46 protein-coding genes (1 of these 46 only partly in view) are annotated in these 57,671 nt (G+C 44.1%); 18 read left to right on the forward strand and 28 right to left on the reverse strand.

Annotated elements, in window-relative coordinates:
- The 5 genes from ACED25_RS02725 to ACED25_RS02745 form a co-directional block, all read right to left on the reverse strand.
- Positions 1 to 1,483, reverse strand: a 1,483-nt coding sequence (locus tag ACED25_RS02725; protein WP_371694569.1) for a VWA domain-containing protein, incomplete at its 3' end; no start/stop codon positions are given.
- Positions 1,476 to 2,468: a VWA domain-containing protein gene (locus ACED25_RS02730; protein WP_122046167.1), complete on the reverse strand. Its 993-nt coding sequence runs from the start codon at positions 2,466 to 2,468 to the stop codon at positions 1,476 to 1,478. The genes ACED25_RS02725 and ACED25_RS02730, both read right to left, overlap by 8 nt.
- The gene (locus ACED25_RS02735; RefSeq protein WP_017096233.1) at positions 2,461 to 2,946 is read right to left on the reverse strand and encodes a DUF4381 domain-containing protein; all 486 of its coding nucleotides are present in this window, start codon (positions 2,944 to 2,946) and stop codon (positions 2,461 to 2,463) included. The genes ACED25_RS02730 and ACED25_RS02735 overlap by 8 nt, the downstream gene beginning before the upstream one ends.
- Positions 2,943 to 3,869, reverse strand: a complete 927-nt coding sequence (locus tag ACED25_RS02740; protein ID WP_029223170.1) for a DUF58 domain-containing protein — start codon at positions 3,867 to 3,869, stop codon at positions 2,943 to 2,945. The genes ACED25_RS02735 and ACED25_RS02740 overlap by 4 nt, the downstream gene beginning before the upstream one ends.
- A 10-nt stretch (positions 3,870 to 3,879) precedes the next feature.
- A complete protein-coding gene (locus ACED25_RS02745; protein ID WP_012600202.1) occupies positions 3,880 to 4,836 on the reverse strand; it encodes a MoxR family ATPase in 957 nt (318 codons plus the stop codon).
- Positions 4,837 to 5,298: 462 nt separating this feature from the next.
- On the opposite strand from ACED25_RS02745, the gene ACED25_RS02750 reads away from it, so the two are divergent.
- Positions 5,299 to 7,215, forward strand: coding sequence for a methyl-accepting chemotaxis protein (locus ACED25_RS02750; protein ID WP_122046169.1), 1,917 nt, complete (start codon positions 5,299 to 5,301; stop codon positions 7,213 to 7,215).
- A 318-nt stretch (positions 7,216 to 7,533) separates the two neighbouring features.
- Entirely contained in the window at positions 7,534 to 7,734 is a 201-nt protein-coding gene (locus tag ACED25_RS02755; protein WP_009845810.1) for a chromosome segregation ATPase, read from the forward strand.
- 264 nt (positions 7,735 to 7,998) lie between these two features.
- Here ACED25_RS02755 and malK read toward each other — a convergent pair whose 3' ends face one another.
- Positions 7,999 to 9,111, reverse strand: a complete 1,113-nt coding sequence (malK, locus tag ACED25_RS02760; protein ID WP_009845809.1) for a maltose/maltodextrin ABC transporter ATP-binding protein MalK — start codon at positions 9,109 to 9,111, stop codon at positions 7,999 to 8,001.
- 665 nt (positions 9,112 to 9,776) lie between these two features.
- Here malK and malE point away from each other — a divergent pair.
- From malE to malG, 3 genes are all read left to right on the forward strand, one after another.
- Positions 9,777 to 10,961 (forward strand): maltose/maltodextrin ABC transporter substrate-binding protein MalE, encoded by a 1,185-nt coding sequence (gene malE, locus ACED25_RS02765; protein WP_017096230.1) that lies wholly within the window; start codon positions 9,777 to 9,779, stop codon positions 10,959 to 10,961.
- A 78-nt stretch (positions 10,962 to 11,039) separates the two neighbouring features.
- Positions 11,040 to 12,611 (forward strand): maltose ABC transporter permease MalF, encoded by a 1,572-nt coding sequence (gene malF / locus ACED25_RS02770; protein ID WP_017096229.1) that lies wholly within the window; start codon positions 11,040 to 11,042, stop codon positions 12,609 to 12,611.
- 11 nt (positions 12,612 to 12,622) lie between these two features.
- Positions 12,623 to 13,513 carry a maltose ABC transporter permease MalG gene (malG, locus tag ACED25_RS02775; protein WP_009845806.1) on the forward strand — a complete coding sequence of 297 codons (891 nt, stop codon included), beginning with the start codon at positions 12,623 to 12,625 and terminating at the stop codon, positions 13,511 to 13,513.
- A gap of 561 nt (positions 13,514 to 14,074) precedes the next feature.
- Here the strand turns inward: malG and ACED25_RS02780 are convergent.
- The 3 genes from ACED25_RS02780 to ACED25_RS02790 all read right to left on the reverse strand — a co-directional run bounded on the left by ACED25_RS02780 (position 14,075) and on the right by ACED25_RS02790 (position 16,867).
- Positions 14,075 to 14,347, reverse strand: a complete 273-nt coding sequence (locus ACED25_RS02780; RefSeq protein WP_012600205.1) for a hypothetical protein — start codon at positions 14,345 to 14,347, stop codon at positions 14,075 to 14,077.
- A gap of 230 nt (positions 14,348 to 14,577) precedes the next feature.
- Positions 14,578 to 15,081 carry an acyl-CoA thioesterase gene (locus ACED25_RS02785; protein WP_012600206.1) on the reverse strand — a complete coding sequence of 168 codons (504 nt, stop codon included), beginning with the start codon at positions 15,079 to 15,081 and terminating at the stop codon, positions 14,578 to 14,580.
- Positions 15,082 to 15,973: 892 nt separating this feature from the next.
- Positions 15,974 to 16,867 carry a DMT family transporter gene (locus ACED25_RS02790; RefSeq protein WP_371694570.1) on the reverse strand — a complete coding sequence of 298 codons (894 nt, stop codon included), beginning with the start codon at positions 16,865 to 16,867 and terminating at the stop codon, positions 15,974 to 15,976.
- Positions 16,868 to 16,965: 98 nt separating this feature from the next.
- Between ACED25_RS02790 and ACED25_RS02795 the strand changes: the two genes are divergently transcribed.
- Entirely contained in the window at positions 16,966 to 17,754 is a 789-nt protein-coding gene (locus ACED25_RS02795; RefSeq protein ID WP_371694571.1) for a helix-turn-helix transcriptional regulator, read from the forward strand.
- A gap of 209 nt (positions 17,755 to 17,963) precedes the next feature.
- Positions 17,964 to 19,211, forward strand: coding sequence for a hypothetical protein (locus ACED25_RS02800; RefSeq protein WP_371694572.1), 1,248 nt, complete (start codon positions 17,964 to 17,966; stop codon positions 19,209 to 19,211).
- Between the two features lie 142 nt (positions 19,212 to 19,353).
- Here the strand turns inward: ACED25_RS02800 and ACED25_RS02805 are convergent, their stop codons facing one another.
- From ACED25_RS02805 to ACED25_RS02825, 5 genes are all read right to left on the reverse strand, one after another.
- Positions 19,354 to 19,713: a hypothetical protein gene (locus tag ACED25_RS02805; protein ID WP_371694573.1), complete on the reverse strand. Its 360-nt coding sequence runs from the start codon at positions 19,711 to 19,713 to the stop codon at positions 19,354 to 19,356.
- A gap of 177 nt (positions 19,714 to 19,890) precedes the next feature.
- Positions 19,891 to 20,439: a hypothetical protein gene (locus tag ACED25_RS02810; RefSeq protein WP_017096225.1), complete on the reverse strand. Its 549-nt coding sequence runs from the start codon at positions 20,437 to 20,439 to the stop codon at positions 19,891 to 19,893.
- Positions 20,440 to 20,725: 286 nt separating this feature from the next.
- Complete coding sequence (locus ACED25_RS02815; protein ID WP_371694574.1) at positions 20,726 to 21,859, reverse strand: lipocalin-like domain-containing protein; 1,134 nt, start codon at positions 21,857 to 21,859, stop codon at positions 20,726 to 20,728.
- On the reverse strand, positions 21,859 to 24,393 hold the full coding sequence (locus tag ACED25_RS02820; RefSeq protein WP_371694575.1) for an ABC transporter permease: 2,535 nt from the start codon (positions 24,391 to 24,393) through the stop codon (positions 21,859 to 21,861). The genes ACED25_RS02815 and ACED25_RS02820 overlap by 1 nt, the downstream gene beginning before the upstream one ends.
- A 4-nt stretch (positions 24,394 to 24,397) precedes the next feature.
- The gene (locus ACED25_RS02825) at positions 24,398 to 25,114 is read right to left on the reverse strand and encodes an ABC transporter ATP-binding protein (protein ID WP_371694576.1); all 717 of its coding nucleotides are present in this window, start codon (positions 25,112 to 25,114) and stop codon (positions 24,398 to 24,400) included.
- 552 nt (positions 25,115 to 25,666) lie between these two features.
- On the opposite strand from ACED25_RS02825, the gene ACED25_RS02830 reads away from it, so the two are divergent.
- Both ACED25_RS02830 and ACED25_RS02835 read left to right on the forward strand, forming a co-directional pair.
- Positions 25,667 to 26,527, forward strand: a complete 861-nt coding sequence (locus tag ACED25_RS02830) for a phosphate/phosphite/phosphonate ABC transporter substrate-binding protein (RefSeq protein ID WP_371694577.1) — start codon at positions 25,667 to 25,669, stop codon at positions 26,525 to 26,527.
- 18 nt (positions 26,528 to 26,545) lie between these two features.
- Complete coding sequence (locus ACED25_RS02835; protein ID WP_371694578.1) at positions 26,546 to 28,726, forward strand: EAL domain-containing protein; 2,181 nt, start codon at positions 26,546 to 26,548, stop codon at positions 28,724 to 28,726.
- A gap of 143 nt (positions 28,727 to 28,869) precedes the next feature.
- Here ACED25_RS02835 and ACED25_RS02840 read toward each other — a convergent pair whose 3' ends face one another.
- The gene (locus ACED25_RS02840) at positions 28,870 to 29,856 is read right to left on the reverse strand and encodes a zinc-dependent alcohol dehydrogenase family protein (RefSeq protein WP_371694579.1); all 987 of its coding nucleotides are present in this window, start codon (positions 29,854 to 29,856) and stop codon (positions 28,870 to 28,872) included.
- 196 nt (positions 29,857 to 30,052) lie between these two features.
- Here ACED25_RS02840 and ACED25_RS02845 point away from each other — a divergent pair, with 196 nt between their 5' ends.
- The gene (locus tag ACED25_RS02845; protein ID WP_102568572.1) at positions 30,053 to 30,328 is read left to right on the forward strand and encodes a hypothetical protein; all 276 of its coding nucleotides are present in this window, start codon (positions 30,053 to 30,055) and stop codon (positions 30,326 to 30,328) included.
- 30 nt (positions 30,329 to 30,358) lie between these two features.
- Positions 30,359 to 31,570: a radical SAM protein gene (locus ACED25_RS02850; protein ID WP_371694580.1), complete on the forward strand. Its 1,212-nt coding sequence runs from the start codon at positions 30,359 to 30,361 to the stop codon at positions 31,568 to 31,570.
- Positions 31,571 to 31,716: 146 nt separating this feature from the next.
- Here the strand turns inward: ACED25_RS02850 and ACED25_RS02855 are convergent, their stop codons facing one another.
- Both ACED25_RS02855 and ACED25_RS02860 read right to left on the reverse strand, forming a co-directional pair.
- Positions 31,717 to 32,058, reverse strand: coding sequence for a hypothetical protein (locus ACED25_RS02855; protein WP_017081414.1), 342 nt, complete (start codon positions 32,056 to 32,058; stop codon positions 31,717 to 31,719).
- A gap of 119 nt (positions 32,059 to 32,177) precedes the next feature.
- On the reverse strand, positions 32,178 to 32,966 hold the full coding sequence (locus ACED25_RS02860; RefSeq protein WP_371694581.1) for a phytanoyl-CoA dioxygenase family protein: 789 nt from the start codon (positions 32,964 to 32,966) through the stop codon (positions 32,178 to 32,180).
- Between the two features lie 303 nt (positions 32,967 to 33,269).
- Between ACED25_RS02860 and ACED25_RS02865 the strand changes: the two genes are divergently transcribed.
- Entirely contained in the window at positions 33,270 to 34,460 is a 1,191-nt protein-coding gene (locus ACED25_RS02865) for a GGDEF domain-containing protein (RefSeq protein WP_371694582.1), read from the forward strand.
- Here ACED25_RS02865 and ACED25_RS02870 read toward each other — a convergent pair.
- The 4 genes from ACED25_RS02870 to ACED25_RS02885 form a co-directional block, all read right to left on the reverse strand.
- Positions 34,447 to 35,328, reverse strand: coding sequence for a DMT family transporter (locus ACED25_RS02870; protein WP_065607841.1), 882 nt, complete (start codon positions 35,326 to 35,328; stop codon positions 34,447 to 34,449). The two genes, ACED25_RS02865 and ACED25_RS02870, sit on opposite strands and share 14 nt — an antisense overlap.
- 185 nt (positions 35,329 to 35,513) lie before the next feature.
- On the reverse strand, positions 35,514 to 36,845 hold the full coding sequence (locus tag ACED25_RS02875) for an MFS transporter (RefSeq protein WP_371694583.1): 1,332 nt from the start codon (positions 36,843 to 36,845) through the stop codon (positions 35,514 to 35,516).
- Positions 36,846 to 37,054: 209 nt separating this feature from the next.
- Complete coding sequence (locus ACED25_RS02880) at positions 37,055 to 38,566, reverse strand: DUF1214 domain-containing protein (protein ID WP_371694584.1); 1,512 nt, start codon at positions 38,564 to 38,566, stop codon at positions 37,055 to 37,057.
- Positions 38,567 to 38,672: 106 nt separating this feature from the next.
- Positions 38,673 to 39,461: a hypothetical protein gene (locus ACED25_RS02885; RefSeq protein ID WP_017091728.1), complete on the reverse strand. Its 789-nt coding sequence runs from the start codon at positions 39,459 to 39,461 to the stop codon at positions 38,673 to 38,675.
- Between the two features lie 130 nt (positions 39,462 to 39,591).
- Between ACED25_RS02885 and ACED25_RS02890 the strand changes: the two genes are divergently transcribed.
- The gene (locus ACED25_RS02890) at positions 39,592 to 40,518 is read left to right on the forward strand and encodes a LysR family transcriptional regulator (RefSeq protein WP_009845787.1); all 927 of its coding nucleotides are present in this window, start codon (positions 39,592 to 39,594) and stop codon (positions 40,516 to 40,518) included.
- Between the two features lie 44 nt (positions 40,519 to 40,562).
- Here the strand turns inward: ACED25_RS02890 and ACED25_RS02895 are convergent, their stop codons facing one another.
- Together ACED25_RS02895 and ACED25_RS02900 are read right to left on the reverse strand one after the other, a co-directional pair.
- Entirely contained in the window at positions 40,563 to 43,220 is a 2,658-nt protein-coding gene (locus tag ACED25_RS02895; RefSeq protein WP_371694585.1) for a response regulator, read from the reverse strand.
- Positions 43,217 to 44,404, reverse strand: coding sequence for an acyl-homoserine-lactone synthase (locus ACED25_RS02900; protein WP_371694586.1), 1,188 nt, complete (start codon positions 44,402 to 44,404; stop codon positions 43,217 to 43,219). The genes ACED25_RS02895 and ACED25_RS02900 overlap by 4 nt, the downstream gene beginning before the upstream one ends.
- A gap of 428 nt (positions 44,405 to 44,832) precedes the next feature.
- Between ACED25_RS02900 and ACED25_RS02905 the strand changes: the two genes are divergently transcribed.
- Positions 44,833 to 45,234: a cystatin domain-containing protein gene (locus tag ACED25_RS02905; protein WP_371694587.1), complete on the forward strand. Its 402-nt coding sequence runs from the start codon at positions 44,833 to 44,835 to the stop codon at positions 45,232 to 45,234.
- A gap of 132 nt (positions 45,235 to 45,366) precedes the next feature.
- Here ACED25_RS02905 and ACED25_RS02910 read toward each other — a convergent pair whose 3' ends face one another.
- Both ACED25_RS02910 and ACED25_RS02915 read right to left on the reverse strand, forming a co-directional pair.
- Complete coding sequence (locus tag ACED25_RS02910) at positions 45,367 to 45,960, reverse strand: hypothetical protein (protein ID WP_371694588.1); 594 nt, start codon at positions 45,958 to 45,960, stop codon at positions 45,367 to 45,369.
- A gap of 221 nt (positions 45,961 to 46,181) precedes the next feature.
- Positions 46,182 to 47,780 (reverse strand): isocitrate lyase, encoded by a 1,599-nt coding sequence (locus ACED25_RS02915; RefSeq protein ID WP_017102743.1) that lies wholly within the window; start codon positions 47,778 to 47,780, stop codon positions 46,182 to 46,184.
- Between the two features lie 141 nt (positions 47,781 to 47,921).
- On the opposite strand from ACED25_RS02915, the gene ACED25_RS02920 reads away from it, so the two are divergent.
- Positions 47,922 to 48,875 (forward strand): LysR family transcriptional regulator, encoded by a 954-nt coding sequence (locus tag ACED25_RS02920; protein ID WP_009845781.1) that lies wholly within the window; start codon positions 47,922 to 47,924, stop codon positions 48,873 to 48,875.
- A gap of 174 nt (positions 48,876 to 49,049) precedes the next feature.
- On the forward strand, positions 49,050 to 51,236 hold the full coding sequence (locus ACED25_RS02925; RefSeq protein WP_371694589.1) for a malate synthase G: 2,187 nt from the start codon (positions 49,050 to 49,052) through the stop codon (positions 51,234 to 51,236).
- Positions 51,237 to 51,364: 128 nt separating this feature from the next.
- Here the strand turns inward: ACED25_RS02925 and ACED25_RS02930 are convergent, their stop codons facing one another.
- Positions 51,365 to 52,792 carry an NAD-dependent succinate-semialdehyde dehydrogenase gene (locus tag ACED25_RS02930; RefSeq protein ID WP_371694590.1) on the reverse strand — a complete coding sequence of 476 codons (1,428 nt, stop codon included), beginning with the start codon at positions 52,790 to 52,792 and terminating at the stop codon, positions 51,365 to 51,367.
- A gap of 468 nt (positions 52,793 to 53,260) precedes the next feature.
- On the opposite strand from ACED25_RS02930, the gene ACED25_RS02935 reads away from it, so the two are divergent.
- Positions 53,261 to 53,833, forward strand: coding sequence for a malate synthase (locus ACED25_RS02935; protein WP_009845766.1), 573 nt, complete (start codon positions 53,261 to 53,263; stop codon positions 53,831 to 53,833).
- Positions 53,834 to 54,328: 495 nt separating this feature from the next.
- The gene (locus ACED25_RS02940) at positions 54,329 to 55,936 is read left to right on the forward strand and encodes a BCCT family transporter (RefSeq protein WP_009845765.1); all 1,608 of its coding nucleotides are present in this window, start codon (positions 54,329 to 54,331) and stop codon (positions 55,934 to 55,936) included.
- 200 nt (positions 55,937 to 56,136) lie between these two features.
- On the opposite strand, the gene ACED25_RS02945 is transcribed toward ACED25_RS02940, so the two are convergent.
- A complete protein-coding gene (locus ACED25_RS02945) occupies positions 56,137 to 57,063 on the reverse strand; it encodes a M14 family metallocarboxypeptidase (protein ID WP_371694591.1) in 927 nt (308 codons plus the stop codon).
- 224 nt (positions 57,064 to 57,287) lie between these two features.
- Positions 57,288 to 57,671: the end of a GGDEF domain-containing protein gene (locus tag ACED25_RS02950; RefSeq protein WP_029222878.1), read on the reverse strand. The gene runs 834 nt beyond the window's last position; the window shows 384 of its 1,218 coding nt (coding positions 835-1,218); its start codon lies beyond the right edge, outside the window; it ends in the stop codon at positions 57,288 to 57,290.

Genomic DNA, 57,671 nt, shown 5'->3' on the forward strand with positions numbered 1-57,671 from the left:
GACCTTGCTGACCTTGCTGACCTTGCTGACCTTGCTGACCTTGCTGACCTTGCTGACCTTGCTGGTCTTGTTCGTTTTGGTCTTTGGACTCAGAATCGTGTTGCTGTTGCTGTTGCTGTTGCTGTTGCTGTTGCTGTTGCTGTTGCTGTTGCTTCTGAGCCTGTTCGACAATCTCTAGGTTCTTCTTCGCGTAAGTATGTTCAGGGTTACTTTCGAGAATGCGTTGATACTCTTTTATCGCTTGGTCGTATTTACCTTGCTTTGCTTGTGCATTGGCGAGGTTGTAACGAGCATCTTCGCCAGAAAGACCTTGTAGCGTCTGTTCGGCCGCTTCGAAATCACCGGCTTTGTATTGCGCAATGCCTTTCCATTCTTGCTGTTCGAATTGTTCTGCGGCTTGTTGAAAGTCCTCATCTTGATACAACTGATAACCCACTTGGTCATCGGTTTTCCAAGGATTTGCAAACGCAGTATTCGGTTGGCTGAACGAGACAAGTACAGCTAGGCCACACCAAATGACCCCTTTTCGAAATAGCCCAAGTGCAGGAAGTAACAGAAACGGCAATAACCAGAAACCGTTGTTCACTCTGGTGTTGAGTGAGTTATTGGTTTTAGTCACTTCTGATGTTGTCGCAACTCGGTCGAGGTAACTTGCGATGTGTTCAACGTCTGAGTTATCCAATTGCAATTCAGTGAATGTGCCGCCAGAGCGACGAGTCAGGTCGCGCATATTGTCTACGTTGGTTTTCGCAACCACGGTTTGTCCTGAGTCGGTCTGTAACATCGAACCTGTAGGTAACGAGATCGGCGCGCCGCTTTCCGTACCTACAGCCAAGACTGATAACGTCCAATGACTACCAGAGAGTAGCGAGTCGATATCTTTCTTCTCTTGACCATCAATATCATCAGCAATCAGTACCAGATCGCCTTTATAGATATGAGCACGAGTCATCATCTCAATCGCAAGCTTAACTGCCGATGCTGCATTGCCGCCTTGGAAGGGCATGATATCTGGTGATAGGTTGGGTACGAGGTTCTTGATGGTGTTGATGTCAGACGTTAGCGGACTGATGGTGTAAGCATCTCCGGCGTATGCCACCATTCCCGTTAGGCCTTCTTTCCAGAGTGATAGTAGATCCAAAGCCTTGTATCGCGCCTGTGTTAAACGGTTTGGTTTAATGTCAGTGGCATACATCGACATCGACATATCAATGAGCACAACTCGAGCTTGTGTTTTTTCAAAGCTTGGTTGTTCATTTTTTTCAAAGCTTGGACCGGCCAATGCGATGACACCGACCAACCACCAAACGCCGAAATAAGTGCTGCGGTTTTTCGAGGGTTTGTTCGATTCAGGAGCCAAATAACGGGCGATGTGTGACGCCAATAACCCTTGCTTGGATTGTCTCTTGCTAAGCCACCAAATAGCGGGCAGCACGGCAAGAGCCAAGAACCAATATGGGTAGATAAAAGTAAAGTTAGACATTGTTTCTCCTAATGGCTAACAGCATAAATGCGAAGAACATGGCCGCCGACAGAGGCCAGACAAACCACTCTTGTTGTGGTCGCCAGATCTTAGTAGCGTTCGTCACGGGTTCTAATTGGTTGATGGTGTCGTAAATCGTTGCAAGCTCTTTGCTGTCTCGCGCACGGAAGTATTGACCGCCAGTGCGTTTAGCGATTTCCATTAGAGTACGCTCATCCAAGTCTTGAGCAGTATTGACCTTACGAGTCATGAAGAACTCTTTGACCATCATTTCACCCGCACCGACACCCACGGTGTAAATTGTGGCGTTGTATTTCTTTGCAATATCCGCCGCTTCAAGTGGATCTAATACGCCCGCGGTATTGCTGCCGTCACTGAGTAGAATCATTACACGCTGAGGGGCATCGCTGTCGACGAAGGTTTTGGTGGCAAGGCCGATACCATCACCGATCGCAGTTTGAGTACCGATAAGCTTTAGCACTGCCTGATTGAGTTGTTGTGAAAGCGTGTCTCTATCTAACGTCAGTGGCGTCTGCAAGTAGGCGTGATCAGCAAATAGCACCAATCCGACTCGGTCGCCTTTTCGTCGCTCAATAAAGTCACTCAATACATGTTTCACCGCAGATAAGCGATCGATGTATTCGCCATTGAACTGCATGTCTTCTTGGCTCATCGAGCCGGAGAGGTCGACAACCAACATCAAGTCTCGGTGTTTTGGCTGAAACTCAACCGGTTCACCGTACCAAACTGGACGTGCCATGGCCGTTACCAATAAAAGCCAGATGATGACCGACAACGCCTTGGGTAAGCGACTGCTCGGCGTTTTGGTATTGCTGTCCTCGGGCAAAAACGGAAGCCTTAGGGCGTTGTTCGATTCCGCCTTAGGCGAGAGCAAGTAAACAAGGATTGGCAATGGCGCTAGGAAAAACATCCACCACCAAACAAACTCGATATTTAGTAAGCTCGTGTTTAAAAGATCAGTCATAACGACCTCGCTTTGGAGGAAGGGCTTTACGAAGCCAGATTTCGCAGTCGTTAACCAATTGCTGTTGAGCCTTTTTCTGTTCGTCGGTCATTAAGGTTGCATCTTGGTAGAGCGCTTGTTGCCATTGCGATTGTTTTGCGGCGAACAAAGGTTTTGCCAATTGCGCATCTAAGAACGTCAACCAATCATCACCAGATAAGCCTGCCACTTTTTCGCGTGGGAAATAGCTTAGTGCTGCCTGACGAACGATGTCTTGAGCTGCACTCGGAGACAAGGTATTTGAAGGCTGACTATCACGAAAGCAAGCAAGTGCTTCGTTCTTCGCGTATTGGTTCTTTTGTCTTTTGTTTACAATGAAAAATACTAAGGCGATCAGAACAATGGCCGTGATAATGATTAACCACCAACCCCATGCCAAAGGCCACCATGACGGTGCGCTTGGCGTAATAATAGGGCTCAAGTCGAGAGGTTGATTCATGACTGAACTCCTGATACTTGGCTCATTAACGATTGCGCACAAGACAATGAACTGTATGGGATCGCCAAAGAAAGGCTCATTTGCATAAGCTGTTGTTGCTTCTGATCAAATGCGTGACTGAGCTTTTCCTTTTCCTTGCTTGATGAAAAGTTAAACCATTGCGTTTTATTGCCGTCGGTGATCTGTTTTGAACCTTTGAAAGCAGTGACACCTTGCTCTAATGGATCGTAAAAATGCACCAAGCGAACCCGATTATGTCGACGTATTTGATTGATAAGTGAGTAATTACTTTCGCTATAACGAACAAAATCACTGAGCATAATGATATCGCTGCCTTTCGGGCAAAGCTGATGAAGAGACTTCAGCCCATGCTCTAAGGTTGTGTTGCTGTGATTGTTTGGGTTAGTCAGCGCTGCGTTATTGATTTCTATGACTTTTTGTAAAATACGCAGCGGAGCGTGGTTGCTAGCACTGGGTTTAATCTCAATGATCTCTTGGCCAGTATCGATCACTGCACCAATACGGTCTTTTTGAGCGACGGTTAACCAGCAAAGTTGGCTGGCAAAGTGTGCGAGTTGAACCGATTTAAGCAACAAGGTTGAGCCGAAAATCATACTGCTCGACAGATCTAAGAACAAAATCACAGGCTGTTCTCTTTCTTCAGAAAACAGTTTGGTGTGCGCCTTGCCTGTTCTCGCCGTGACGCGCCAATCAATGCTGCGGATATCGTCGCCCGCCTGATATTGACGAACCTCAGAGAAATTCATCCCGCGACCTTTACGATTGCTTTCGTGCTGGCCGTTAAGTTGCGACCACAGGCTCTTGGCTGGAGGCAACCAGCGAACAGACTGCGCTTTGTATTGCAGCAGTTCGTCCAGGTTTAACGTGACGCCGTCACTATGGTTGGGTAATTGATTCTTCATGCGCGTATCCCTATGCGCTACCAACCAACGAGAGAAGGTGTGCGATCACTTGGTTTGCAGTGACCCCTTCGGCTTGTGCGTGGTAGCTACGAAGCAGGCGGTGACGCAGTACAGGGAATGCCATCGCTTGAACATCTTGTGGAGTGACGTAATCTCGTCCTGCAAGCCAAGCGTGAGCGCGGGCACAACGGTCTAACGCGATGGTTGCACGCGGGCTAACACCCATGTCTAACCATTGATCAAGCTGGTCGCTGTATTGCTTAGGTTGGCGCGTCGCCATTACCAATCTGATGATGTACTGCTCAATGGTGTCTGCCATGTGAATGTTGAGCACTTCTTGGCGAGCTTCGAAGATAGTTTGTTGAGAAATAGGCTCTGGTTGAACTGGTTGATTGCCTTGAGCTTCGCCTCTGTTTAGGCGCAAAATCTCCAGCTCACTTTCCATGTCTGGATAAGCCACTTCTAAATGCAGCAAGAAACGGTCTAATTGAGCTTCTGGTAGCGGGTAAGTGCCTTCTTGCTCAATTGGGTTTTGCGTTGCCATTACCAAAAACAAATCGGGTAAGGCATAGGTTTTTCGTCCCGCCGTCACCTGCTTCTCAGCCATCGCTTCTAGCATTGCGGCTTGCACTTTCGCCGGAGCACGGTTGATCTCATCCGCCAGAATAAGCGAGTTGAAAATCGGGCCCGATTGGAAGGTGAATTCTCCCGTTTCTGGACGAAATATATCGGTACCCGTTAAATCAGCAGGTAACAAATCTGGCGTGAATTGAATGCGGTGGAAGTCTCCCTCGACACAGTCAGCCAATGATTTTACTGCGCGAGTTTTTGCTAGCCCGGGAGGCCCTTCAACGAGGATATGACCATCGGCCAAAAGGGCTATCATCAGCTGCTTAACAAGCTCTTTTTGACCAATGATTTGAGACTCTAAATAGTTTTGAAGGACTTCGAAATTTGTTTTGTGCATTTTGGACTCTCTGGGTATCCATTTGATTTTTATTTTGAGTATTGGTCACTGATTACTAGGAAAAAGTTCCAGTACGTTTGTGGAATTTATTTTTTCAAAATTGGAATTATTTACAAGCGGTTAACGAGAAAAAACCACTGAGCCATGGTTTGTACCATATCAATTGTTTTTTATATATCAAAGCTTCAGAGGTCTGTCGTTAAGTGAGCTTCGTGGAACCTTATTATCCAGATAATTAAAATGAATGGTTACGTTTCACTGCATTAGTCTTGCTGATAGTTTTTTCTATAGAAGAATGATTGCTTTGTTTCACCATGCTTACAAATTTTTGCGAAATACCTCTCTAGTTTGATGGGGTTTAGCCGATATATGGTGGAGAGAGTGCACTACTGGTTTAAGTGCACCAAAAAAATCCTGTTCAGGATATATAAATAACGAGCGATTCTTTTTAAAGGTCCAAATATGTTGAAAACTAACTCTCTGAGTATTAAACAAAAAGTTGTACTTGGAATTACCTTCGCAGTTCTTGCATCAACGGTGATTGTCGGTGCGATGGCACAAAAGCAAGCAAGAGATGTTTTGAGTCATCGATTAGTCGATATTGAGCTTCCGGGAATGTTAGAGCGAATTAATGGTGAAATTGACCGTGAAGTCTCTCAGCTATTGTTAGCTGCAGAACAAATTGCTTCGAATGAATTCATTTCTGACGCTATCGAATCGACCGATCGTGATGCCGTCTTAGAGAACAAGCTAGTAAAGCAATTGAACAATGTTCGTAACCAATACCAGCTAAATGATGCCTCGGTAGCAAACCGTCAAACGGCCTACTACTGGAACCAAGATGGCTTCTTGCGTCAACTCAATCAACAGCAAGATGGTTGGTTCTTTGGCTTTACGCAATCTGGCCAGCAGACAATGGTCAGTATGTTCCAAGAAGCGACAGGTGAAGTGAAAATGTTCGCTAACTACCAACAACCTTCTGGTTTAGCGATGTCTGGCTTATCGAAATCGATGGGTGACATGGTAAGTCTACTCAATGGTTTTAAGATCGAAGATACCGGTTTTGTTTTCTTAACGAATAGCCAAGGTGATGTTCAAATTCATCGCGAACGTTCGCTTAGTGATTCATCACTTCAACAACTTTACGGTCCTCAATCTAGTCAGTTGTTAAGCAAGTCAGGATTTAACCTGATTACAACGGAACATAAAGGACAAGAGTTGTTTGTCGCGAGTTTGTATGTGCCGTCAATGGATTGGTTCGTTGTTGGTGAAGTTCCGACGAGCGAAGTTTTTGCTGAGCTTGATGCAACGGCTAAACAGATGCTGATCATGACCGCTGTTGTAGCGTTAATCTTTATTCTGATGGGCGTAGTGCTAGCAAACAGTATTACTCAACCGATTAAACTTTTGGCTAAGCGATTCGGTGACCTTGGCGAAGGTGACGGTGACCTTGCTCAGCGTATCGAAGTGAAAGGCAACGATGAAATTGCACAGCTTTCTAAGGGCTTTAATGGATTCATCGAAAAGATTCACGAGTCGATGAAAGAGGTGTTTTCTACAAGCCAAGCACTTCAAGTCGCCGCTGAGAGTGTTTCTAATAAAGCACACATCACCCACGACAATAGCCAAGAACAACGAGATCAAACTCTTCAGGTAGTTGCAGCCATTAACCAGATGGGCATGACAATCAGCGAGATTGCATCGAATGCGGCAACGGCTGCGGAAACGGCAACACAGGCTTCAGGCAATACTGAAGTAGGCCGATCTGTGGTAAACAAAGCAAAAGACGCGATCAGCCGTTTAGCGCAAGACATCGAAAGTACAGGTCAAGTGGTAGAGCAGTTAGCTTCAACGACTCAAGACATTGGCTCTATTTTGGGTGTAATTCGTGACATCTCTGAACAAACCAACCTACTAGCTCTGAACGCTGCTATTGAAGCTGCGCGTGCGGGTGAACAAGGTCGTGGTTTTGCCGTGGTAGCGGATGAGGTTCGTAACCTAGCAAGCCGTACCGCAGATTCTACGGAAGAGATTCAGAAGATGATCAACCAACTGCAAAGTGATGCTAAAGATGCCGTAACGGCGATGAGTGCAGGCAAAGTGATTACACTTGAAGGCGTATCGGCGTCGGATGAAGCGGTGGACGTACTGGGTGGTATTTCAGACCGTATCGTTGATATCACTGACCGTAATACTCAAGTGGCAACGGCAACGGAAGAGCAATCAACTGTAGTTCACACCATCAACCAGAACATTGAAGAGATCAACGCGATCAACGAAGTGACGACTGGAACCGCAGAGCAGCTTGCTGAAGCGAGCCAAGAACTTCAACAGCTTTCTTCTCGTCTAGATAAGATGGTTGGCTCGTTTAAGCTTTAACAGCCAATAAACATACAGAACTATAATTGGAGCCGGATTCACTTCATGTGAATCCGGCTTTTTTACGTCTAACATGTTTGTTCGTTGATATGGCTTTTACGTCTGATACTGCTTTTTATGTTTGGTGTGGCTTTTACGTCTGATACTGCTTTTTACGTTTGGTATAGCTTTTTACGTTGAACGTCGCCATTCAGACCGCAGTTCTGCATTTAAGCTGATGTTCACTTGATCTGGTTTCGGGCTTTGCACCTAATCGCCCTAGCATCATAGAGCGTAAATGAGTAAAATCTCGCTAGGTTTAATATTTAGGTAAGTATCATGAGCGATTTTGAAAAAGAACTAGAGCAGATGACTCAAGAGATGGGCGATGAGCCTGAAGTGAAACTTCCATCACTTGAAGAGCAAAAAGCGATCGTTGCTGAATTTAAGCGACTAGAAGCGGAAGGCAAACTGACACCTGAAGTGTTAGAACAGCATTTTGGCCAGTTCAATAAAACAAGTGATACGCCAATTCACTAAGTTATTTACTACGATTGGTATTAAAGTTGAGCAAGCCTATATCTTTATCGTATAGATAGGGTGGCTTTTAGCTCCAACAGATAAAGGTCTAGCATTCGCTAGGCCTTTTTTGTTTTTATACTGAACAGACAACAGACAACAGACAACAGACAAAGCGCGATCTATTTAATGAAAGTAAAACTCGTTGTCAGAAAATGAGAAATCCCCCTTACAAGGTAAGAGGGATTCGATATGGGCAAGTTATATCCTAAAAAGACGAACCGATTAGTCGGTGCCGTACTCTTTGTACAAGCGACGACATGCTCTACCATCGCTATGGAACAAGTGACAACGGTGTGCAGGAATACCAATCGCTAGCTTGTCACCAGACTCAATCGTCAACGTGTCTGGCTGGCGATAGATAACGTCAGCATCGGCACTGTCGAGGTTTAGGTAAACTTGTGTTTCGTTACCGAGCTTCTCGACCATCAACACATCAGCTTCAATCGTCGCATCACCTGTTTCAGCAGACAATAAGTGCTCAGGACGAACACCTAGAGACATACGGTCACCAGCGTTGACAGTCGTGCCATCAACTGGGATCCAGAAAGTCATGCCGTTTGAAAGTTGTACCAATACGCGTTCAGCTTCAGCTTGTTCGATGTGAACCGACATAAAGTTCATTTTTGGTGAGCCAATAAAGCCAGCAACGAAACGGTTTTGAGGATAGTGGTAAAGATCAAGAGGTTTACCCACTTGAGAAACAAAACCACCATCAAGCACAACGATTTTATCCGCCATTGTCATCGCTTCAACTTGGTCGTGTGTTACATAAATCATGGTACAGCCCAGTTGACGCTGTAGCTTGGTGATTTGTGAACGCATTTGAACACGAAGTGCTGCATCCAGGTTAGATAGAGGCTCATCAAGTAGGAATACGTTTGGTTGAGAAACCAAAGTACGACCAATCGCAACACGTTGACGTTGACCACCAGACAATGCTTTAGGTTGACGTTCAAGAAGGTGACCAAGCTGAAGGATTTCTGCAGCATGTTCAACACGCTTGTCAATTTCAGCTTTATCGGCGTTTGCCAGTTTAAGACCAAAAGACATGTTGTCGTAGAGATTTAGGTGAGGGTAGAGCGCGTAAGATTGGAATACCATACCTACACCACGTTTTGATGGCTCAACATCGTTCATGCGTTGATCACCAATGTACAAATCACCAGACGTAATATCTTCTAGACCTGCGATACAGCGTAATAGCGTCGATTTACCACAACCTGATGGTCCAACGAATACTACGAATTCACCTTCGTTGATGTCTAAGGTTACGTCCTTAGAAATCTGTACATCACCATATGATTTATAAACGTTTTTTAACGTGACACTCGCCATCTAGCTTGTCCTCGATCGATCAAATTTTAAGTTTTACTGCTTATCATTATAAGGAATTTTTGGGTCAGCAGTAACTGTAGGAATTGGTAAGTATTGAGTGAGTAAGAAAAAAGTGGGTGGGACTTGAATTCTTTAACCAAGCCCACCCGTCATAGCCAAACTGGTGCCTATTTCCCCCACATCCAGCTAAATCTCCCCCGTGATTCAATCACAGATTTAGCTCGATGCTTAATAAAGACAACAGCGGGCAGTGAAGCCAACTAAATGAAGAATGCGTCAACGCATAACATTCGCTGGTAAAGGGTTCTTACTATCCACTCTTGGATGAATGCAGTTTCGGTGAATTCGCGTAATGGTACATCCTCCCAATAGAAAATTAACTAGGGGGAGTAGGAGGGGAGGAGTAGATAAAGGGGGTTATCTATAACTGGCGATCCAGTTCAAATAAATCCACCGCATAACGGTGATGTGGATCACGATGAGTATCTACTTTGTGACTTCGCTCGCCAATCTTACCGGATGACGATCACGAAATTAGGCCATAATAGCTAGGGCGTAGTGGCTAGGATGATGAGCTGTCATTGATTTTCTCAGATCATAGCCTCCGAAAACTGGCTCGTCTTAATTGAATGCGCCCTACGTATAAATATAAAAAGGATATTGACATGAAAAACGCTCTAAGCGCTGTAGCTCTAGGCACAATCGTTGCTCTGGGTTCTTTTGGTGCAAACGCTGCTATCGAAGAAGGTCAACTAACTATTTGGGTTGGTGGCGACAAAGCTTATGAAGGAATGGCTGAAGTAGGTAAACGCTTTGAAGAAGATACTGGTGTTAAAGTAACCGTCGCTTTCCCAGACAAACTAGAAGAGAAATTCTCTCAGGTTGCAGCAGCTGGCGATGGCCCAGACATGATTTTCTACGCACACGACCGTTTTGGTGGTTTTGCTGAAGCAGGTCTTCTTGTTGATATCAAACCTTCTAAGGAAACTAAAGAAGGTATCGTAGACTTCGCATGGGATGCTGTTTCTTACGAAGGTAAAACAATCGCTTACCCAGTCGCGGTTGAGTCAGTTTCTCTTATCTACAACAAAGCACTTGTTCCTAACCCACCTAAGTCTTGGGAAGAGATCCCTGCACTAAACGCTAAGCTTCAAAAAGATGGCAAGAAAGCAATCATGTGGCCTCTACGTGGTGGCGCTTACTTTACATGGCCTCTACTTGCAGCTGACGGCGGTTACGCGTTCAAGCAAACAGCGGAAGGTTACGACATTAAAGATGCAGGCGTAGCGACTGACGGTGTTCAGAAGTCTCTAGGTTTCATTGAGAAGATGGTAAAAGACAAAGTTATTTCTGCGGATATGGATTACTCAGTTGCTGAGTCTGAATTCGTAGCAGGTAACGTTGCAATGACAATTAACGGTCCTTGGGGCTGGGCAAACATCGAGAAAGCTGGCGTAGATTACGGCGTAGCAACATTGCCTAAGTTCAACGGTAAAGCGTCTAAGCCATTCGTTGGTGTATGGGCTGGTGGTATCAGCACCGCTTCTCCAAACCGTGATCTAGCCGTTGAGTTTATGGAAAACTACCTACTAACTGATGAAGGTATGAAGAGCTTGAACGACGACAAGCCACTAGGCGCTGTTGCTCTTAACTCTTTCCAACGTCAACTAGACAGCGACACTCGTATTGCAGCAACAATGGATAACGCGATGAACGGCGAAATCATGCCTAACATCCCTCAGTTCACAACATTCTGGTACAGCATGGAAGAAGCTATTGGCAACGTAGTTGATAGCCGTCAATCAGTAGAGCAAGCACTAAAAGGTGCTGAAGCTCGAATGACTAAGTAACAACCAAGCACTACCTTTTAAGGAGGGGGCAACCTCTCCTTACTTTTCTATTTTTATATCTCGTTAGCAGGTTCCTCTATGCAGTCAGTTCAAGGTTCAGATGCGATCCCGGCACCATCAAGCCTTCCAGGCAGTAAAAGCGTCTTCATCAAATGGGGGTTGCTTGGTAGTGTTGGCTTAATTAATGGCTACGCTACAATTTTAATGTATTCTCGCGGTGAGCTCGCATTTGCGCTGCTTACTGTGATTTTAACGGCTTTGGCTCTTTACATTTTTGGTAGTAAGAAAACTTACGCCCACCGTTATATTTACCCCGGTATTGCCGGAATGATCTTATTCATTCTTTTCCCACTGGCATATACCGTAGGGCTTGCGTTTACTAACTACAGCGCAAAAAACCAGCTCTCTCTAGAGCGTACTCAAACCGTTCTTTTAGACCGTTCATTCCAAAGCGGTGAAAGCTACCCATTCACTTTGTACAAAACAGATAACGGTCACCAGATCGTTGTGAAAGATGGCGACCAGCTGTTAGCAACTGATGTATTTTCTCTGGAAGGCATGACATCAACAGAGATGGACCTATCTGCAATTGACTCTGTACAAGGTGAAAAAGAGAAGATCAAAGCGATCATCCAAAATCGCTCTGTGATCAGTGGTGTCGATTTCCATCTGCCAAATGGTGATGACATCCGCATGAGCGGCTTACGTAAATTTGCTGCCGTTGCACCGCTTTACACTCTTCAAGATGACGGGGAAACGTTATACAACAATGAATCTGGTGAAATATTGAAACCAAACATGGAAGTGGGTTTCTACCAACCGGTTGACGAGAAAGGTGAGTTTATCGGTAACACCATTTCTCCAGGATTTGTTGTAGACATTGGTACAGCCAACTTTGAACGTGTTTGGAAAGATGACGGCATCAAAGAACCGTTTATCAGCATCTTTATTTGGACGGTTGTGTTCTCCATTTGTACGGTAGCCTTCACACTTGCAATTGGTTTGGTTCTGGCAAACGTTGTGCAGTGGGAAGAGCTGAAAGGCCGTGCTGTGTATCGTGTTCTACTAATTTTGCCTTACGCCGTACCAGCATTTATCTCGATTCTTATCTTTAAGGGCCTATTCAACCAGAGCTTTGGTGAGATTAACATGGTGCTTGAGAGTATCTTTGGTTTAAGCCCAAACTGGTTCTCCGACCCGATCTTAGCGAAATCCATGGTGTTGATTGTTAACACTTGGCTAGGCTTCCCTTACATGATGATTCTATGTATGGGTCTACTAAAAGCGATTCCTGAAGATTTGTACGAAGCGTCAGCAATCGATGGTGCTAACTTCCTTGATAACTTCAAGCGAATCACTTTTCCATTGATGATAAAACCGTTAACACCACTATTGATTGCAGCGTTTGCCTTTAACTTCAATAACTTTGTAATGATTCAACTATTGACGAACGGTGGCCCGAACATGATTGGTACTTCTGAGCCAGCGGGTTACACAGACTTGCTTGTAAGCTACACGTACCGAATTGCATTCGAAGGCGGCGGCGGTCAAGACTTTGGTCTAGCAAGTGCAATCGCAACGCTTATCTTCCTATTGGTTGGTGCCCTAGCGTTACTAAACCTTCGTTTCACTAAATTGACTCAAGATTAAGGAGCACGACAATGGCTATGGTACAAGGTAAGAGCCTTAAATACCGAGTATGGGCAACGCATATTGCGCTGTGGTGCTTCTTAGCGCTAATTATTTTCCCACTACTGATGATTATTGCTATCTCATTCCGCGAAGGTAACTTTGCAACCGGTAGCTTGATTCCAGATAACCCATCTTTGGAACACTGGAAATTGGCTCTGGGTATGTCAGTGACGAATGCTGATGGCTCAGTTACTCCGCCTCCATTCCCAGTACTGACTTGGCTGTGGAACTCGATAAAAGTAGCGGGTATTACGTCAATTCTTATTGTGACACTGTCGACAACATCGGCTTACGCATTTGCTCGTATGCGCTTTAAAGGTAAAGAAACTATCCTGAAAGCGATGATGATTTTTCAAATGTTCCCTGCGGTATTGGCTCTAGTGGCTATCTACGCACTGTTCGACAAATTAGGGCAATACATCCCATTCTTAGGCTTGAACACGCATGGCGGTCTGATCTTCTCGTACTTGGGCGGTATTGCATTGCACGTTTGGACGATTAAGGGCTACTTTGAGACGATTGATAACTCTTTGGAAGAAGCTGCAGCATTAGATGGCGCAACACCTTGGCAAGCGTTCAGATTGGTTCTATTGCCACTGTCAGTACCCATCCTAGCGGTTGTATTCATTTTATCTTTCATTGGTGTTGTTGGTGAAGTACCGGTTGCTTCCATCCTATTATCGGACGTGAACTCTTACACGCTAGCGGTAGGTATGCAGCAGTACCTATATCCTCAGAACTACTTATGGGGCGACTTTGCGGCAGCAGCGGTACTTTCCGCACTTCCGATTACTATCGTGTTCTTACTGGCTCAGCGTTGGTTAGTTGGCGGTTTGACGTCGGGTGGTGTAAAAGGATAAGCTGTCCTTATAAGAAAGACAAAAGAGCGACCGTTAGGTCGCTCTATATTGGCATTTTTATTACATCATTTGGTTTGGCCGCCGATCAGTAATAAAAATAACCCTCAGGTTACGCATAGCTGGCTACTAATCAGGTTCCTTACGCTATTAATGATTAGTGGTTTTTGTAACTCTAACCCAGGTACTTACTTGGGTTTTTTTATGCCTGCTACTTTTATCTCTATCTCTATCTCTATCTCAGTCTTTTTGGTTTCTTTCAGTCATTAAATACTGAAGCACCTCTCTCCTGGATTTTTCCGGTTTCATCTCTCTAATTGAAGACATCAACGAGTCTCACAAATCAGACACTCAGTATAAGGGGCCGCAGCTCTATTGATATATGTGCAATATTTCCATGCGTGATACTTCAATAATTTGGATGCAACGGATCGGTCTATTACACAGAAAGTGCCTATAAAGGCAGGCTTGTGTTAATTTTTTGTGGTGGGTATTCTCGGTAGTTATTGATTTAGTGGTAAATATTTCAAAAAGGGAAGGAGAAAAGGAAGAGGTGATGTGAGACTAGAACTCTTTGCTAGAAGGTGCGCAACCTAAATGCTGAAGTAAAACATAGATGCTGTCTTGATAAAGAGCTACGCGACGAAACAGATCCGCAAACGTCTGATCACCGCCAAAACAAGCTTGGATATAGTGGTTAATTTCATTCGTGTCGTAGCCTTCGACGTACAAACTTCTAACCCATTGATACTCAACTGCCTTCAAGTTCGTCAGTGTAGATTCGCAAAGGGTGGGAAATGTTGTGCTCAAAAGTGGCTCCAAGAAATTTAAATACATCCATTATGATTGGCGGTATTTAAACAGAGCAAAATGACGACTTTATTACAGTCAAAATAAATCCGTGAACAAGTATCGGATCATTTTAACTTTTGACTGGGTATCACGCTTTATAGTCAGCATTAGGTGTGTAACGGATTTACTTGGGTATAGAGAGGGAATTGAAAATGCCAAGCAAGTACTGCCTGGCATCGTAATAAGGTTTTGTAGGGTAGATCTGCTAGTGGCGCCTATTTAAGATACTTTACGTGTGCTTCCATCTCTTCACCGATCTGTTTTCGCATGTTCATTAGACGAATAGCAGAATCTCTTAATTCGATGTCTTCTGATGTTTCTGGTACCCATTCTGGCACTTTAGTCGGGTTACCATTTTCATCAACAGCGACCATAATAACGATACAGTGAGTCGTTAGGCGGTTGTTGAGTTCTTTTGGGTCGCTGGCTTGAACATCGATAGCGATGTGCATAGAAGATGACCCTGTATAAATGACCTTCGCACTTACTTCAACAAGGTTACCCACATGGATTGGAGCAACGAATCGAATACCACCAGCGTAAGCGGTAATACAGTACTTACCACTCCATCCAGCAGAACAAGCGTAAGCCGCTAAATCGACCCATTTCATTACGGCACCACCATGAACTTTACCACCAAAGTTCACATCCCCGGGTTCAGCTAAAAAACGCAGAGTAACGTCTCGTTTACCATCTTGTCGGCTATTGTGACTGCTCATCTATCTTCCTTCATTATTATTGTTCTGAATAACATGCTCGTTACTTGCTAATAACAATATACTTAAGATGACATAAATTAAAGCGGATAATCTCACGAACAAGACTATTTTTTCAAACAGATGGCGAGTTGATGACTATTGATGTTTAAAGGAGGTGGACGTGACTCTCCAACAGAGGAGTACTTTATCGAGCAAGTTGGCGGAAGGGTCGATTGAAAAAAAACACCTAGCGGAATGCTAGGTGTTTCTAAGCCGTGTGGTACTCATGTCGGTACCTTTTTGAGTTAGCCAACTAACCGTCGCTTATCTGGTTTAGTTAAAGTGATGGTATCTTAATTAATCCCAAAACGATAGTTAGATTTGTTTTCTTATCAGCTCACTTTCTGTTCGGAAAGTATAGAACCTTCGCGTAGATATTTCCTTTCTTATTATTGCTAGAAAATTCTTTTAATGCATTTTGCAGTAATAATCTGTATTTGTCGGGGAGTTAAGGTGTTAAAACTAAATTGGTATCAATTTTAAAGTATTCACTTTTGTATAAACCAAAGTAACTAGACGGTTCTTTCGTTGCTATAACTATTCCAAATGGCTCATAGTGACCTGGGTTACATGAGCCGTGTGACCATAGGAGAGCGATTAGAGCAACAGTTACCTGCTTTCTGGAGAGTTATTCTAACGCTTTGAATAATTAAACCGTACTTAGTGCATTAAACGGAAGTTGCTGAGATATTGCAATAGTAAACACCATTATTAAGCGCACTTAAAAGCTTCATGAACGAAAAATAAAATCAGAGAGCATGAATCGAGAAATCGACAATAAACAACAGTACCTGCTAACGAGGCAGGTACTGAGTGGAAAATGGAATGGGGCATTGTCGCTGGTTAAGCGGGGTTAGCTTTGTTGAGGGAGAGGTGCCTCAAGCCTTGGTTTTCTTTTGATTTGAGCAAGGATGACACCTGAAATCACCATCACACCACCAATGATGTGGAACTGGTTAATTTCTTCGCCAAGCCATGTCGCGGCTAATACGATCGCAACAACAGGAAGCAAGTTCATGAACATCGCGCTTGAGTCTGCACCAATGGTGTCAATCGCTTTCACCCACATCCAAGGTGCTAAAATTGAAGCGGCAACCGCGGCGTAAGCTATCAATGGGAGCGCTTGTTGCGGTGGTAAAAGCTGTTCGCTGGTAAGCCAAAGTGGCGTAAGCATCGCGACAGCAAACAGACCCTGAATGTAAATCACCACCCAGCTACTGATTGGCATTTTCCAGCGTTTCAATAGCACACAGTAAGAAGCATAAACAAAGGCTGCAATCAGCATATAGCCATCGCCTTGAGTCAATTCTTGATACATGAAGAATAACGGATCGCCTTTACCTAACATCAGAGCTAAGCCTGACAGTGACAACACACCACCCACAATACTCAAACTAGAAATCGACTTGTGCAACAAAGGAACGCTTAGAAATACACTGATCAACGGGACTAAAGACGTGATCAATGCCATGTTGGAAGCGGTTGTGGTTAAGCCGGCGTAGTAACCTAGAGATTGGTTCAACACCATGCCCAAAAAGCCGAGGAACGCTAATTTCGATAGGTTTGGCTTAATGACAGCCCACTGCTTCATCACCGGGCGAATACAGAAAGGCGTGAGAATTAACATTGCAAAAAACCAGCGGTAAAAACTCATCGCGCTAGGTTCTATGGTGCTTGCAGCAAGCTTGTTGACGATTGCATTGGCGCCCCAGATACAGACTGTAAAAAATGGTAAGAGGTAATGCATGTGAATTCCGTGGCGAATGAGTTGATGCGGCCAGTTTGACAGGTCGTTATACTTACAAGTATCTTTAGAAAGACATCAGGCGCGATAGGAAGACAAGTTTGAAAAAACACTCCAGAAACCTTCATCCATCCTTATCAATTGATAAGGCACCATCCAACGTATTTATGAATTTTGAAGCGTTTCTTTCGAACACTGAAACCCGAGTTCATAGCCACTCATGGGGACAGGTTCAATTGATCAGTGGCGGTATATTAGAGATGGAAGCGGAAAGCACTCGATTTCTAGCGCCACCACACTTGGCGATTTGGGTACCGGCCGGGGTGATGCATTGCAGTTATAACCGTAAGCCTTTGGACTACTGCTCGCTAAATATCGCCCCAGAACTCACGCAACACCTGCCAGATAAAACCAGCCTTATAAAGATCACGCCGATTGTGTCTTCTATCATCGATGATTTTCGCGATCGTGGAATCAATGTTGCGGAAAGCCAACAAGATCAAAGGCTTGTCCAGGTACTGCTTGACCAACTTGCGCAACGTGAGGTTGAACACCACTTCTTACCTTCGACCGACAATAAGTACCTCGCGCCTATACTGGCTTCTGTTGAAGAGAACCCAACCGATGAAGTGACACTGAAAGATTGGGCTGAACGTGTCCACACCACGGAAAGAACCCTTTCTCGCCACTGCCAGACGGAGCTTGGAATGAGCTTTACAGAGTGGCGATTACGTGTCCGCTATCTGTACTCGATGGACTTGTTAAGAAACGGCCAATCGGTTAAAGAGGTCGCCCTTACATTGGGCTATAACCAAGCCAGCCCATTTATCACAATGTTCAAACGTTACGCGAACCAGACGCCAGAACAGTATAAGAACCGTTTGTTGTGATTGGTTTCTTTTGTCAAGCGTGTCAATAATCGCTTACTTTCCTTTTTTATGTTTAACTTTTTGTTATTAAAGGATTAATTTTTTCTTGATAGCGGGCGTATACGTTGGTTTCATCAATGGTTTGAATTTGGTTATATAAGCATTTAGTTTTTTTATCGTATTTGAGTGATCATTTATATAATCACTTGCTCAAAATGCCGAGGAAAAATTTGAAGTTTATTATCCCAACGATATCAGTATTAGCTGTAACACTTTCTGCATGCGGTGGTGGTAGCGATAGCGCTGCGCCACCACCTAAAAAGACTAAAACCGTAGTTCCTCAAATGTCTATGACTCCGGCATCAGGAAGTGTTGCAGATCCAAAAGATGACGTTGCAAAAAACTCTTATAGCAGTCCTGTCATGTATTCAGCTAATGCTATAGGTAGCACTGATCTCAAAGAGTGTATCAAGTCTCTAAACCTATTTAATATTTATAGTATTGGTTGGGACGATGAATTTAATGAAGAGCTTTCATCTAAGCAGCAAAAAGATCTCAAAGGTTTTTATGGTGTTTATGGCGCAAACGGAATTGTCGATTACTCTGCCCACACCACCGAAGCTATCGAAGCTAAAGATTGGATCAGTTATTTCTACTACGATGCAAATTTTCAAGATTGTGAAGCGCGTCGTTACAAGTCATATGCCAAGGTCAATAAAGTAGGCCTAGACATTACCGAGCTTAGTTACAAGTACAGTGTAGATGCCGATGCTACGACAAACACACCTCAACAAGATATAAGTAACTATACTGCTTGGCAAAGTGACGCTGCGAAAAACACAGTGGTTGGTTTAGTGACGAACATTACAACAGGTAGTATTCAACACAAGCAGCAACTGAAAAGCTTCACATCCGACAGTGGGCGCTTTGTTGATAACGTCAATTTCAGCAAGATGTTTAGAAATAGCTATTTCTTTGAGTCTTATGACAATGGCGAAGTTGAGTTCCAAGTTGTTGGCGGTAAGGTGATTGATAGATATGCAAAATTAAACCAGTCAGCCCCAGATCCATACTATGCAGTTAACTTGATCTCGGCATACTTCCCAGGTGTTGGAACAAGAATTAATTGGTGTGTACGAGGGAGCCAGTTCGTACTAAACAAAGAGACGCCTATCAGCGAAGCACAATACAGCAGCATTATTGAAAATGGTGATTTGGGAGCTGCTTACTGTGACCCATTTGATGCGAATATCAGCCAAGTTCGTTACTACGATACAAAAGGAAGTATAGTCTCAGACAGCTCCGCAATTGCGCTTGAGTTAAACAATAAGTTGGCACAAGGCACTATTGTTAAAGACAAGTTGGATCAACGAGTAGCAAATAAGAAGTTGTACTTAGGAAAAACACACAGTGAATATTTCCAAGATACTTCTTTGGCGAATCAAGTTGATCAAATCAAAGCCGATTTGACTAAATAGCGTTTTGACGAGCGTTATGAAGGTATGCCTCCATAATCTCTAATCGTAAATTGCCATCCTCGTGATGGCTTTTTCATATCACTAGTGGGTTGGCAAGCAGTCGCGTGGCAAGACCTTCGAAATCTTAAAGATTTGTTTGCGCTTATATCCAATCATGGGCTACCGCCATTAACGAAACAAAACTGGTCAGTACATTCGAGAGGATGGTAACCACATGAATGAGATGCACTAATTTATTCCCTTTAAAGGCTTTAAATGAGTAGATTGTTGAAAGCAAAGATAGGACAAAAAACAGACCAATAGGCCAATACCAATAATACAGGGGGTCAAACTGAGTAAATTCGCATGCAACAACAGCATAAAAAAATCCAACTAAGGATAATAGGCCGTGAGCAGATTGAGCAATCGACCTGGAATTTAAGTAGTAGAGATAAGAAACCATGGGGTAGAAGGCTAATAAAACCCAAACTTGGCTAATCACAGTCAGTTGGTAGTCACTCATAATTCTCTCGATCACCTAATGCCTTGTCAATTTGTTGAAACTATACGACGAAGCTATATGCGTAAACGTTATATACGCAAAAAAATATGCGAGTACTCTAACCAAAAAAGCTAACCATTACAAAGTGCTATTGGAGTCCGTTGAATCGATTGATAAGTAGTTTAATAATGAAGACGGTTATAAGTATTTACCTGCATTTTCATAAGCTTCGATTTCTATCGGTGCTTCAACGTAACCAAAGATGGCTAGCTGCAATAAATATTTTTTAGTAAATGCTTCAAGCCCCAAGTCTTCGACTTGTTTTACATGAATCAATTCATGAGAAAGTAGTAATTTGTCACCTTTTGCTTTGTTAGCGATCCAAATACCATAACCAAATGTTGAACCCGTAAAATAAGGAGAGTCAAGCCCCAAACGTTGCATTTGAAATAGCAACGATTCATTTTCAGGTAAAGGAATTGAATCGGCATAATGTACGCGGATTTTTTCAGGATATTTGATGCCAATCTTATGTGCAATTTCAACGTATTGAGGGAGTAAAGGGATACCTTGGGTTAGTGCTATTTGTTCATTTTTTCTTACATACTTAATAGATAGTGGGAAATATGCTTCTAGTTGCTCTAATAGATGGCTAGGAGGGTTAGCATAGACGTCGTTTTTATCTTCACATCCTAGAATTGAAATAACTAAGATCAAAAGAGTGATAAATTTAAGTGATGCTTTCATTTGTTGTGAGCTCCGTTTTATCGTTATTTGTCTTGTAAGAAAAGTAATTGTCCATTAGTACAATAACAATATTCCCGAAATATATGACTTTGCCTTAGCGAAGGTTCTTAGGGTATTACTCTTTAAACATCGTTGTATTTGAAATAGGGGTTGTATTGCGATGGGTTTCACGTTTTCCCTCGACAAAACAATGAATTAAGTCGAGATCTACAAAGTTATATCCACGGTAGTAAAATTTTCGGTATAGCAAAAGCTTTGGATCGTAATGGTGTTCGTGCCGGTATGCTTAGTACCCAGTCAACTCCATATAGCCCGTACCAGAGTGTGTTCCTTCAATAACGATTGGCCCTTCCCAATAGGGTACAGACAGTGGCATTTTTGCTTCTGGATTGAGTGCCGAGACGGTCAGTTCGATTTGTTGAGTTGGAATCGAAACTTGCCATTCTGTTGGATAATCGCGTCCGTCGATTTCTGTTTGCTTGATAGCGGTTAAGCGGATGTCTTGCTGCTTAATCGCGATGCCAGAGCCATTTTGTTTCATCAGCCTTGCATGGGAATAACTGGCTTTGCCTGTTGTTGAGTTTCGAAGTTGAAATACCACCAAACTGGTTTCATCACTCAGCGTTAGCGCAAACCAATCCCAGCCTTGTTGTGAGTCGAGTAAAAACTGAGAGCTCCATTCTCTGTCTATCCAACCTTTACCAGACACCTGATGCGTGATGCCATCAATGGTTACTTCGCCTGATACATTAATGAATGGTTGGCTGTAGTAATAGGAAGCCACTTTGCCATCGCCACTTTTAGTGCTGTAGCCTTGTTCACCTTGCTTTTGATATGGCGCGTTGCTGGTTAACTTAAGCGAGTAGCCAAACTGATCTGAATTAGCGTTCAAGGTTGCGGGGAATAGGTCATTGCTTGATGAGTTCCATTGCCAGTCATCAAGATAGACACGAAATGGTGAAGAATCGACGCCTGCCAGTTCTGCTTGGTCACGTGACCATTTTTCATCGGCGTAGTGCTTATCTTTAGTGGTGACTGCGCTGTGTGCCATGTAGATTTGCTGACTTTGCCACGTAGTTTCCTTAGTGCTATTGCCACTTTCCAGTGGTGCAGCCGCGAAGCGGAATTGTGTCCACTGCACGCCTAACGCATTGCCGTCTTCATCAATTAAGTTTGCGGTTAAGTACCACCATTCATGACGAAAATTAGGGTGTGCTTGATGGTCGGCAGGGAAGGTGATCTCGATACCTTTTACTACCGGAGAAAATTGCGCTTGATCGATTGCCGTTTCATTCTCGGTTTGTGTTTCTGCGCCAAGTATCGAACCCATATTTTGAGCTGATGGTTGAGTTGAGTCCTCACACCCTAAAAGGAGCAAGATGCCAAGTGTGAGAACGAAAACTCTCATTGATCGATTCATCACAACACCTCACTTTGCAAACTGGATACCACGGGTTTACTGACCAAACGCCACAGTGGAATCAAGGTCGCAAACACAGCCACAAGAATGGTGATGGTTGCGATGCTGAGTGCGTCACTCCAATTCCATACGTAATTTAAGCTCCAACCAAAGGCGCGCAGGGTGACGATGTCCGTTAACACATAACCGACCATGGAGCCGAGTGGTAAAGCGATAACCAGAGTGAAGGTGACCAAAACAACGATTTGCCCGACCACCATCGCCATCAATTTTCGCTGACTAACACCGAGTGCATACAACCTTGCAATGGCGGCTTTGCGTGCATCGAGCAACATGAAACAGGCGCAGAACAACCCTATCACCGCCACCATTAAAGTGACGCCATTAAGCGCCCGAGTGATAGCAAAGGTTTGTGAGAAGATATCTAAAGCGATCGATTTGATCTGCGCTTGATCGTAAAGCTGACTTGGGTGCAGATTGAGTTGTTGGCGTAGCTGTTCGTACACCACTTGTGGGTCGCCAGAGACTTTGATTCCCAAGCTGGTGGGTAAGTCAGTAAATCCGCTTTCGAGCCATAAACTAGGTGAAAGTAACACTTCACCATTCGGTGAGCCGTAATCATGGAAAATCGCCCCGACGATGAGTGTTTTGTCTTGGATCGAGTCGAGCTTGAGTCGGCTTCCAAGGGACAAGCCGAGCTTCACTGCCGTAGGTTCGCTGATCGCTACGAATTCACCTTGGTAAAAGCGCGTCCAGAAATCATCAAGGTGGGATTGAAATACCATGGTTTGCTCAAGTGTGTCTCTGTCTTTGGTACCGAGCAAAGTCGGCAAGCCCTGTAAGTTATCGTCGACATAGTATTGCTTATAAACGGTTTCAACACTTTCAAACTGCTCTAACGCACGTTCCGCATTCGCGATTTCACCTTGGGCAGGGCTAACGTAAATATCGGCATGTAAGCGCTGTTCAAGCCATTGCTTTAACGTGGATTCAAAGCTGCCGACTAAGGTATTCATTCCGATATTGGCGGTGACAGCGAGAAGCAACGCCATCATGGCGAGGGAGAGAGGGGAGATAAGTTCACGCAGCTCAGCGAACAGATATTGTATTAACCCCGATTGGGTGCGTTTTTCGCTCCAGTTCGCTAGCACGCTGAGTGTTTTGGGCAAATACAAAGGAATCGACACCACTAACACACCGAGCCATGCCATGGTGAAGCGATGATGTTCGCTCAGCCATAACCCTGCTAACGCGACAATGGTTAATACCGCCCCGATAACAAACAGCTGATTTTCGTTAGACACTTCCGGTGCTTGATAGAAACCGCCATGGGAAGAGAGGGGTTGTCGCACCCGCTGTTTAAAGTGCTGCCAACAGGCGACAAGCGTTGCGGCCAGCGTGAGTAGCAGTGCCTGCACTAACCATTGCCACTGCCATGTGCCGGGAAGCAGTGTCGCACCATAAAGTTGCTCAAGCGTTATCGCGACGGTTGGATGTAGCCAATGGCTGAGTTGAATGCCGAGAATGAAACCAAGCGACGCGCCCACTGTGACTAACAGAGTCAGCTCGACTAACAGAGCTGAAAATACGATGCTTGGCGCAATGCCGGCTTGTTGAATTTGCACCAACAGCCGATTACGTTTCAGCAAACTGTACTTCACACCGTTGTAAGCGATGAACAGGCCAACTAAAAACGCCAACAAACTCATGGCGGTGAGATTGAGGTGAAAGCTATCGGTAATTGAACCGAGATCCGTGCTTTGGTTGTTGGATATCCATTGCCCTTGCTCGCCAATAAGGCTTTGCCATTTATCCTGAGCATTGCTGTTCGTGTCGCTCTTAGTGTCAAAAATAGCGATGTAGCTCAGTTGCCCTTGCTTGTTAAGCAGTTGCTGAGCGAACCCAATATCCATCAACATTCGGCTACCTAGCTGCCATTCATCTGGTAGCACTACCACTTGAGTGAGCACTTCATCCAAAGTGAGTGCGTCTACTTCTCCCAAGCTCTGGTGTTGTGATTGGCTCATCATCACAATGGGTTCACCCGCCAAGAGTTGCGGCAAAGGTAAGGCATTGTCGAACAGGGAAATGTTTGGTTCTTTGGCTTGAGTATTGCTTTTTTCGTCGACGCGAGAGTGGCGAGCTCTTGAAGTGAGGGCGGCGATCAACTCACTTCCTTGAACTGACCAGCGTCGGCCTTGTTCGTCTCTTACTCGCCCTTCAATTACAGGTAGCGCAGCGCTTAATCCACTCTGTCTTAAGCTGAAGTAGAGCGATTCCGGCAAATAGTTTTGCCCTGCTGGTGGAATGATAAGGTTCAGAGCTTGAGCGCTAAGTTGCTCGGTCGATTCTGCATAACTGCGCTTGGCATTGAGGTTAATGGCTTGCACCGCGACAAACAAGGTGACCGCTAGCACAATGCCGATCAGAATCGCTGCGGCTTGCAATGGTGATTGGCGATAGTGTGCCGCGAATAGGTTCAGAGTTAGTTTGGTATGGGTGAGCTGGTTCTGAGCGAAACCAGTTTGTTTCATTGGATTACTCACAACGCTGCCGCTCTTGGGTTAGCTTCGCGTTCCTTAAACAACCATTATCTAACACCAATTTTGTCTGCATAAAGCTGGCGCATTCTGGGCTGTGCGTAACCAAAAGCACTGCAGTGTTGCCTTGGGTGGTGATTTCACTCAGTAACTTCATTACCTCAATGCCTGCTTTGTGGTCGAGGTTGCCTGTGGGTTCATCGGCAAGCAGTAGCTTGGGTTTGTGAGCTAAAGCACGCGCTATTGCCACCCGTTGTTGCTGACCGCCAGAAAGTGCGGATACGTGTCTTTCTAGTAGCTCGCTGATGCCCAATACATCAACTAAATAATCGCACCAGTCGCTCCATTCTTGTTGATTTAAATGGAGAGGAAACGCGATGTTTTGTTTTACGTTGAGTGGCGTTAATAAGTTGAACTGTTGAAAGATAACGCCTAGTTTTTGATGGCGGAATCGGCTCCACTGTGGATCTTTCCAATCTGATGTGTTCTCGCCATCGAGCCACAATTCTCCACCAGATAGTTCGCCACCGGATAGAGGTTCAAACCCCGCAATGATATTCAGCAGAGTACTTTTCCCACTGCCACTCGCCCCTGTCAAAGCCACGCTTGCCCCTGTCGCCAAAGCGAAATCGACATTGTCCAACACGCTATGAGTGTCTTTACCATCAACAAAGCTTTTGCTGGCATGTGTGAGTGTGACAATAGGGCTTTCCATTTCCTTTCCTTATAACCAAAACTAACCATCAAAAGGTGTCGTTACTTGTGGCTATTACCGAAGCGACAAGCTCTATAAAACTGTAGACAATAATCTCAAACAATAGAGCGATTTATATCGAATTATTAATAACTTGTACTTCGATAAGAGGGAAATAGATCAGTGCGAGGGAGAATACAGATGTTGGTGGGAATGTTTAAGCCATCAAAGATGTTTTCGAATTTGTTGTTAGATGGTTCGTGACCACGTTTATGATACTTAGAGTAAAGACTATTTGCTCTAAATTTTCACGTAAGAAGACGCAATAACAACTTGTTGTTAACGTAATGAGATTAATTTATTCGCGATTGTGTACTTACACCACTAATCGCTAATACAAGATGGCAGATTCTATGATTTTCGAATATTATAGTTTTAATATTGGGATAAATATCACATTTTGGTGCGTGCATGTTTAGTTGTCAGTCCATTTGTAAACAGTTCGTTATACTGCTAGCAGTAATCGTTTGTTCGCTTTTCACTGTATCCGCTAGTGCAGACACGAAAAGCACTTTGCGTGAAGAAACAATAATCATAGGGGTTATTAGCTCTAACCCAAAAAAAGCATTCAAACGTGCTCAGCCTTTTGCTGATTACTTAGCTGAAAATCTATCTAACGATGATATCAAAACAGGCCAAGTTGTTGTCGCCCGCGACTCTCGTCAAATGGCTCGTTGGATAAAAAGCGGTCAGGTAGATCTGGTTTCTGAAACGGTGTTTGCAGCACAGGAATTAATGCAATATTCGGGTGCTGAACTTTTAGCAAGACGATGGAAAAGCGGTGTGGCGGAATACCATTCAATCTTCTTTTCCAAACGCAATAACGGGGTCGACTCCCTAGGTGACCTGCGAGGCAAAACGGTTGTCTTTGAGGATGTCGGTTCTACTAGTGCATTTCTTGTCCCTGCGGCGATACTGCTTGGGCAAGGATATAAGCTCTATGAGCTAAGCTCCCCTAGAGAATATCCACCGAAAGACAAGGTGGGTTATTTTTTCTCCGATGAATATTCAAAGTCTGGAGGAGAATCTAACATGATGAGCTGGGTTCATCGTAATATTGTTGCGTCAGCTGCATTTAGTAATCTCGATTGGGAGAAAGAAATTCCCGAGCAGGTAAAACAACAGTTACAGGTAATCCATACTTCTCAAGCGATTCCCCGCTCACTAGTACTAATACGCCCTGATCTCTCCTCCGAACTTAAGCAAAACATGCTCTTAGTATTGCTTGCGGCTCATGAAAGTGAGGAAGGTAAACTGGCTTTGAAAGCCTATAAGAAGACGAAAAAGTTTGATGCTATCACACCAGAGATTGTAGAAAGCATTTCTTGGGCGGAAGCGCAAAAACGACTGGTTGATGAATACATCTCCCGTTAACTAGAGAAGTTATTGCTTATGAAGTTAAAAGGTAAATTGGTTCTCGGAAACATGCTTATGGTCGTTTTGACTATGGGCTGCCTTTCCTTGTCTCAGTGGCTGATATCTTCATACTATAGTGATGAAATTCTGGAAGAAACGGCAACGAATATTGCAGAGAACTTTACTTCCCAAGCTCAGAGTCAAGCAGAACAAACGGTTGAGTACCTCTCAGATGCACTTTTTGATCCGATGTATTTTTATGATATCGATAATATTAACTCCATTTTAGAGCCTGCCTTTGAAAATAAAGATGTCATATTCATAAAGGTTTTTGATGCTAATGGTCTGATAGTTCGTACAGGAGAAGATGTAGTACTCGGTTATGGCTCCAACTTGGATATGCCAAGGGTGCAAGAAAATGTCTTGAATAAGCAAGAAGCTTACACAGAAATCAATTCATCAGCACTGATTGTTGCGCGGCCAATCACGATGAATAAGACTCGGTTAGGTGGCATAGTGATGAGCTACTCCTTAAAGGCTGTGAAAGACGATATCGAGAAAAATAACACCATTATCAAGGATATTACTGAGTCAAGTAGAAGCTATAGCGCGGTGTTGAGCATAATCTTGACAATGTTCATGTGTTTGGTGAGCTTACTCTTTTCCATGTTATTAGCTAAGACGATGATTCGTCCGATTAATCAACTCCTACAACATTCGAAACGCATCAGTAAAGGGATTTTCCAAGTACCAAACAACATTCAGCGCAGTGATGAACTCGGAGAGCTTGCTCAGGCGTTTGATAGGATGGATTCAAGCCTCAAGCAACGGAATGAGGAAGTAGAGTTTTTAGCTTACAACGACCCACTGACTAAGTTACCGAATCGCTCTCAGTTTATTAAATGTCTTGAACTATGTATTCATCGATGCAAACAGTCAAAAGAGGTGTTTGCGGTTTTCTTTATCGATTTGGACGAGTTTAAACGTGTCAATGACAACCTTGGACATCAAGCTGGAGATGAGCTGTTAAGTGAAGTGGCTCAGACATTAACTAACTCGCTAAAAAAAATTGGGCAAATGACTACAAAGGAAGAGCCTCAATGCATGATTGCAAGAGTTGGGGGGGATGAGTTTTTACTTCGCTTATCAGGAGTTAAGACACAGGATACAGTATCTAAGTTTGCCTCTGATATTGTGCACTCACTAAAACAGCCGATTTACCTCAATTCCGTAGGTGAATCGGTAGTGGTTGGAGCGAGTGTTGGCGTTGCTTTATATCCAGACTCGGGAAATACCTCTGAAGACTTGGTGAAAAGTGCGGACATGGCAATGTACAGCGCCAAAGAGAATGGTAAAGGTAGGTACTGTTTCTTCAACCAAGAAATCGAACAGAAGATACTCGCAAGAGGAGTCATCGAAAAGGAACTTAGATCTGCGATAGATGATTTTTCTCAGTTTAGGCTTTTATATCAACCAAAGTTTGACCTGAAAACAGGGCATGTCGTTGGAGTTGAAGCCCTTATACGTTGGCATCACCCTACAAAAGGCAATATTTCTCCAATTGAGTTCATTCCTATTGCTGAAGCCACGGATATTATTCATACACTTGGTGATTGGATAGTAATGCAAGCCTGCAAAGATATTCAGGAGTGGGATTTTAGACATCACCTTCCTCCCGAATTTTATGTTGCGATAAACCTGTCTCCAAAGCAGCTCTATGGCGATAAAGCACTCCGAACATTCCAATATCAAACACAAAAACATCAAGTTGAAGTGACAAGGTTACATATAGAAGTAACCGAAACGGCCCTAATGTTTGATAAGGTAAGCGCAAAGAAAACGTTGGACGACCTTAGGAGTATGGGGATCAAAGTCTGGTTAGATGATTTTGGCACCGGATACTCTTCACTAGGGTTCTTACGAGAGTTCAACATTGATGGTTTGAAAATTGACCGAAGCTTTGTCAATGATCTTGAGTGCGATATGAATGACCGCGCTCTATGTGCGGCAGTTGTTTCAATGGCTCACCAGCTAGGTATTAAGGTCGTTGCTGAAGGAATTGAAACAACTGTCCAGTCAAGCTTCTTAGCGCAATCGGACTGTGACTACGGACAAGGTTATCTCTTAGCCAAACCTATGAGTGCGGAAACGCTGTCGAAAAAACTTGAAACTGGGTTGAGCAAACCGAAAGATACAAACGTTATTTATCTGAAGTAATTACGCCTTATTCAGAGTCTATACCGACCAATAACAGTGTATTAATGTCTTCATGGACTAGTATACATTCCAAACTCCCCCGTTTAACGCAGTGTTAGGAGGGTTACCTAACACGAGCGCAAGTTATCGCGATCAACGATGTACTAAGGAAGTAAGATGATCTTGCCGTTCAAGCGTGTGGTTTTCGATTCAATGAGATCAATCGCGGTTTGCACTTCATCGAATGGCAGGTAGCGGTCAACGTCGAGCTGAATACCGTTTGTGATGAAGTGATCTAGCATAGTCGTGAACTTATCACGGCGAACATCTTTACCTTCGGCTTCTTCCCAATAGCGTAAGAAAAAGGTGCTGAAATCGATAGCTTGGCTTTTTGCGTATTCGAAGAAGCGTGGCTCGTAAAAATCCAACGACAGCGTCCCATAGTTGATAAAGCGCCCTTTGTTGCCAAGGGTGTGAATAAGGTTGGTTCCGGGTGATCCGCCAATCGCATCCAAGGCAACGGTTGGCATAGGCAAGCCTAACGCCTTAATTTGAGAAGCCAAATCAGCGTTCGTATCTAACACCCAACTGGAAGTGCTTGGGTATTGTGTCGGCTGTGATGTAACGACAATGATTTTGAAGCCGAGTGATACTGATAATTGCGAGAAGATCTTACCGATGGCAGAGCTGCCTGCGTTGATGATCAACACATCTTCTTGGGTCAGCTTAGCCACTTCTGTCGTCAACACCCATGCGGTTAGCGCATTAATGTACAACTGACAGGCGTAGCCATTGTCTAAATGCTGAGGAATTTGGAACAGGTCATCTGGTGATACATCGACATAGTTCTGCCATGTTCCACTGCTTGCCACAAGCACGCGCTGATTCACTGAAAACTCAGCACTGCTGGATTCTACAACCCTTCCTACCGCTTCAAATCCCGGCACTCTCGGCGGCTGATGGCTATGTTTGTATTGGCCCACACCATAAATCGACAACAGATCACTAGGGTTGATGTTAGTCGCTTCAATTTGTACGCGAACTTTATCTTTGTCTAGTGCCCCTAAAGCGACATGTTCTAACTTAAGAGATTCTTTTGGCTGACCGAAACGGAACTGGCTAATTCGGGTATTTTGCTTAGTGTCAGTCATAGTTCGGGCACCTTTATGGATTATGAGTACTGCATTGATTTTAAGTGTAGCGTGTTCATTAACAATCTTGGGTCGGTAATATTGCTCAACATCGATGTTGTTGGCAATCGATTGTTCAAATTGAAATTAGTTAACCAAAAGTTGACCAACACCTATCTACAATGATTCCTAGTTTAATAACTAGGAGTTAAGAAAGATGAACGTGCCTGAAATAATGTCTAAGTGGAAAACATTGCTGGCTCTGACCATGGCCTTGTTTGCTCTTAAGTTTCATCTACTTCTGATTTGGGGGCTATTTTGCTGGTTTTGGGGATGGGAAAATCTTCGCGCAAAAGAAGCCTTCTTTGTTGAACGTATTGAGCTAAAAGAACATCCAGTTTTGTTTACCTTAATCATCATCAGTTGGTTTGTGATGGGAGGGGTATATTTCTATATGGACAATAGAGTCTTTGAGTTTTTTAGCTCTTTGTAGCAAAGCAAAATTTAATAATTAGGATACGTTATGAAAATCTATTTAATTAAAGCGTCTGCTGGCAGCGATTACTCAAAATACAAAGCCTCTACGGGGGGACCTCCACAAAACATCTTTGCCGCCGCTGCTGCGACACCAAAGTGGTACAAGTTAGATATGGTTGATGAGACCATAGGTGAAAAAGCCGACCTTTATAATGATGCTGATTTGGTGGTGATATTTATGTCGACTCCAGATGCTTATCGGGCTTATGAGCTAGCTTCTAAATATAAGAAAAAAGGCAAAACAGTCATACTCGGGGGGTTACATACTCAGTTTAACCCTTCAGAAGCGGCAGTATATGCGGATTGTTTGGCGATGGGAGAAGTTGAGAACTACTGGGTTCAGTTACTCCGTGACGCAGAGTTTGGTTCGCTACAGCCTATTTATGAAAGCTCCGAGCCTGTCGATCTCAGTATGCTCAATCCATACCCAACAAATATCATCAATCCTGAAGCGTACAATTATACATGGTCAGTAGTTGTGACAAGAGGTTGCCCATTTAAATGTAACTTCTGTTTAGTGCCAAGGTTCTTTGATAAGTTCCAGAAAAGGCCAATCGAAAATATCGTCAGCGAGTTAGCGGATCTCAAGACATTAGGTATTGAGTGGGTTGAGTTACACTCCGACAATCTCACTCATGACCGTGAATATGCTTTGGCACTATTTAAAGCCATTGAGCCGCTTAACATGAGCTTCTATGGGGAAACGACAGTCTTGATTGCTCGTGACACCGAATTGCTTAGTGCTGCGGTGAAGTCAGGGTTCAAAGCTGTATTATTAGGCATAGAAACGCCATCTGAAGAGGCTTTAAAGGCTCAGAAAAAAGGCTTTGTGAAACCATCTAAAATGAAAGAGTACATCGCTGAGATAAGATCTCATGGTATTGAAGTATGGGGAGATTTTTTGTTCGGTTTTGATGAACATGACACTTCTATCTTCAAACAAACGCAGAAGTTCGTCGAAGATATCAAGGTTGATAAGGTGATCCCGCACTACATGATTCCGTTTCCCGGTTCGGAGTCTTTTAGTCAGCTAGAGCGAGAAGGACGACTTCTTACTAAAGATTGGTCCAAGTACGATGGTAGCCATCCGGTTTATCAGCCAAGTCGTATGAGCGTTGAAGAGCTAGAGGAAGGCTTGTATTGGATTTGGAGAAAGAATGCGAGCTTGAAAGAACGAGTTGTTGCCTGGTTCAATTAAAATTTGTTCTGGATACATGGAATGAAAATCGCGAAGGCCCATAAATAAGTTTTACTATTCGGAATGCCTGACTGAGTCAGTACACTTTAAAGGCTCCATGTGGAGCCTGTGCATCAAGTTTTTGACGTAGCGTTGAAACCCCGCGATCAAAAGCCATAGCTTTGTTTGATTGGATCGCAGACTAGTTTATATTTAGCATCCGCAGCTTCTTTCCCAGCAAATTCTAACATCGCTTCTGAATAACCCATTGCAGTGCCGAACTCTTCCATTATATAAGGATCTTCTTTGACACTCACTGTGCGATCTTTCGATAGCTCGACAATAAACTTAGCGTAATCTTGGTCTTTATCTAAGCCTGCCGCCCAACCAAAACAGTGAGCCGCATCTTGCTTAGGGAATTCGTTAAAATCTTCACCATTCACTTCGGCTAAAGCAGCACCCGAAACAAGTGCTGTAAGTAGTGACATGCTAGTAATTAATTTTTTCATATTGCTTATCTCGAATATTGAATATGAAGCTATCTTATTGCGAGCGCTATGAAATAAATGTGAATATATTTGTTATTATTTTCAAGTCATGTGACTTTTGATGTAACTGTTTTAATCTCTTACGAGCAAAGCATCGATTTCAAATGCAGCGTGTTCATAAACAATCTTGGATCGGTAATATTGCTCAACATGGCTGGTGTTGGTAAACAGTCATCATCAACGTAGTCGACATAGTCTGCCGCCGAATCAAAGATCAAAATATCCAAAGCCAAACGATCCAAGCCATATCGGCCTCGGTGGATCATATCCGCTGAAAAAACCAATAAGTCACCGGCGGCTAATGCTATCTGCTTACCACCAGAGATGTCATCGCTGCTCACTTTGCCGTTTTCTTCTTGGCGAACATTGTACTCTTCTTCGTTATCCCAACGTTTGTGCGTGCCAGGGATAAGTTCCATACCTGGCTCATCAAAAATGGGCACTCGCAGGTGCAATACTTGGGTTTCCATGATGACTTTCATCTGGTCATCAATGTCGTAGTCGTATTGACAGTCACGATGCCAGAAGTCTTTTTGTTGCGGATTTACCGGGTTGAAGAACAGCTGTGTATTCATGAATGCCGGTTTGTTCGGAATCACCGCATCAACCACATCCATCACTTGTTTCGAGCTGATGAAGTCGAAAAGTACACTTCTATCGTCGGCAGGCAAATACTCGCTTCCCGTAATTAAAGACGAGTTAAATGCTTCTTCTTTATAGAATTCTTCGTTGTCTGCTTTCCATGATTCATGAAATTTCAGTACGACTTTTCTAAGCGATGCAATTTGAGCTTCATCGAAATAATTTCTGATAACAAAGTAACCATGTTCGTCGTAACGGTCACTTAATTGTTGGCTGTTTTCTACCACTGACTACCTTCGTTCATTCTTTGCTGTGTAATAACCACAGATTTCTTGGGCGCATAATGCCAGACAGTCGCCATTCAACCAAGTAACGAGTGCAGAAGCCTGTAGATTCCGTGATGCTATGAAGCCATATGTGGACGAGTTTTACATGCCTATTCAGATCATGGACTCATGCGACAAGAATCTCTGCATATGTGATCCATCCCTTATTTTATAAAATATAAAGATTCATATGGTGAATGTTTTTGTGGTTTGTATGATTATTAACCATGTTGAAATTTGGTTGCGTATGGAAGATAGAAAATCATGGATGGTTTTTCGCTGGATATGAGAACACTTAATTTTATTATTATTTTGTTCTCTTTCATTTACTGTATTGGCTTATTGTTATTTCAATTCACTCAACAGCCAATTAAAGGGCTTTCAATCTTTTCCATTTCAATATTTGTTATCGGAACTGGGCCGTTGATGTTGAGCCTAAGAGGGGAGTTCCCTGATTGGATCACCGTTATTGGTGCCAATATGGTCATTGCGCTTGGTTTTCATCTCGCCTTGTATAGCTTATGTCTGTTTCGAGAATACTCTCTCAAATGCACCTACCTCAGTAGTCTAATGATGTTGGCTCTTTTGCCATGTTTTATTTACTTCACGTTCTATGAGCCTTCCATAAAGGCTCGAATTATCCTCATTAGTTTATATCTGGCTTTTGTGACTCTTTGCACTGCCTTTGCGGTATTAAAGGGCCTGCGTGATGACTTGACTCTAGGTATTCGGATGATGGCCTTGTCATTTACGATATATGGCGGGTTTATGGTTTTTCGAGTCGTGGTGACACTATTTTCCGCTGAGCTCCAGGATTTCATGGCGGCCACTCTCATTCATCAACTTGCCTTTTTAGTGAGCATCGTTCTTATTGTGTCGATGAGCTTTACAATGCTTTGGCTGATTAACGCAAGGTTGCTTAGTTCTATTCACGAGCTCTCCTACAGCGATCCTCTAACGGTACTGGGAAACCGCAGAGCATTAGATGAGATGGTTCCAGTTATCATGAAGCAGGCGGAGACTGCGCCTGTCAGTGCCATTATGATGGATATTGATAATTTTAAGTCGATCAATGACCAACACGGACACATTGTAGGTGACCTCGTGATCAAGTCTTTTGCTGAAATGGTTCAAAGTGCGATAAAAACATCGCCCAAAGCCAGTGCGTTTCGTTTTGGCGGAGACGAGATAATGATTTTATTGCCCAATGTTAATTTCCTACAAGCACAGGCTATTGCTTGTAAGCTGCGATTGTCTATTTCAGAGATCTCAGCAGTGCAAGGAAATGAGATGTTTCTGACATCGAGTTTTGGTGTTGCTCAGCTTCATCCGCATGAGAGTTGGAATGGGTTTATTAGCCGAGCCGACAAAGCGTTATATCAAGCGAAAACAAACGGTCGCAATATGACTTCAATTTGTCCTAGTCATATTAACGAGCTCGTCATTGCCACATAACCAAGACCGCTGCGATAGAAAGCAAGATGAGCGCAAGAATGTCTTTGCGCGCGATGCTTTGCCCCAACCAGAAATAGGATATCAACACCATGAAGATCACTTCGACTTGCCCAAGCGTCTTTACGTACGGCACGGCTTGAAGCGACATCGCGCTAAACCAACCCAAAGAACCGATAACACTCGCTAAGCTTGTCATGATGACTAGTTTCGACTTCTTGAATATCTGGCGCAGCGTGTCTCGCTCTCTGAAAAAGAGATACGTACAGATAATCACTGTCTGAAGGGAAATGACGAGGAACAGCACCCATGCAGCGCTATGAGGGAAGGGCAGCCCTATACTCAAGCTTGCTTCACGTACCCAAAGAGACGTTAAAGCAAAAGCGGTACTACACGCCATACCTAACAAAAACACTTTCGGAGACAAGCTTCGCCAACCAGAAGAACTACTCATGATTAGTACGCCTAACGTGCCAATAAGCACGCCAACCCAACCTGTTAGTGTCAAAGCAGTACCAAAAAACAATACGGATAGCACAGCAGATACGGGGGCTTCACACTTGGCTAAGCCTGCTCCTATCGCATAGTTTTCGAGCTTAAATAACATCACCATTAAACCCGTCGCGAGGATCTGCATAATGGCTGCTGCAATAATGTAGAAAACAAACTCACCCGAAAAATCAGGTGTGGATACTGGCTTCCATTGATAGAGGGCGCACAGATAAATTAAGGCGATTGGGCCTGCCCAGATAAAACGCGCCAGCGTCACACCAGCAACACTCATGGTGCCACTTAACTTGCTTTGAAAGGCATTGCGCCAAGATTGGCTGAAGGCTGCGAGAAGAGTAAAGGCTATCCAACTAAATGACATGACGCTTCCGTGTGTTATATAAAATTATGATTATATTAACAAATTTAACCAATAGAAGAAGGGGCTTGTTTGTTTATTGAGCGTCCATTTTCAGGCGGTAGTCTATTTGGGTAAATCAGAACTTTGTGCGAGCTAACCTTTGAAGAGTTAGCTCATTGAACTTCAACACAATATAGCTAGCCGCCTCAAAAAATGGGCTCTTTTCGGTTCTTGAAATAGAACAGTGCGCTGATCGTAATGAATAACAGAGTGAAGTAATAGAAAAACGAAGACAGTGAGGCCAAGAAGGCAAGGTTCTGCTCGATTTCTTGTTCGGTGTAGCCCAGAGACACCAACTTATAGTAGTAAGCGTACAAGATACCGATCAGGCCGTATCCGAGGTTAAACATCAGCCCTTTAAAGCTGAGAACCGTGGCTCTGTTGTGTGATTCGGTTTTTTTATTCAGGTGGTAGCTGATGAAAATGTTCATCGTCATGATGATAAAGATTAATACCAGTGCCGGAATGACTCCGTAAATCGACCAACCTAAACTGATCCAGTAATAAGTCGCCATGCTTGCCAATCCCATAACTACAATGAAGGTTTTAGCCTCCATACTCTCTGCTAATCTTCGGCTTTGTCCTGCCAATATAATCTTAAGCAAGCTGATACCCGCACCAATAAAACCAAAGTAGATAATTGGAATATCAATGGCCAGATAGTATTGGCTGTTCATGGTTAGGAACATGCGTGAGGTGTGTTCGAATAGGCTGTAGTAGAGCAAGATGAACAGCACGTAAGGCGTAGCAAATACCCACTTACCCGCATCGATCGTCAATTTAAGACTTGAGATGGTGGTTGCCAATTTGGTTTGGTCGCTTGGCATCACCTTTTTCTCTTCGCGCATATTAATCGCGGCATAGATGGCGATCATCGCTACAAATAGGGTGGCGAACACAGGAATACGCATCAGATCTTTAGTGCTTTCTGGTTCAGATAGTCCAAGGAAATGAAAGATGTTCGCCATAAAGTTCACGTCGTACATCGCCGCGCCAATTAGTGTGACAAAGATACCGACCGTTGAGGCGACACGAAGCTGAATTTGCAGCACTCGCGGCCACAACTCTTCATTGCCTTGTTCCTTTAAAGTGTCGTATGCCAGTGCCTCATCGGCACCACTGGCTAACGCCATCGCTAAGCCACTTAATATCCGGTTAACCAGAAACACAATGAAGACTAGATTGGCATCTCCAGTCGGAACAAGAGCAATCATGGCGATCTCAATGAACATCACAATTGAAGAGAGCACCACAAGCTTTTTGCGCCCTAAGGTATCGGCGAACGCGCCTGATGGTACTTCCGCAAGCACAATGGTGGCAGCCCACACTACATTGAGCATCGCGAATTGAGATAGGGTTAGCCCGTAATCTAAATAGAGTAGGGTGAAAATAGGGTAATAAAAACGCGCAAAGTAGCTGCTTCTAAACATCAAGAAGTAGCGGACATTGGGAATTTTAAGGATCTCTTTGGGCGTCATGATAATTTCAGTAATTTAGATAACACATCATTATGTATAACCCTTTTACTCTTTTAAATCATGGAATTGTTTCAAGAATCAGAAAAACAACTAGTTGAGTTTATTTCGCAGCGCCTTTGAAGGCTAGATGGAATAAAAAGAGGAGCGCTGTGGCTCCTCTTTTATCGTGGGTCGTAATGGACTTTATCGTTAGTACATAGACTTAGCGGCTAGTCCACACGCTTAAAGTTAGGCAGTAAGGTTTCTGGCTGTTGCGCTACAAATGCTTTACTTGGTGAGTAAGCGCGGAAGTAAACAAACCAGTTTTCATCTTCTCGGGTTTGCACCCAATTCGCTTCATTTACACCAGCAGGCTTAGTTGGCGAGAAGTGGAAGGTGTAATTGCCTTGCGAATCTTTAACTGTTCCTTCAATGTTAGAACCCACGTCGGCACGCTCAATTTCGTTGTCGATGATGGCGCGGTTCTCGACGTTGTAGACAGTGATGGTCCAGAATAAATCGGCGAAATTTACATCTCCATCTAGCGTCAAAGTATAGTGGTTACTGCCATTTAGCCCTTTGCCATTGTCGTCACGGTAGTTGTCTAGGTAGATCTGTCCCCAACCGCCGTTCTCAAATCCATGCATTGCAATGTCGTTAGTGACGGCTTCATAAAACCAAGCTGCACGTCCATCGAGGTCCATACCATAGTGACGGTCTTGGTTTGGTGTTGAAGCCGTTGCGATTTCCCACGAATTCCCTTCTTTACCGTAAGCCGCATGTGGTAGACGTTCGGTTTTGTTGAAATCGATGTTTTTGACCATAGCTTCACCCATGATTACAGCTTGTTCTAAGATGTCACGCTGCTGAGCTGATGGAGTAAATGCTTTGCCTTTTTCAATACCTAATGGGCGTAACATGTCGTACATCATACGATCGCGCTCTGCCACCGGTTCGGCTTGGATCGCTTCATTCAACGTTTCCCAAAATGCCATACCACGTGGGTGCTTAGCATCTTCACCACGCTCAGGGAAGTTCACGCCGTTATCGCTCAGTGGCTTGCCGTTAAGGTCAGTAATTTTTAATGCTTCTAAGTCTTTCATACGTTGTTGGTCTGAATCTGCCATTAAGCGAACACCCAAGAAAACATAGTTGGTGTCTGACTCAAAAACCTTAGCGCCTTTTGGCAGGTTGCTCGGTGTTTCAGACCCTTTGGCTTTTACCACGTAGACGCCCGGCTCAGTCATCTGAGAAATACCGATTTGCCACATGGTGTGTACTGCGCCGCGCAGTTCATTTGTGGGGATTTCTATAATAACGGGCTCTTTTTCTACGTTAAACCAAGTAATCGCGTAAGGCGTAGAGGTGTTGTAAGTTAAGCCTCCTAGCTTAGATTCATGAGACTCAACATAAGTAATTTGACCATCCTCTGCACCCATGTCGGCATAGGCTTGTTTCCATGCGTAGTTTGACACCAAAGGCACGGACCAAATGTAAGCTTGTGACGCGCGTTGATAGTCCATCAGTTCAAACAGTTTTGCTGAGCTTTCTTGTGTTGGAATGCCATGAAGAAAGTCGGTTTCGAAAGTAAAGTCACCTGCACGCGTTTGGATCGTTTCTGTCGCATCACCGTTGCCTGCTATCGCTGTGGCTGAAAACAAGGCTGTTACAGAAACTAGCATGGCAGCAGAGCGTAGTGGGCAAGTGAAACTACCGACAAAGGCTTTAGATATCATGTTCATAATGTGTCCTCAAAAACTCAAAATTATTCGTCAAAACGGGAATGGCTCGTCGAACCGAAATCATTGGTTCAAACTGAAAGAGCTCATCCAAGCAGAAAGTGACTGCTTAAAACTGATAGTTAAATTCGATGCGGTGATCACCGTCTTCGATACTGGTGTTTTCTGTCCAGTTTGCAAAATAACGAACGTTCGCCCTTGGGTTAATCTGGTAGCTCGCAGCAAACTCATGTGCGAGTACAGAATCACTGCCCTCGAATCCATAATCTTTGAACGTTGATGAACCAGACATTGTGCCTAAATACATAGGGTTATAGTTCAACCAAATCTTGTCGGTAAGTTGCATTTTTGCGTACATACCCGCCACGTAAAAGGTACCGTGCATGTTGTAGCGGTCGCGAAGTTGATCTGCGTCGAGGTTGCCTCCAGAACCTTCTACCAACTCTTCACCTGCAGCAACACCAACACCCGCAAGCGGATAGAAATTAAACATGCCCATTTGTGGAAGAGCCTGTATAAAGCTGTATGACGCACTACCTTGATTACTATCGAAATCCCAAGACATATCGACTTGTGTGCCTCGACCATTGGTTAAGTCTACGCCGAAGTTTCTGAAACGAATCGAATCGATACTGTCATCTGCGCCTCGGTTATTCCAACCAATGGCTTCACCAGCGATGCCTTTGACTTCGAAGACATTCATACCCATGGTCGTATCGCTACCAGTGTCATAGGTTTGCCCGATTTTCAGGTTTAAGCCTTTGTCTGTGTAACCGAAGCCACCTTGTGTATAGACGGCTAACGGATCTGACATATCTTGAATTTCGGCTTCTTCCGCGAACGCGACACTCACCAGAAACAAAGGAGTTAGAGAAAGGATTGAACGTTGTAATAACATAGATGCCTCATAAATTTATCTCACTACATCCGTGTACTGCGTGAAGGTGAGGTAACTATACAAAGTGGACATCGTTAAGTTAATTCATATAAACTTAACCATTCGTTAAGTAGTGGTTTATGGTTTGGGTATGAAACTGAATAATGTCGATTTGAACTTATTGAAAGTGTTTGTGGTGGTGTATCAGGAAAAAAGCTTGCGCAAAGCAGCTGAAAAGCTGTTTGTCTCGACACCAGCGGTAAGCCAAAGCGTCAAAAAGCTTAAGGAATCGTTAGGTGAAGAGCTATTTGTTTTGTCCAATAAGCAGTTTCTCCCGACGCCTTATTCTGATGAACTGTATCGACGTGTATTTCCACTATTGGACGGGTTGGTCACGGCGATAGAAGAGGGTAAACAGTTTACTCCTGCCGAACTAAGCGAAGACTTTAAGATAGAGGCGAACCCGCACCTTTTGCCTTGGTTAACACCCTCTCTGTTTCATCAACTCTCAGATGAAAGTCCACTTTCGAGGTTGATTAGTCATACTAGCTCCCAAGATTCACTGGAAAGACTGAAGAGTGACGAGATTGATTTTGTTATTCACTTTGAAGCTGAAAACCTGCCCGCCGAGATCATTGCTGTGCCTCTCGTGACCCTAAAATTTGTATTGGCAGTAAGAGTCGACCATCCTTTTAAAGAGGATGTAGCACAGATCGATGATTTGTTGTCCTTTCCATTTGCGCATGTTGACCTTGCTTACTTCGATCAAAACAAACACTCGCGATTGGAAGAAGAAGTTTTAAGCCAAGGTAAATCGATTAATATGGCGCTTCGAACGACGTCAGTTGTTGGGTTAATAGAAACGATTAAGCATTCCAATATGATCGCACCCTGCATGCCTCCGGTGATCGAACAGCACAAGGGAGTATTGCGCTCGATTGTGATTGAAGGATTAGAAGAAGATGCAGAGAAAATGGAGGTATTTGCCTATCTTCATAAGAAAAACCAACATTCTGCCAAATACAAGTGGTTACTGGATTTGATCGAAACGGCGATGATTGAGGCCAACCATCAGTGAGTTCTAATCGTTTTTTTTTAATTGATTCACTTAACCGTAGTCAGCTATTCATTTTCTGTTTCTTTAGAAGCGTTTGGCGCCCAGCCTTTCTCTAGCCAGTTGTCCAGTAGGTGTTGCAGTGCGTTCAAAGAGGTTGGCTTCTCTAGGCGACCGTCCATCAGTTTTCTGATCATTTCTAGCTCACGTTGTCCTGATTCACCAGACAAAGCAATAATTGGTGTTTGAGGTGAGCGCGCCTTGATGATCTGGCTTGCGTCAAAGCCATTCATTATCGGCATTTGTACATCCATTAAGATCAAATCAACTTTGTGTGATCTGAACAGCTCGACAGCATTTTCCCCGTTTTTAGCTTGCAAGCTATTTACGCCAAGTCGGCTCAGGTACATCTGAACAAGCGTGCGTTGCACTTCTTTGTCATCAACAATAAGTACCGTCGGTGCAAGATGGCTTGATGCTGGTTGATTTTCTGCTTGCGTGCGTTCTGTTTGCTTACTTTCTGTTAGCGTACTTGCCGGTTCAGGTTCTATATCACCGCTTGGAGTTTGGCTCTCTGGTTTTACATCAGCTTCGGCTTTATCTTCCGTCGATTGGTTGTGTTTCCAACCGTTGAAATAAGGCGTACGCAGCGTCTCCGCTTTTGGAGCATTGGGTACAATAGGGAAGTACAGGTGAAACTCAGTAAATTCACCAAGTTTGGAATGGCATTCCACTCTGCCACCAAATGAGCGCATCACTCGTTGGCAATACCCCAGTCCTAAGCCGCTACCACCGCTTTTTTGGAAAGAGAAAAAGTCATCAAAGACCTTATGAACAATGGCTTCGTCAATGCCGGGGCCGGTATCACGAAATGTGAGAACGTTCTCGTAAGATCCTGTTTTGGTGCTGATCTCAATTTGGCTGTCTGGGTAAGAATCAAAGTAATAGATTGCATTGCGTATCAGATTGAAAATGACGAAGTTGAATAGAGTTTCATTTAGTTTTGCCACAAAATCAGCGTGTTGTGGTAAACGAATTCGCTCAATGATCTTCTCGTTCTCAAAGCCATAGTGGCTGACGGCTTGGTCCACGGCCTTGTGGATAGATGTCATGGTGATTGGTCCATGCTCAGGCGAGCTGTCACTGACTTCTCGTAAGATGATATCAATCAGTTGCCGCCCGCGTTGAATCGCTGCTTGGCCATTCTCAATGTCAGTCAAGATTTGTTGAGTTGGTGCTTGATTATCAATGTGCTGCTTTAACACCTCAAAATGCAGTTGCACTTGAGCGAGTGGGTTACGCATCTCATGAGCGATCGAGTTAGCAAGAGCACGACTTTGGCGAATTCGTCTATCGGCTTCGATGGTGCTTTGTACACGCGTTAACAAGGTTTGCAGTGCAGAGATTTCTTCATTAGAGAACATACGATTGTTGCTTTTGTGCGATGATACTAGCAAGTGTGTGACTGATTTTTTGTGTCCGAATAGTGGCATTACCAACGCGGTGTTGTTTGAACTCATCTTGTCATAAAGTGCTTTTAGCGGCCGTTTAGCGAGCGCAGTATCATCTAGCTCTTCAGAAAGCTCATCAAACACTAGAACGGACTCTTTGCTAGATAGGTAATCTTCGTAGAAGGTTTCGTTGTAATTACTGTTAACTAGTCGAAGCTTATCTTCTGGGATTTGCAGTTGGCGACCTAAACGACGCATGGCATCGTCAATCGACAACTTAAAGCCTTCTTCTAATGCGAGTATCTGTTGTACCGGTGTCTTTTTGTTTCTATAGACAAGCAATGAGGAGTAAGGACTTACACGTTTGTAGATTGGACTCCATGTAATGCCGATAATCGCGCAGATGGGTATCGCTAATAGCCATTGGTTACCGTCAGTTAGGGGAATAAATACCGTACAAAAAGGTATCACTAAAATTGCACACACCAGCAGCACATTAAGGCTTATGTATGTAAGGTATTTGAAACTGTAGAAGCGAGAGGTCAGCAGAGCATAGCCTACAAATAACATCTCACTGAGCGACAACGCTGGGGGGAGCCAAGTGAGCGAGAAATCACGTAGGAAATAGGCAACGCCAATGTGAATCGTTGCTGTAGATAGCATGAATACCAAGATGCCTGTAATCATGTAGTTGGCTTTGGCTAATGTTAGCTTGCTGCTATTGGTACGCATGGTCACTAGATTAGTCAGTGTAAGGGCAATCAAGCTGATAACCCCAATGAAAAAGTAGGGTGTATGCGGGCCAAACTCGATCACGAATTGGCTTGGAGCCGTAATGGTGACATCTTCTACCGTTAACCCTGGGGTCAAATTGATATAGAAAGAGTAGCCCGTCATGCTCGCGAGAATGGTTTGTTGCCACCTATGGATTTTACCACTGCGGTTTTCGGCTGCGAGCTGACACGAGAAGTAATACGCAAAGGCAAAAGCAAGGAAAGAGCTGAGGTTGGCCAACTTTGCTGCGAATATGGCTGCTGTGGTGCCAAGTCCTGGCAACAAGCCAGTGTGGAAGTAGGCATTACTGCTGATCCACGTAATAATACAGATGGAATATGCGATGTAAGGTACATGGTGTGTCCCCACTATCGCTTCGTTCTTTTGTTTAAGGCGATAACAATAGTAGAACAGCCACATTACAACAACAGCGACCGTTGCAAGCAGAGTGATGGCTTTAGCAAAGAATATCGCCTCTAGCCCAAGATCAAACGTCTTCATATTATTTGCCACGCTGTATGTTTATTTTCACGGAGGCACCGTCTATAGTCTCGAAAGTTGACATGATTGAATGCCTTCAACATCAGTTCAATATTCCATAACCCGCGGTAAGTCAGTAAGTTCGTTTCGTTCAAGTCACAAGACCCTAGCGGCAAGTATGCTTGTGGTTCGATAGCCTTGTAAAAATTGAGTATCAAAGGTTGATCTATAATGGTGAAACCAATTTTATAGCTCGCTTGATGTAACAAGTTAAGCATCTCTTTTTGAGCAAGATAAAGGAAGTAGACTTTTTGTTGAATATTTCCACTCACGGTTAGGCGTAGAATTTCACATACAGCTTGCATTTCGGCTAATTGTAATTGGAACTTATTATCGAACTCTGGAATAGAGTCACACTTTGATAGGGCCGGTTGAGTAAAAATATGTAGCTCTGCCAGTCCCTTATAACCACGTCTGGATAAACCGTACTTCCATTTGTCGTTGCTAAACATGGGGGCGTAGCTTAGCCAAGTCTCATTTTTTGACCAGTCCTGAATTAGGGCTGAAGAGACTAGGGTTGGAAAGGCTTCATCTGTTGGGTGTTTGAGTAGAATAAAGTGCTTACCTGTTTGTGATAAGTGGAGTAAAGGCAGCATCTCATACCACTTCTCACCTTTAATAAAAACCTCAAGGTTGCTTAAAGCAATAGCATCGTTGATTGGTATTCCTTGAGGGCGACTTGGCGTTTGTACTAAGAGTGGGCTATTTTCTATTTGGTCAATGATTACACCATAGTAAGCACTATCTTTAATGGGCAGATCTATAGGATAAGGGGCATGGGTGCTCAATGGTAATTTTGCTTTGATTGCGGAAATTTCACATTCACACCAAAAGTCCAACCAATGCATATAGCATTGTCCTACCGCTTCCTCTAAGAGAGCAACTTCTGCGGATAAGGTATTTGGATAGCGCTGAACCAGATCGCGGTAGTCCATCACTTCAAACATTACTGAGTCGCTTTTTGTTTGATGTTCAGGGAAAAGCAATTCTATTTGGCTTCGACGATGTTCTGCCACTGTTTTGAAAAGAGCCGTGCGCTGTTGCGGTTGATAAGTGTCGAGTACGAGTTCAACCAGAGCGTGTTGTTTTTTTTCGATAGGCAGGCTGCTAGCCAACAGTGAACCTAAAGACGACATTAATTCCATGTAGTGAACCGCCTAAGTTTATCCAATTGTTTTTATGTGACTTATACCCGTTTATGAGAGATGTATCTATGGCTGATGTTTGAGAGTAGTTACTTTATAAAGTTGCCCTAACTTTTTGTGCGTTTAGTTTCTCAAAAACAAGCTGCATTTAAAGTGGGAGTTTACTACTTGTACTAATCCTAAACAACATGGTTTCGCCATTTTTCAATCAATTCATGAACCCCTAAATTAGTGTATTCTCAAATACTTACTTGTCTGCTTATTGTCCGGCTTTGGTTTTCTGACAGTGCTCTGTATTTACAGATTAGTTACAACATAATTTCTGATGAAGTGATGACATTCGAGGTTTAAGCTTGCCTGCATATGAAACATCATTACGGGTAATCTCTCGTAAATGACTGACTGAATGAACGATGTAGAGAGGATTTATGAAAAAAGTACGATTAACATCATTACTTGGATTAGCAACTGTGTTTAGTGTTGCTGTGTTAGCTGGATGCAGTCAGGAGTCTGATGCTCCCGTGCAACCGCAAGAGAAAGCGAATCCGATCTGTAGCACTAAAAACCTGACAGGTGGTTGGTCGCAAAGCGCTATCACACCACAAGCTAAGCAAGCTTTAGACGCAGTTCTTAGTCAAATGAACACTTCAGCTGAGCTCAAGCAGATCTTGAGTGTTCGAACTCAGGTTGTCGCGGGTTTGAACTATGCGATCGAGTTTGAAATGGATAATGGTGAAGTGTGGAATACTGTTGTTTATCGCTCGCTACAAGGTGATATCGAAATGACGCAAGCTGCACAACAAGGTCGCTTGTGTCCGTTGATTAACTAGTCTATTGACTTACATGTCTATTGTTCAACTAACCCATTGATTAACGAGCATGTAAATAACGTCACACATAAAAAGGGCTCCTAGATTAGGAGCCCTTTTTTATTCTGAATCGTACTGACGTAATGAACCTGATTAACTGGTCAGTTCCGGCTCTGATAGCTCTGGTTTATAAAGCGCTTGCACGCAAGCACGGCTGATGTCTTCATCAATGTAGGCCATTCCAAGCTTATTGAGATAGTCCATACGATCCGCAGTGCGCAGTTCGATGTCTGGGCCTGCGATGTTGTTCTCTTGATAGATCTCAGTTAAGTGAGCCATGAATTGCTCGCCAACACTCATCATTAATAGGCTCATTGCGCCAACGTCAGGCCTTACTTTGGCACGTTGTTTATCCGTTAAATTTACCGCTAATACGATAGGGCGCTCTTCACCCTCAAAACGAGTGCTGCGCTCGCGAATGGTTTGCTGAGCCCAGTAGTAGGCCAGTTCTTTACTCTGTGTTAAGAAGACGGGCTCAACGGATTCTGTGTAATTATTGCCAATCGTTGCCATGGTTTTTGACGCGGCTTCATTGAGTGCTTTGTCTCCTGAGCGTTTCAGCCCTTGGCCTTGGATTGAAGCGAGCAAGGCTGAAGATGTGCCGTGATACCAAGTATCACCAGTCGCGAAACCATTTTCTGACAGCAGTGTTTTAGCATCTTGTAGGTGTGTCGGTATTGAAGTCATAGGCACTCTCAATAAATAGGCATATCAATAAATAGGAAAATCAACAAACAGGAATGTGATCAGTTTAAACAGAATTTTTCAGGGTCACAGTGGTGTGGAACACAAATCTGAGGCTTTGAGATGAAGCCGGCAGTACAAGCTTGATCCCAAAACCTCCTCCCTCCCAGCACCTAACAGGGAAAAGGGAGGGGGAGATTCTAGAAGGGAAACGCTGTTAACGATTAATCAAATTGATTAGACGTATTCGCTTCACCCGCTGCTTTTAGTGCATTTTCACCAGCAAAGTATTCTTTGTGGTCATCACCCATGTCTGAACCAGACATGTTTTGGTGTTTAACACATGCAATACCTTGGCGAATCTCTTTACGTTGAACATTTGCAACGTAGCCCAACATGCCTTGGTCACCGAAGTATTCTTTTGCAAGGTTGTCGGTAGACAGTGCTGCTGTGTGGTAAGTCGGCAGAGTAATCAAGTGGTGGAAGATACCCGCTTCGCGAGATGCGTCCGCTTGGAATGTACGAATCTTCTCGTCAGCGCTTGCAGACAGTTCAGTTTCATCGTATTCCGCACTCATTAGGCTTGCACGGTCGTAAGCTGATACATCTTTACCTTCTGCTGCCATTGCATCGTATGCTTGTTGGCGGAAGTTTAATGTCCAGTTGAATGATGGAGAGTTGTTGTAAACCAGTTTCGCATTAGGGTGTACTTCACGTACGCCGTCCATCATCTCTTTGATTTGACCGATGTGTGGTTTCTCAGTCTCAATCCAAAGAAGGTCAGCACCCGCGTTGATTGCTTCAATACAGTCGAATACACAGCGGTCTTCACCCGTACCTTCGCGGAATTGGTATAAGCCTGAAGGCAGACGCTTAGGACGAACTAGCTTGCCGTCACGGTTGAAGCAAACATCACCTTCAGCCATATCTGCAACATCAATCTCTTCAACATCTAGGTAAGAGTTGTAGATGTCACCTTGGTCGCCTGGCTCTTTCACTACCGCGATTTCTTTTGTTAGGCCAGCACCTTGTGAATCGGTACGAGCAACGATGATGCCGTTGTCGATGCCTAGTTCAAGGAAAGCGTAACGAAGTGCTCGAAGTTTTGCGTGGAAGTCAGCATGAGGAACCGTTACTTTGCCGTCTTGGTGACCACATTGCTTCTCATCGGCTACTTGGTTTTCGATTTGTAGACAACATGCACCCGCTTCAATCATCTGCTTAGCCATTAGGTAAGTCGCTTCTGCGTTACCGAAACCTGCATCGATATCCGCAATGATTGGTACTACGTGTGTTACGTGGTTGTCGATTTTGTCTTGGATTTGGTCTTGTCGATTCACATCACCCGCTTCACGTGCTGCGTCTAGTTGACGGAACAAGCCACCTAGTTCACGAGCATCCGCTTGACGTAGGAAGGTGTATAGCTCTTCTACTAGGCCAGCAACTGACGTTTTCTCATGCATAGATTGGTCTGGAAGTGGACCGAAGTCAGAGCGAAGTGCTGCTACCATCCAACCTGAAAGGTATAGGTAACGACGGTCTGTCTTGCCATCAAAGTGCTTCTTAATAGAAATCAGCTTTTGTTGGCCGATGAAACCGTGCCAGCAACCCAGAGACTGAGTGTATTGAGAGCTGTCTTCGTCGTAAGCCGCCATGTCTGCACGCATAATATCTGCCGTGTATTGCGCAATATCCAGACCTGTTTTGAATTTGTTTTGAGCTCGCATACGAGCTGCAGATTCAGGGTTGATTGCATCCCATGGAGCACCAGCAGCGCTTTTTGCAACTTCAATCTTTTCGATATCTTGTGTAATTTGCGACATAACTATTCCTTAGTTTCACGTGGACATGTTGGCCAATTTGGCGAGGTCATTTGATTTGGATTAAATCTAACCATGGACAAAGAATAACCATGTATGTGATAATTTTGTTAATTTATAGTTATTATATTCGGTATTTTTCTTATGAATATTGCTCGTATAGACCTTAATTTACTTGTGTATTTAGACATGTTGCTACGTGAAAGAAACGTAACACGAGCAGCAAATCAGTTAGGAATCACTCAGCCAGCCATGAGTAATGGCCTGCGTCGATTACGTGATCTATTTGAAGACCCGCTGTTGGTGAGAACCAGTGAAGGGATGATACCGACCGAGCGAGCACATAAACTGCAGCCATTGATTAGAAACATCTTGGCGAATGTAGAAAAGACATTGCAGCCGACCACGGAATTTAATGCAGAAGACAGTGAACGTGTGTTTCGTATCATGGCGAGTGACTATGCTGAGTCGACCATTATTCAGCCGCTATTAAAAAAGTTGAGCGAGATAGCACCGAAAATACGCTTGGATATTATGACGCCAAGTGACGTGAGTTATCAGGATGTGGAGCAAGGCACTGTTGATATTATCATCAACCGTTTTGACGATATTCCACAGTCGTTCCATCAGATGAGCCTTTGGCACGACGGGTTCTCTTGCCTATTTAGTTGTGATAACCCGATAGCGGACAACTTCGATATTTTGTCTTATCTAAAGGCGCAACATATCTGGGTAAGTAAGACGGGTATGGGCACCGGCGTTGGGATTAATCCAAGCGAAGCGCAAAAGCTTGGTTGGATAGATGAAGCATTAATGCGCATTGGCAAAACGCGTAATATCACGGTGTTCACACGACACTACCTGTCGGCGATTCTCTTCGCTCAACAGAAGAACCTGATCCTGACCATTCCAACCAAAGCAGCACAATTGCAGCGCAACAACCCTCGGTTGTTAATCAAACCTGCGCCATTTGCTATTGAACCCTTTGAGGTGAAGATGGCGTGGAGTCCATTGTTACAAACTAATCCAGACCATCAGTGGATGCGCCGATTGATTAAAAGTGTCGCCAATGAAATAGAGAGTGGTGTGACGGAATAACACAGTTTGCAGGGTATTTTTTATATGAATATCCAGTATAACTGGCATAAATTAGCTAAATTTATGTCCGTTGCGTAAGTTTAAGTTAGTAAAGTAAATTTGAGCTAGTAACGTGAATTTAAGCCAGTTACGTAGATTTAATGAGTAGTCATCAGTTAGTTTGAGAGAGATTTTATGAGCAGTCGTATTCAACAGGGAAGCTTGAACATTGATAGCACCCTCTACCAATTAATTAATGAGCAGGTGATTCCTGGAACAGGCATTATCGCTGAAGACTTTTGGCAATCATTTGCAACCATCCTTGAAGATTTGGCTCCAAAGAACCGCGCATTGCTTATTAAGCGCGACGATCTTCAACATCAAATTGATGTTTGGCATCAAGAGCGTGCCGGACAAGCGCTAGATCCTGTGGAGTACAAAGAGTTCTTACAGCAGATTGGCTACTTAGTCCCTGAGGGCGAAGACTTTCAAGTAACGACTGCAAGCGTAGAGCCTGAAATTGCAACACAAGCGGGCCCGCAGCTTGTTGTACCTATTATGAATGCACGTTTTGCACTTAACGCGGCTAATGCGCGTTGGGGCAGTTTATACGATGCGCTCTACGGAACCGATGTCATCAGTGAAAGTGACGGCGCGGAAAAGGGAGGAAGCTTTAACCCGGTACGCGGTGCTAAAGTGGTGAGCTACGCTCGAGGTTTCCTTGATGATGCTGCACCTCTCAACGGTGTCTCTCATAAAGACGTCACCAAATACAGCATCAGCAACGTCAGCATTGGCAATACACTGACAGCGACCTTAGATAACGGCGAAGAAGTCACTCTGATTGATCGCAACCAGTTCATTGGTTATCAAGGTGATGCGAGTGCCCCTTCAAGTATTCTGCTGAAACACAATAATTTACATATCGAAATTCAAATTGACCCAAGCGCACCGATTGGTAGCGTCGATGTAGCTGGCATTAAAGATGTGTTGGTAGAATCGGCTCTCACCACCATTATGGATTGTGAAGATTCGGTAGCAGCGGTTGATGGTGAAGACAAAGCATTGGCTTACCGTAACTGGTTAGGCTTGATGAAAGGTGACTTACAAGAGTCGCTAGAGAAAAACGGCAAAACCATCGTTCGTAACCTAAATCCCGATCGTCAATACACCAGTGTGACGGGAGGCGAGATCTCGCTGAAAGGTCGCAGCATGTTGTTCATCCGCAACGTGGGCCATCTGATGACCAACCCTGCCATTATTGATGCTGACGGTAACGAAGTCCCTGAAGGCATTATGGATGGCATGATCACTTCGCTAATCGCGATGCATGATTTAAAAGGCAACAGCGCGTACCAAAACTCGACCGCGAACAGCATCAATATAGTTAAACCTAAGATGCATGGTCCTGAAGAAGTCGCCTTCACCAATGAACTGTTTGGCCGTATTGAAGATGCATTAGGGCTAGATCGATTCACGATCAAAGTCGGCATCATGGACGAAGAGCGTCGTACTTCAGTCAATCTTAAAGAGTGTATTCGAGCGGCTAAAGATCGTGTTGTGTTCATCAACACAGGGTTCTTAGACCGAACGGGTGATGAGATTCACACCAGTATGGAAGCAGGACCATTCGCTCCTAAAACACAGCTGAAAACCATGACTTGGATTGGCGCATACGAAGATCAAAACGTTGATCTTGGCTTAGCTTGTGGCCTGCAAGGTAAGGCCCAAATCGGTAAAGGTATGTGGCCAGAGCCGGACAACATGGCGAAGATGATGGATGCGAAAATCGGACACCCACAAGCGGGTGCAAATACCGCTTGGGTTCCTTCTCCAACTGCCGCGACTTTGCATGCTTTGCACTATCACAAGGTGAGTGTTCCTAGCCGTCAGAAAGAGCTTCGTGAACGTGTGAGAGCGAACGTCGACGATATCCTGACTATCCCGCTACTAGGTAATCAAAAGCTGACTGCTAAAGATATCCAAAATGAATTGGACAACAATACTCAAGGTATTCTTGGCTACGTAGTTCGTTGGATTGACCAAGGAGTCGGTTGTTCGAAAGTGCCAGATATTAACGATGTAGGGCTAATGGAAGACCGAGCGACATTGCGTATTTCAAGCCAACACATCGCTAACTGGTTACGTCACGGTATTTGCGAGGAAGCCCAAGTATTGAAAACCATGAAGCGTATGGCAGCAGTGGTTGATGGGCAGAATGCAGGTGATTCTAGCTACCGCTATATGGCGCCAGATTTTGAAAATAGCATTGCTTTCTCAGCGGCTTGTCAGCTGGTATTCGAAGGCTGCGCTCAACCTAGTGGTTATACCGAGCCAGTGTTGCATGCGATGCGACTGAAGCTGAAAGGAACCTCACAATAAATAATAAAAAAAGTAGTACCCCTATTTGAACCGAGCCCAAGGTGCCGCGCTAATTTAGCGCGGCTTTTTTTGGTTTTTTTTGTGTGTGGGAAGGGGAGAGAATGGGGCAGGTTAGTGCTCACTAAGACTTAGTTACTACCAAAGCAAAGATACTTGATATCCATGTATTCATCGATGCCTTCTTTTGCGCCTTCACGACCAATACCTGACTGCTTAACACCGCCGAAGGGCGCGACCTCGGTTGAGATGAGGCCATCATTAATACCGACCATACCGTACTCAAGTGCCTCTGCAATGTTCCATACTCGATGAATGTTCTGACTGTAGAAGTACGACGCTAATCCATAAATGGTGTCGTTGGCCATCTCAATAAGCTCTTCGTCTGTCTCGAATTGCATCACAGGAGCGACTGGGCCGAAGATCTCTTGCTGAACAATGTCCATGCTGTGCTTCACATTTTTAAGAATGACAGGCTGAAGGAAAAGCCCATCAAGCTCTTGAGTTGGCGTCACAGGTGTCGCGCCTTGTTCTACCGCTCTCTCTATTAATGCTTGAATGTTGTTCTTCGCATTCTGACTGACAACAGGACCAATGGTGACACCCTCATCTAAACCGTTACCAATCTTAAGCAGCTGAACGGCTTGGTCGAATTTTGCTACAAACTCGTCATGTACCTTGCTATGAACGTAGAAACGGTTCGCACAAACACAGGTTTGGCCTGCATTACGGAATTTTGAAGCCATTGCGCCTTGAACTGCAGCGTCGATATCCGCATCGTCAAACACGATAAACGGTGCATTGCCACCCAGTTCCATTGAGGTACGCTTAATGCCTTTTGCCGCTTGAGCCATCAAGATACTGCCGACTCGAGTCGAACCAGTAAAAGAGATCTTTTTGATCAGTGGGTGTGATGTGAAAAGCTCGCCAATCTGTTCAGGGCTATCGCCAAGTACGACTTGGAGTAGATCTTTAGGAATGCCCGCTTGGTAAGCCAATTCAACCACAGCAAACGCAGAAAGCGGCGTTTCATCTGAGGGCTTCACAATAAAACTACAGCCAGCAGCAAGGGCAGGAGCGGCCTTACGAGTGATCATCGCAATCGGAAAGTTCCATGGCGTAATGGCACATGCGACTCCGATAGGTTGTTTGATGGTTACCAAGCGTTTGCCAGCGACGGTGCTAGGAATAGAATCACCATAGGTGCGCTTGGCTTCTTCGGCAAACCATTCAATAAAGCTCGCGCCATACACCACTTCGCCCGTTGCTTCTGCTAACGGCTTACCTTGTTCAATGGTCATTAGGCGAGCAAGATCTTCTTTGTTTTCAAGGATCAGTTGATGCCAACCACTTAGCAATGCAGCACGGGATTTAGCGGGAGTTTTTGCCCACTCTTTCTGCGCAACATGAGCGCGTTCGATAGCACTCTCTAACTCTGCCTCAGATGAGATTGGTGCGTGGCCAATAAGCTCACCCGTTGCTGGGTTTGTGACTGCAACTGCGTTGTTCGCTTCTGTCACCATAAAAGAGAGTAAGTGCTGGTTCTTAATGTTTAGCATCGTGATTCCTTTGTTGTGATTACTTTAGACGTGTTGCTTATGTGCGGGGTGGCGTGTGTTGAAATGACTTCGACCAACCGTTGATTGGTCGAAGCTTATGGTTACTACTCAATAATACAGTGTTTCTTGTTTGCAAGACGAAAACACCTACCCTTTTTCTTGAAATGATTACCATAGCGCTGCGTGTTGACTGTGATTGAATCGGTTATTACACAAAATCAAACAACACGTAAAAGTGTGTCTAATGAGCTCTCAGCCCAATTAGATAAAGGGCTGGGGGCGGAAATTCCGGTTTGTGTAAAAAATCAATTTAGTAAAATTCACACTGTGAAATTTTTGTTGTGAAATTGTTTAAAAAATACAAGTAGTATGAAATACATGGAAGCCACACAGTAAAGAACACATTTGAAAAGGGTCAATCAGGATTTTTGACCTACATGAAATTCAAAGCCGTAAGAGGGAAAGATTATGAATATGCTGACACTAGACAAAACAGAACTTCACAGAAACCATTCAACATTTATTGCTGAAGCTGTCTTTGCCGTAGAAATGGTGAAAGCAGACAAGCAACTCGAAAAACAAAAAATGGCGAAACAGTTGCTTGATACTCTATTCCCTCTAGAGGCGGGTTCACACGAAGATGCAGTGAGCTACGAGATTGATTATCGACATGTTCAGGTTTACTTCAAAAACGGCGAGCACACTGGCCTGAAAAGAGCGAAGCACTTTGTCGCTTATGCGGGTGATAAATCTAAACCATCATCAATTCTATTTCGAGACGAGAGTGGAACTCATGTTGAAGTGACAATAGGTGCTCGTAAAGGCACTGGTAACTTAGAGTTGGTGAACATCGAAGACATTCAATTAGAGACATGCACCACGTTTGGCCAAACTGAAGCGAACCTCTCTTCTGGTATTCGCCATTGGGTTAGCTTAGTGAAGGGTGATGAAAGCGGCCGACCAAGCGCATCGAGTGAAGATAAAGAGTTCACTGAAAAGAATGGCGAAGACTACAACCTAGGCTTTTGCTTCGCGATTTAATGTACTGCCTTTGAAATGTGAAGTCTCTATGGCAAGAAGCGTAGTAAGACGTAGCACTGACATTTGAATACTGATTTCTCTTTTACCTTTGGTAATTTCCCCGCCCCTATAGCGGGGCTTTTTTATTAGAGCTATAAATAAATCAGGCTGTTGTTAATATTATCTGTAGAAAGTTTGTATGAGATTTTACGGTGCGTCATTTTAATTTAAAGCACTGTATTTTAAGGTTTTTGTGTGTTTATTTTATTCTGTTTTTATTGGGTTAACTATCACTATCAACGGTGGTTTGGGTGACTATTGAGCTAAAACTCAGTCAAAATGCTTCGACCTGTGCTATAATACGCGCCTTGGGATTGAGCCAGTAAGTCCATTTATCACCAACCATTGTGATTTTTATCGCCTTTATTTAGGTGGTGCGGCGAGCCAATCAAGTAGTAATTGGATATGGAGAGCGTCCTTATATTCGTTGATTCGGATATGTGAACATCATAATTTATGAGTTTTAAATCAAAAAAATACAGTATCGATTCTACTGACTATCAAGTTGGTCAAGATAACGTCAGTAAATGGGGCATGGATGTCCACAACACCGTCTTCATAGCCTCAGTAGGCTTATCTCTTCTCTTCATCATCACTCTTCTTGCTCTTCCGCCAGCAGACGCTAAAGCTGCTATTGATTCTATTAAGGGTGCTGTTTTATCAAAGTTTGACTTCCTGTTTATGTGGGGAGCTAACATCATGCTAGCGTTTGCTGTTGTTCTAGCATTTTCACCGTTGGGTAAGATTCGCCTAGGTGGCGAAGACGCGACGGCGGACTATTCGATGTCATCTTGGATTGCGATGTTATTCGCAGCCGGTATGGGTATCGGGCTTATTTTCTGGGGTGTTGCTGAGCCAACCGCGTTCTTCACTAACTGGTTCGGCACACCATTAGATGCGGAACCTTTTACAGAAGCAGGCCGTGAACTAGCACTAGGTGCAACCGTATTCCACTGGGGTTTTCATGCATGGGCTATCTATGGCATGACGGCGCTTTGTCTAGCGTACTTTGTTTACAACAAAGGCTTACCGCTATCAATGCGTTCTGTGTTTTACCCAATACTGGGTGAACGAGTTTGGGGTAAAACAGGTGATGTGATCGACGTACTAACGGTACTGGTTACTCTGTTTGGCCTTGCGACTTCATTAGGCCTAGGTGGTACGCAAGCAGCAAGTGGTATTAGCCACGTGTTTGGCTTGGAAAACAACATCTACCTTCAGCAATCTATTATCGTTTTGATTATGGGCTTGGCGATCATCTCTGTTATGCGTGGCATGGACGGTGGTGTTAAGTTCCTAAGTAACCTGAACATGGTTATTGCGTTCGTATTCCTTGGTCTTATCGCTGTATTGAACTTTACGACAGTGCTTGATTCTGTGGCGACTGCGGCAACGGGCTATGTGAAAAACATCGTAGCTTTGAGCCAAAGTGCGGGTCGTGAAGACACAACATGGCTGCATGGTTGGACTGTGTTCTACTGGGCATGGTGGGTTGCGTATGCACCATTCTTCGGTATGTTCGTAGCGCGCATTTCTAAGGGCCGTACGGTTCGTGAGTTCCTACTTTGCGTACTGATTATCCCAACATTGGTAACGTCGGCTTGGATGTCGATCTTCGGTGGCGTGGCTATCGAGCAAGTAATTAACCATGTGGGACAACTTGGCCTCGACCAAGGCATTACAGACGTATCTCTAAGCTTGTTCTACATGCTAGATGCTTACTCGTTCGGTAGCATTCTGTCAGTTCTCGCAGTCGCACTGATCATTGTGTTCTTCGTTACAACGCTAGACTCAGGCTCTATCGTTATCGATGGCATGACAGCGGGTGGTAAGCTTGAAGTTCCTGTTAAACAGAAAGTGGTTTGGGCGGTTATCTCAGGTGCTATCGCAATGGTAATGCTGTGGATTGGTGGTACTCAATCTATCCAAGCTCTGCAATCGATCACGATCATTGCTGCACTGCCGTTTACGATCATTCTTCTGATTGGCTGTTTTAGCTTGTTGAAAGGTCTACTGACTGAAGTAGATAAAGGACAAGAAAACGTTAGTGAGACCGCTAAATAAAGTAATCGAGTATGGGGAGTATATAGTTCGCTAATTACTCCTTATTCAGCGTTATTTCAAAGCTCTCTTGTGCTGTGTGCAAGGGAGCTTTTTTATGCCCAAGAAGAAATCAAAGGTAAGAGAAAAGACAAAAAAAGAGCCACAAGCGGATTGTCACTTGTGGCTCTTTTTAGTTTTAGGGAGCAGCTTTAGCTAATAGCTTACGCGTTCAATTCATGTTGAATTACGTAATCCAAAGCACCGACTACAGCAGCAACTTGAGCGTCATTACACTCTTCGTCAGTCACTTTGTCGCTGTCTGGGTAAACCTCTGTGGTTGTTCCGTACTTACAGTCGGTCACGCCGCCACATAGGCCAAGCTTCTTCATTGGGTAGTTGATCACACCGTGTTGAGTGACGTCTGAACCAATGATCTTGCCTTCGTCATCCGCAGGCGCAATGTGCGTTACTTTTTCTACTGAAGCAATTACTGCCGCTTGGAATTCTGGTTGCGGATTTTCTGTATCGCCAACCGTGTAGAAACCATCTGGGATCATACCTTCGATGTACTCAATGCCATCACGAGCAGCAAGTGCTGGGCGGAATTCAGTTTCATCAGAATCTGTCGTCTCATGCAGGTCAACGTGAACCAATACTTCTGGCAAAGAGGCCACTAAAGCACGCAGGTTTGCTGATTCTTCTGCTGGCGTACCGTCATAGAAAGAGCGGTTTGGATCAACAGCATTTGGGTTCCAGCGGTTGATCACTTCGTAACCCCAAGGGCTTACACAAGGTGCTACTACAATGTTGAAGTGCGCTGCGTATTTCTCTGCTTGGGTCGCTGCAAATTTGATAGCGCCATGCACACCACTGGTTTCGTAACCGTGAACGCCACCTGTAACGAGAATGGTCGGTTTTGACTCGTCCCAGTTTTTGCTCTTAATTACAAAAAGTGGGAAGCGAGCTTCGTCGTAGCTCAGCGCACCGTATTGTTCGATGTCAAAACGGTCTGCAAGTGCTTTAATCTTTGGCACAACTTCTTGTTGGTATTCACGCTTAACCGTTCTTTGAGCTAACCATGCTTCACGTTCTGCTTGTTGCCACTTTTGTCCCGGTTTACCGACAGGGTAAGTGTAAGTACTTTCCATTGTTTTTATCTCTGTGGGGTAAGTTGCGATTGAGTGAGAATAATCAGCAGAAGAGTATCGTGCAACTCTTATTGAGTGGACTTATGTTACAAGTGATTCGTATTGTTAATATTGTTTATGGAGAGCCTTGTTTTCTGTGCTGCTTTTTTTGTAATGAGTTTTTCCTTTTTCTAGGTTATATCAAATGCTAACGTCCGATACCGAAATCGGTGCTTTCTATAAAACTAGTGTTGCACTGGTGAAGTAAGGGAAGGTAAGTCCTGCTTTGTCAATTTTCCTTGCTCATCAGTTAAAGCACAGACCGTATTTCGACCATTTTCTTTTGCGTAATATAAGGCTTCATCCGCGCGTTTAATCATACTAGGAACCTTGTCTTCAGCCCAAAGTTCAGACAGCCCAAAACTTGCTGTCAGATTGGCACTTTGCTGTCGCCAAAACTTGGTCTCTTCGATAATTATTCGTAACTTCTCAGCTACCTTACATGCTTCACCGATACGGGTATCAGGCAATACAATCAAGAACTCTTCGCCGCCATAGCGGAACGGTATATCTGCGGCTCTAAGGTTGTGTTGGAGAATGATGCCTATTTTTTTCAATACTTGATCGCC

This window comes from Vibrio sp. 1F263 (assembly GCF_041439035.1).
Classification (GTDB): domain Bacteria; phylum Pseudomonadota; class Gammaproteobacteria; order Enterobacterales; family Vibrionaceae; genus Vibrio; species Vibrio tasmaniensis_A.

What these genes read in the sequence shown, in the direction of transcription:
- ACED25_RS02850 (WP_371694580.1), top strand. Translation starts at nt 30,359, where the DNA reads ATGAAAATCTATTTAATTAAAGCGTCTGCTGGCAGCGATTACTCAAAA.
- ACED25_RS02920 (WP_009845781.1), top strand. Translation starts at nt 47,922, where the DNA reads ATGAATATTGCTCGTATAGACCTTAATTTACTTGTGTATTTAGACATG.
- ACED25_RS02875 (WP_371694583.1), bottom strand. Translation starts at nt 36,845, where the DNA reads ATGACGCCCAAAGAGATCCTTAAAATTCCCAATGTCCGCTACTTCTTG.
- ACED25_RS02865 (WP_371694582.1), top strand. Translation starts at nt 33,270, where the DNA reads ATGGATGGTTTTTCGCTGGATATGAGAACACTTAATTTTATTATTATT.
- malE (WP_017096230.1), top strand. Translation starts at nt 9,777, where the DNA reads ATGAAAAACGCTCTAAGCGCTGTAGCTCTAGGCACAATCGTTGCTCTG.
- ACED25_RS02730 (WP_122046167.1), bottom strand. Translation starts at nt 2,468, where the DNA reads ATGACTGATCTTTTAAACACGAGCTTACTAAATATCGAGTTTGTTTGG.
- ACED25_RS02940 (WP_009845765.1), top strand. Translation starts at nt 54,329, where the DNA reads ATGAGTTTTAAATCAAAAAAATACAGTATCGATTCTACTGACTATCAA.
- ACED25_RS02835 (WP_371694578.1), top strand. Translation starts at nt 26,546, where the DNA reads ATGAAGTTAAAAGGTAAATTGGTTCTCGGAAACATGCTTATGGTCGTT.
- ACED25_RS02815 (WP_371694574.1), bottom strand. Translation starts at nt 21,859, where the DNA reads ATGAATCGATCAATGAGAGTTTTCGTTCTCACACTTGGCATCTTGCTC.
- ACED25_RS02905 (WP_371694587.1), top strand. Translation starts at nt 44,833, where the DNA reads ATGAAAAAAGTACGATTAACATCATTACTTGGATTAGCAACTGTGTTT.
- malF (WP_017096229.1), top strand. Translation starts at nt 11,040, where the DNA reads ATGCAGTCAGTTCAAGGTTCAGATGCGATCCCGGCACCATCAAGCCTT.
- ACED25_RS02790 (WP_371694570.1), bottom strand. Translation starts at nt 16,867, where the DNA reads ATGCATTACCTCTTACCATTTTTTACAGTCTGTATCTGGGGCGCCAAT.
- ACED25_RS02945 (WP_371694591.1), bottom strand. Translation starts at nt 57,063, where the DNA reads ATGGAAAGTACTTACACTTACCCTGTCGGTAAACCGGGACAAAAGTGG.
- ACED25_RS02810 (WP_017096225.1), bottom strand. Translation starts at nt 20,439, where the DNA reads ATGAAAGCATCACTTAAATTTATCACTCTTTTGATCTTAGTTATTTCA.
- ACED25_RS02915 (WP_017102743.1), bottom strand. Translation starts at nt 47,780, where the DNA reads ATGTCGCAAATTACACAAGATATCGAAAAGATTGAAGTTGCAAAAAGC.
- ACED25_RS02930 (WP_371694590.1), bottom strand. Translation starts at nt 52,792, where the DNA reads ATGCTAAACATTAAGAACCAGCACTTACTCTCTTTTATGGTGACAGAA.
- ACED25_RS02890 (WP_009845787.1), top strand. Translation starts at nt 39,592, where the DNA reads ATGAAACTGAATAATGTCGATTTGAACTTATTGAAAGTGTTTGTGGTG.
- ACED25_RS02780 (WP_012600205.1), bottom strand. Translation starts at nt 14,347, where the DNA reads ATGTATTTAAATTTCTTGGAGCCACTTTTGAGCACAACATTTCCCACC.
- ACED25_RS02740 (WP_029223170.1), bottom strand. Translation starts at nt 3,869, where the DNA reads ATGAAGAATCAATTACCCAACCATAGTGACGGCGTCACGTTAAACCTG.
- ACED25_RS02870 (WP_065607841.1), bottom strand. Translation starts at nt 35,328, where the DNA reads ATGTCATTTAGTTGGATAGCCTTTACTCTTCTCGCAGCCTTCAGCCAA.
- ACED25_RS02745 (WP_012600202.1), bottom strand. Translation starts at nt 4,836, where the DNA reads ATGCACAAAACAAATTTCGAAGTCCTTCAAAACTATTTAGAGTCTCAA.
- ACED25_RS02880 (WP_371694584.1), bottom strand. Translation starts at nt 38,566, where the DNA reads ATGAACATGATATCTAAAGCCTTTGTCGGTAGTTTCACTTGCCCACTA.
- ACED25_RS02735 (WP_017096233.1), bottom strand. Translation starts at nt 2,946, where the DNA reads ATGAATCAACCTCTCGACTTGAGCCCTATTATTACGCCAAGCGCACCG.
- ACED25_RS02935 (WP_009845766.1), top strand. Translation starts at nt 53,261, where the DNA reads ATGAATATGCTGACACTAGACAAAACAGAACTTCACAGAAACCATTCA.
- ACED25_RS02925 (WP_371694589.1), top strand. Translation starts at nt 49,050, where the DNA reads ATGAGCAGTCGTATTCAACAGGGAAGCTTGAACATTGATAGCACCCTC.
- ACED25_RS02805 (WP_371694573.1), bottom strand. Translation starts at nt 19,713, where the DNA reads ATGAGTGACTACCAACTGACTGTGATTAGCCAAGTTTGGGTTTTATTA.
- ACED25_RS02900 (WP_371694586.1), bottom strand. Translation starts at nt 44,404, where the DNA reads ATGGAATTAATGTCGTCTTTAGGTTCACTGTTGGCTAGCAGCCTGCCT.
- ACED25_RS02840 (WP_371694579.1), bottom strand. Translation starts at nt 29,856, where the DNA reads ATGACTGACACTAAGCAAAATACCCGAATTAGCCAGTTCCGTTTCGGT.
- ACED25_RS02750 (WP_122046169.1), top strand. Translation starts at nt 5,299, where the DNA reads ATGTTGAAAACTAACTCTCTGAGTATTAAACAAAAAGTTGTACTTGGA.
- ACED25_RS02825 (WP_371694576.1), bottom strand. Translation starts at nt 25,114, where the DNA reads ATGGAAAGCCCTATTGTCACACTCACACATGCCAGCAAAAGCTTTGTT.
- ACED25_RS02895 (WP_371694585.1), bottom strand. Translation starts at nt 43,220, where the DNA reads ATGAAGACGTTTGATCTTGGGCTAGAGGCGATATTCTTTGCTAAAGCC.
- ACED25_RS02855 (WP_017081414.1), bottom strand. Translation starts at nt 32,058, where the DNA reads ATGAAAAAATTAATTACTAGCATGTCACTACTTACAGCACTTGTTTCG.
- ACED25_RS02785 (WP_012600206.1), bottom strand. Translation starts at nt 15,081, where the DNA reads ATGAGCAGTCACAATAGCCGACAAGATGGTAAACGAGACGTTACTCTG.
- ACED25_RS02820 (WP_371694575.1), bottom strand. Translation starts at nt 24,393, where the DNA reads ATGAAACAAACTGGTTTCGCTCAGAACCAGCTCACCCATACCAAACTA.
- ACED25_RS02755 (WP_009845810.1), top strand. Translation starts at nt 7,534, where the DNA reads ATGAGCGATTTTGAAAAAGAACTAGAGCAGATGACTCAAGAGATGGGC.
- ACED25_RS02885 (WP_017091728.1), bottom strand. Translation starts at nt 39,461, where the DNA reads ATGTTATTACAACGTTCAATCCTTTCTCTAACTCCTTTGTTTCTGGTG.
- ACED25_RS02845 (WP_102568572.1), top strand. Translation starts at nt 30,053, where the DNA reads ATGAACGTGCCTGAAATAATGTCTAAGTGGAAAACATTGCTGGCTCTG.
- ACED25_RS02910 (WP_371694588.1), bottom strand. Translation starts at nt 45,960, where the DNA reads ATGACTTCAATACCGACACACCTACAAGATGCTAAAACACTGCTGTCA.
- malG (WP_009845806.1), top strand. Translation starts at nt 12,623, where the DNA reads ATGGCTATGGTACAAGGTAAGAGCCTTAAATACCGAGTATGGGCAACG.
- malK (WP_009845809.1), bottom strand. Translation starts at nt 9,111, where the DNA reads ATGGCGAGTGTCACGTTAAAAAACGTTTATAAATCATATGGTGATGTA.